General features: G+C 73.1%; 51 protein-coding genes (1 of these 51 only partly in view). 18 read left to right on the plus strand and 33 right to left on the minus strand.

Features of this window, described 5'->3' with window-relative positions; genetic code table 11:
* Positions 1-52: 52 nt before the first annotated feature.
* Together ACFW2G_RS19205 and ACFW2G_RS19210 are read right to left on the minus strand one after the other, a co-directional pair.
* The gene (locus tag ACFW2G_RS19205; protein WP_384448225.1) at positions 53-1,138 is read right to left on the minus strand and encodes an AI-2E family transporter; all 1,086 of its coding nucleotides are present in this window, start codon (positions 1,136-1,138) and stop codon (positions 53-55) included.
* Positions 1,139-1,291: 153 nt separating this feature from the next.
* A complete protein-coding gene (locus tag ACFW2G_RS19210; RefSeq protein ID WP_384583085.1) occupies positions 1,292-3,469 on the minus strand; it encodes a SpoIIE family protein phosphatase in 2,178 nt (725 codons plus the stop codon).
* Between the two features lie 156 nt (positions 3,470-3,625).
* Here ACFW2G_RS19210 and aspS point away from each other — a divergent pair, with 156 nt between their 5' ends.
* Positions 3,626-5,443, plus strand: a complete 1,818-nt coding sequence (gene aspS, locus ACFW2G_RS19215; RefSeq protein WP_037920636.1) for an aspartate--tRNA ligase — start codon at positions 3,626-3,628, stop codon at positions 5,441-5,443.
* A gap of 69 nt (positions 5,444-5,512) precedes the next feature.
* Here the strand turns inward: aspS and ACFW2G_RS19220 are convergent, their stop codons facing one another.
* On the minus strand, positions 5,513-6,883 hold the full coding sequence (locus tag ACFW2G_RS19220; protein WP_384583088.1) for a VWA domain-containing protein: 1,371 nt from the start codon (positions 6,881-6,883) through the stop codon (positions 5,513-5,515).
* A 294-nt stretch (positions 6,884-7,177) separates the two neighbouring features.
* On the opposite strand from ACFW2G_RS19220, the gene ACFW2G_RS19225 reads away from it, so the two are divergent.
* A complete protein-coding gene (locus ACFW2G_RS19225; protein WP_384448234.1) occupies positions 7,178-9,265 on the plus strand; it encodes a PhoX family protein in 2,088 nt (695 codons plus the stop codon).
* A 55-nt stretch (positions 9,266-9,320) separates the two neighbouring features.
* Here the strand turns inward: ACFW2G_RS19225 and ACFW2G_RS19230 are convergent, their stop codons facing one another.
* The 4 genes from ACFW2G_RS19230 to ACFW2G_RS19245 all read right to left on the minus strand — a co-directional run bounded on the left by ACFW2G_RS19230 (position 9,321) and on the right by ACFW2G_RS19245 (position 14,209).
* Positions 9,321-10,589 carry a HAMP domain-containing sensor histidine kinase gene (locus ACFW2G_RS19230; protein WP_037920642.1) on the minus strand — a complete coding sequence of 423 codons (1,269 nt, stop codon included), beginning with the start codon at positions 10,587-10,589 and terminating at the stop codon, positions 9,321-9,323.
* Positions 10,577-11,269, minus strand: a complete 693-nt coding sequence (locus ACFW2G_RS19235) for a hypothetical protein (RefSeq protein WP_384448237.1) — start codon at positions 11,267-11,269, stop codon at positions 10,577-10,579. The genes ACFW2G_RS19230 and ACFW2G_RS19235 overlap by 13 nt, the downstream gene beginning before the upstream one ends.
* 37 nt (positions 11,270-11,306) lie before the next feature.
* A complete protein-coding gene (locus ACFW2G_RS19240) occupies positions 11,307-13,301 on the minus strand; it encodes an FUSC family protein (protein ID WP_384448240.1) in 1,995 nt (664 codons plus the stop codon).
* Between the two features lie 80 nt (positions 13,302-13,381).
* Positions 13,382-14,209 carry a hypothetical protein gene (locus ACFW2G_RS19245; protein ID WP_037920647.1) on the minus strand — a complete coding sequence of 276 codons (828 nt, stop codon included), beginning with the start codon at positions 14,207-14,209 and terminating at the stop codon, positions 13,382-13,384.
* A gap of 125 nt (positions 14,210-14,334) precedes the next feature.
* On the opposite strand from ACFW2G_RS19245, the gene ACFW2G_RS19250 reads away from it, so the two are divergent.
* The 3 genes from ACFW2G_RS19250 to ACFW2G_RS19260 all read left to right on the plus strand — a co-directional run bounded on the left by ACFW2G_RS19250 (position 14,335) and on the right by ACFW2G_RS19260 (position 15,739).
* Positions 14,335-14,817 carry an Rrf2 family transcriptional regulator gene (locus tag ACFW2G_RS19250; RefSeq protein ID WP_172671308.1) on the plus strand — a complete coding sequence of 161 codons (483 nt, stop codon included), beginning with the start codon at positions 14,335-14,337 and terminating at the stop codon, positions 14,815-14,817.
* A 52-nt stretch (positions 14,818-14,869) separates the two neighbouring features.
* On the plus strand, positions 14,870-15,268 hold the full coding sequence (locus tag ACFW2G_RS19255; RefSeq protein ID WP_384448244.1) for a RidA family protein: 399 nt from the start codon (positions 14,870-14,872) through the stop codon (positions 15,266-15,268).
* Positions 15,269-15,334: 66 nt separating this feature from the next.
* Complete coding sequence (locus ACFW2G_RS19260; protein WP_384448247.1) at positions 15,335-15,739, plus strand: hypothetical protein; 405 nt, start codon at positions 15,335-15,337, stop codon at positions 15,737-15,739.
* 97 nt (positions 15,740-15,836) lie between these two features.
* On the opposite strand, the gene ACFW2G_RS19265 is transcribed toward ACFW2G_RS19260, so the two are convergent.
* The 6 genes from ACFW2G_RS19265 to ACFW2G_RS19290 form a co-directional block, all read right to left on the minus strand.
* Positions 15,837-16,067, minus strand: coding sequence for a hypothetical protein (locus ACFW2G_RS19265; RefSeq protein ID WP_037920656.1), 231 nt, complete (start codon positions 16,065-16,067; stop codon positions 15,837-15,839).
* A 55-nt stretch (positions 16,068-16,122) separates the two neighbouring features.
* Positions 16,123-16,500: a hypothetical protein gene (locus tag ACFW2G_RS19270; protein ID WP_384452611.1), complete on the minus strand. Its 378-nt coding sequence runs from the start codon at positions 16,498-16,500 to the stop codon at positions 16,123-16,125.
* A 103-nt stretch (positions 16,501-16,603) separates the two neighbouring features.
* Complete coding sequence (locus ACFW2G_RS19275; RefSeq protein WP_384583090.1) at positions 16,604-17,203, minus strand: hypothetical protein; 600 nt, start codon at positions 17,201-17,203, stop codon at positions 16,604-16,606.
* Positions 17,204-17,434: 231 nt separating this feature from the next.
* The gene (locus tag ACFW2G_RS19280) at positions 17,435-17,677 is read right to left on the minus strand and encodes a hypothetical protein (RefSeq protein WP_384583093.1); all 243 of its coding nucleotides are present in this window, start codon (positions 17,675-17,677) and stop codon (positions 17,435-17,437) included.
* Positions 17,678-17,697: 20 nt separating this feature from the next.
* Entirely contained in the window at positions 17,698-18,447 is a 750-nt protein-coding gene (locus tag ACFW2G_RS19285) for a CbtA family protein (RefSeq protein ID WP_037920663.1), read from the minus strand.
* A 62-nt stretch (positions 18,448-18,509) separates the two neighbouring features.
* Complete coding sequence (locus ACFW2G_RS19290; RefSeq protein WP_037920665.1) at positions 18,510-18,725, minus strand: CbtB-domain containing protein; 216 nt, start codon at positions 18,723-18,725, stop codon at positions 18,510-18,512.
* Positions 18,726-18,913: 188 nt separating this feature from the next.
* Here ACFW2G_RS19290 and ACFW2G_RS19295 point away from each other — a divergent pair, with 188 nt between their 5' ends.
* Positions 18,914-19,378, plus strand: coding sequence for a histidine phosphatase family protein (locus ACFW2G_RS19295; protein ID WP_384583096.1), 465 nt, complete (start codon positions 18,914-18,916; stop codon positions 19,376-19,378).
* Positions 19,379-19,441: 63 nt separating this feature from the next.
* Here ACFW2G_RS19295 and pucL read toward each other — a convergent pair whose 3' ends face one another.
* The 5 genes from pucL to ACFW2G_RS19320 all read right to left on the minus strand — a co-directional run bounded on the left by pucL (position 19,442) and on the right by ACFW2G_RS19320 (position 23,816).
* Positions 19,442-20,359 (minus strand): factor-independent urate hydroxylase, encoded by a 918-nt coding sequence (gene pucL, locus ACFW2G_RS19300; protein ID WP_384452597.1) that lies wholly within the window; start codon positions 20,357-20,359, stop codon positions 19,442-19,444.
* Positions 20,360-20,620: 261 nt separating this feature from the next.
* The gene (locus ACFW2G_RS19305; protein ID WP_384452594.1) at positions 20,621-21,970 is read right to left on the minus strand and encodes an aspartate aminotransferase family protein; all 1,350 of its coding nucleotides are present in this window, start codon (positions 21,968-21,970) and stop codon (positions 20,621-20,623) included.
* Between the two features lie 47 nt (positions 21,971-22,017).
* Positions 22,018-22,389 (minus strand): hypothetical protein, encoded by a 372-nt coding sequence (locus ACFW2G_RS19310; RefSeq protein WP_384583099.1) that lies wholly within the window; start codon positions 22,387-22,389, stop codon positions 22,018-22,020.
* Between the two features lie 201 nt (positions 22,390-22,590).
* Positions 22,591-22,794 (minus strand): cold-shock protein, encoded by a 204-nt coding sequence (locus ACFW2G_RS19315; RefSeq protein WP_030030412.1) that lies wholly within the window; start codon positions 22,792-22,794, stop codon positions 22,591-22,593.
* 281 nt (positions 22,795-23,075) lie between these two features.
* Positions 23,076-23,816, minus strand: a complete 741-nt coding sequence (locus tag ACFW2G_RS19320) for a PP2C family protein-serine/threonine phosphatase (RefSeq protein ID WP_384452587.1) — start codon at positions 23,814-23,816, stop codon at positions 23,076-23,078.
* Between the two features lie 154 nt (positions 23,817-23,970).
* Between ACFW2G_RS19320 and ACFW2G_RS19325 the strand changes: the two genes are divergently transcribed.
* The 3 genes from ACFW2G_RS19325 (at position 23,971) to ACFW2G_RS19335 (ending at position 26,242) form a co-directional block, all read left to right on the plus strand.
* Entirely contained in the window at positions 23,971-24,270 is a 300-nt protein-coding gene (locus tag ACFW2G_RS19325; protein WP_037921385.1) for a hypothetical protein, read from the plus strand.
* Positions 24,271-24,339: 69 nt separating this feature from the next.
* Entirely contained in the window at positions 24,340-25,716 is a 1,377-nt protein-coding gene (locus ACFW2G_RS19330; RefSeq protein WP_037921386.1) for an FAD-binding oxidoreductase, read from the plus strand.
* 97 nt (positions 25,717-25,813) lie between these two features.
* Complete coding sequence (locus ACFW2G_RS19335) at positions 25,814-26,242, plus strand: hypothetical protein (protein WP_384452583.1); 429 nt, start codon at positions 25,814-25,816, stop codon at positions 26,240-26,242.
* 111 nt (positions 26,243-26,353) lie between these two features.
* Here ACFW2G_RS19335 and ACFW2G_RS19340 read toward each other — a convergent pair whose 3' ends face one another.
* Together ACFW2G_RS19340 and ACFW2G_RS19345 are read right to left on the minus strand one after the other, a co-directional pair.
* Positions 26,354-26,917, minus strand: a complete 564-nt coding sequence (locus ACFW2G_RS19340) for a potassium channel family protein (protein WP_384452580.1) — start codon at positions 26,915-26,917, stop codon at positions 26,354-26,356.
* 66 nt (positions 26,918-26,983) lie between these two features.
* A complete protein-coding gene (locus ACFW2G_RS19345) occupies positions 26,984-27,667 on the minus strand; it encodes a GAP family protein (RefSeq protein ID WP_384583102.1) in 684 nt (227 codons plus the stop codon).
* A gap of 175 nt (positions 27,668-27,842) precedes the next feature.
* Between ACFW2G_RS19345 and ACFW2G_RS19350 the strand changes: the two genes are divergently transcribed.
* Positions 27,843-28,235, plus strand: coding sequence for an SHOCT domain-containing protein (locus ACFW2G_RS19350; RefSeq protein WP_384583105.1), 393 nt, complete (start codon positions 27,843-27,845; stop codon positions 28,233-28,235).
* Positions 28,236-28,308: 73 nt separating this feature from the next.
* Here the strand turns inward: ACFW2G_RS19350 and ACFW2G_RS19355 are convergent, their stop codons facing one another.
* The 7 genes from ACFW2G_RS19355 to ACFW2G_RS19385 form a co-directional block, all read right to left on the minus strand.
* Entirely contained in the window at positions 28,309-29,694 is a 1,386-nt protein-coding gene (locus ACFW2G_RS19355; RefSeq protein WP_384452574.1) for a hypothetical protein, read from the minus strand.
* A 125-nt stretch (positions 29,695-29,819) separates the two neighbouring features.
* Positions 29,820-32,384, minus strand: coding sequence for an ABC transporter permease (locus tag ACFW2G_RS19360; RefSeq protein ID WP_384452571.1), 2,565 nt, complete (start codon positions 32,382-32,384; stop codon positions 29,820-29,822).
* A gap of 79 nt (positions 32,385-32,463) precedes the next feature.
* Complete coding sequence (locus tag ACFW2G_RS19365) at positions 32,464-33,270, minus strand: ABC transporter ATP-binding protein (RefSeq protein WP_384583108.1); 807 nt, start codon at positions 33,268-33,270, stop codon at positions 32,464-32,466.
* Positions 33,271-33,493: 223 nt separating this feature from the next.
* Positions 33,494-34,126, minus strand: a complete 633-nt coding sequence (locus ACFW2G_RS19370) for a response regulator (RefSeq protein WP_384452614.1) — start codon at positions 34,124-34,126, stop codon at positions 33,494-33,496.
* Between the two features lie 110 nt (positions 34,127-34,236).
* Positions 34,237-35,937, minus strand: a complete 1,701-nt coding sequence (locus ACFW2G_RS19375) for a sensor histidine kinase (protein WP_384583111.1) — start codon at positions 35,935-35,937, stop codon at positions 34,237-34,239.
* Positions 35,938-36,045: 108 nt separating this feature from the next.
* The gene (locus tag ACFW2G_RS19380) at positions 36,046-36,792 is read right to left on the minus strand and encodes a VOC family protein (RefSeq protein ID WP_037920686.1); all 747 of its coding nucleotides are present in this window, start codon (positions 36,790-36,792) and stop codon (positions 36,046-36,048) included.
* Between the two features lie 272 nt (positions 36,793-37,064).
* Positions 37,065-39,134, minus strand: a complete 2,070-nt coding sequence (locus ACFW2G_RS19385; protein WP_384583114.1) for a SpoIIE family protein phosphatase — start codon at positions 39,132-39,134, stop codon at positions 37,065-37,067.
* A gap of 832 nt (positions 39,135-39,966) precedes the next feature.
* Here ACFW2G_RS19385 and ACFW2G_RS19390 point away from each other — a divergent pair.
* The 3 genes from ACFW2G_RS19390 (at position 39,967) to ACFW2G_RS19400 (ending at position 43,537) form a co-directional block, all read left to right on the plus strand.
* A complete protein-coding gene (locus ACFW2G_RS19390; RefSeq protein WP_384583117.1) occupies positions 39,967-41,601 on the plus strand; it encodes a sigma-70 family RNA polymerase sigma factor in 1,635 nt (544 codons plus the stop codon).
* Positions 41,602-41,760: 159 nt separating this feature from the next.
* Positions 41,761-42,165: a hypothetical protein gene (locus ACFW2G_RS19395; protein WP_384583120.1), complete on the plus strand. Its 405-nt coding sequence runs from the start codon at positions 41,761-41,763 to the stop codon at positions 42,163-42,165.
* Between the two features lie 157 nt (positions 42,166-42,322).
* Positions 42,323-43,537, plus strand: a complete 1,215-nt coding sequence (locus ACFW2G_RS19400; RefSeq protein ID WP_384583124.1) for a peptidoglycan-binding protein — start codon at positions 42,323-42,325, stop codon at positions 43,535-43,537.
* Positions 43,538-43,569: 32 nt separating this feature from the next.
* Here ACFW2G_RS19400 and ACFW2G_RS19405 read toward each other — a convergent pair whose 3' ends face one another.
* The 3 genes from ACFW2G_RS19405 to ACFW2G_RS19415 form a co-directional block, all read right to left on the minus strand.
* Positions 43,570-45,720, minus strand: coding sequence for a SpoIIE family protein phosphatase (locus tag ACFW2G_RS19405; protein WP_384452550.1), 2,151 nt, complete (start codon positions 45,718-45,720; stop codon positions 43,570-43,572).
* A 601-nt stretch (positions 45,721-46,321) separates the two neighbouring features.
* Positions 46,322-46,897 (minus strand): hypothetical protein, encoded by a 576-nt coding sequence (locus ACFW2G_RS19410; protein ID WP_384583127.1) that lies wholly within the window; start codon positions 46,895-46,897, stop codon positions 46,322-46,324.
* 95 nt (positions 46,898-46,992) lie between these two features.
* Positions 46,993-47,643: a TetR/AcrR family transcriptional regulator gene (locus ACFW2G_RS19415; RefSeq protein ID WP_384583129.1), complete on the minus strand. Its 651-nt coding sequence runs from the start codon at positions 47,641-47,643 to the stop codon at positions 46,993-46,995.
* 133 nt (positions 47,644-47,776) lie between these two features.
* Here ACFW2G_RS19415 and ACFW2G_RS19420 point away from each other — a divergent pair, with 133 nt between their 5' ends.
* The 5 genes from ACFW2G_RS19420 (at position 47,777) to ACFW2G_RS19440 (ending at position 52,859) form a co-directional block, all read left to right on the plus strand.
* Positions 47,777-48,580 (plus strand): alpha/beta fold hydrolase, encoded by an 804-nt coding sequence (locus tag ACFW2G_RS19420; RefSeq protein ID WP_384452542.1) that lies wholly within the window; start codon positions 47,777-47,779, stop codon positions 48,578-48,580.
* Positions 48,577-49,194, plus strand: coding sequence for a dihydrofolate reductase family protein (locus ACFW2G_RS19425; protein ID WP_384452539.1), 618 nt, complete (start codon positions 48,577-48,579; stop codon positions 49,192-49,194). Before ACFW2G_RS19420 ends, ACFW2G_RS19425 begins: the two co-directional genes overlap by 4 nt.
* Positions 49,195-49,452: 258 nt before the next feature.
* Positions 49,453-50,661 carry an NAD(P)/FAD-dependent oxidoreductase gene (locus tag ACFW2G_RS19430; protein WP_384583132.1) on the plus strand — a complete coding sequence of 403 codons (1,209 nt, stop codon included), beginning with the start codon at positions 49,453-49,455 and terminating at the stop codon, positions 50,659-50,661.
* Positions 50,662-50,838: 177 nt separating this feature from the next.
* Entirely contained in the window at positions 50,839-51,891 is a 1,053-nt protein-coding gene (locus tag ACFW2G_RS19435; protein WP_384583134.1) for an ABC transporter permease, read from the plus strand.
* Positions 51,892-51,905: 14 nt separating this feature from the next.
* Positions 51,906-52,859 carry a sigma-70 family RNA polymerase sigma factor gene (locus ACFW2G_RS19440; RefSeq protein ID WP_384452530.1) on the plus strand — a complete coding sequence of 318 codons (954 nt, stop codon included), beginning with the start codon at positions 51,906-51,908 and terminating at the stop codon, positions 52,857-52,859.
* Positions 52,860-53,159: 300 nt separating this feature from the next.
* On the opposite strand, the gene ACFW2G_RS19445 is transcribed toward ACFW2G_RS19440, so the two are convergent.
* The 3 genes from ACFW2G_RS19445 to ACFW2G_RS19455 all read right to left on the minus strand — a co-directional run.
* The gene (locus tag ACFW2G_RS19445; RefSeq protein WP_384452527.1) at positions 53,160-53,954 is read right to left on the minus strand and encodes a hypothetical protein; all 795 of its coding nucleotides are present in this window, start codon (positions 53,952-53,954) and stop codon (positions 53,160-53,162) included.
* Entirely contained in the window at positions 53,951-54,514 is a 564-nt protein-coding gene (locus ACFW2G_RS19450; protein WP_384452524.1) for a hypothetical protein, read from the minus strand. Before ACFW2G_RS19450 ends, ACFW2G_RS19445 begins: the two co-directional genes overlap by 4 nt.
* A 372-nt stretch (positions 54,515-54,886) precedes the next feature.
* Positions 54,887-55,716, minus strand: the 3' portion of a protein-coding gene (locus ACFW2G_RS19455) for a carboxylesterase/lipase family protein (protein ID WP_384452521.1). Its footprint extends 742 nt past the window's final position; the window shows 830 of its 1,572 coding nt (coding positions 743-1,572); the start codon falls outside the window, past its right edge; its stop codon occupies positions 54,887-54,889.

Below are 55,716 nucleotides of genomic sequence, written 5' to 3' on the forward strand. Positions count from 1 at the left end.
GGCCGCGCCCCGGGAAGGGGGCGCGGCCCGCAGTCGTCGTACCGGAGTCCGGTCAGGCGGGGCCCGCGGGCTGCGGCTGTGCCTCCGGCTCGGGCTCCGGCTCCGCCGCGGCATAGCGGGCGCGGAGCTCCGACGCGACGCCGAAGACCGCCGCGGTCAGCGGCACCGCGAGGAGCATGCCGAGGATCCCGGCGACGCTGGCCCCGGCGGTGATGGCCAGCATGACCACGGCCGGGTGCATCTGCACCGTGCGGCTCTGCACCACGGGCTGCAGCACGTACCCCTCGATCATCTGGACCAGCAGCACCAGGCCGAGCGCCCACAGGCCGATCACCCAGCCGCGGTCGGCGAAGGCGACCAGGACCGCGACGGCGCCCGAGAGGATCGCGCCGAGGTAGGGGATGTAGGCGGTCACGAAGACCAGGGCGGCCAGGCCCAGTGCCCCTGGCACGTCGAGGATCAGCAGACCCGCGCCGATCAGCACGCCGTCGATCAGGGCCACGAAGGTGGTGCCGCGCATGAAGCCCTCCACGGCCTCGAAGGCGCGCCGCCCCATCGCCTCCATCAGGTCGCCGGAACGGCTCGGCACGATCGAGCGCAGCGTGTCGACGGCCCGGTCGGAGTCGCGCAGGAAGAAGAAGATCAGCACCATCGCGAGCAGGACCATCGCCAGCATCGAACCCACCACGCTGAGCCCGGCGACCACGCCGGACGCGGCTGTGCCGCCGAACTTCGCCAGCAGGTCCTTGGAGTTCGCGGTGATGTCCTCCAGCGAGGTGCCCACCGCCCCGAAGTGCTCGGCGAGCATCCGGCCGGCCCGCCGCAGCGAGTCGACGATCTGGTCGCCGGTCTCGATGAGCGCGAGGACCACGATGTAGGAGGCTCCGCCGACGACGGCGACCACGGCGAGGCAGGTCAGCGCCGCGGCCAGTGAGCGGTTCGCCCCCATGCCCACCAGGCGCCGGTGCATCGGCCCGAGCAGGGCCGTGCCCAGCACGGCCAGCAGGACGGGCGTGACGACGGTCTGGAGGACGGTGCACAGCCATACGCCGACGGCGAGGACGGCAGCGGCCAGCAGGGCGACGGCGCACCAGGCGGCGAGCCGCCGCACCGGTTCGGGGAGCAGGGAGTTCGGCACGCCGTCATCCAACCACGGGGCCCTGAGGAGCCCCCCGGCCGCGTCGGCCCGGAGCCGTCCGGCACCAAGGGGTGTCCCGGCTCCGGCTCCGGCCGCGGCTCCGGCCCCGGCTCCGGCCGCGGCTCCAGGCGGTGTCCGGCTCGGGGGTCAGCTCTAGGGGGTGTCCGGCTGCTTCGACTGTTCGTACAGCTCGAACCAGATCGACTTGCCCTCGCCGCGCGGGTCCACGCCCCACGCGTCGGCCAGCATCTCCATCAGCAGCACCCCGCGCCCGCTGGAGGCCATCTCGCCGGGGTGCCGCTTGTGCGGGAGCTCGTCGCTGGAGTCGGTGACCTCCACGCGCAGCCGGCGCTCGCCCAGCTCGCCGGCGGCCTCCGCCACCAGCAGGGCGTCGCCGTCGGTGTGCACCAGGACGTTGGTCACCATCTCGGAGACCATCAGCACCACCGCGTCGAGCTGCTCCTCGTCGGCCCAGTCGTGCAGCAGCTCCCGGACCTGCCGGCGGGCGCCGGCGATGCGTTCCGGTTCCGCCTGGGCCACGGTCAGCATCGTGCGGCGGACGGGGCGGGCCGGGTGTGCCACCGGGGTGCCGCAGCCGCAGCCGCCGCCCTCGCGGCACAGCAGCACCACGGCTATGTCGTCCTCGCGGCGGTCGGCCAGCGGGCCGGTGGTGTGGTGCGAGGACGGTCCGTGCACGGCCCGGACCAGCAGGTCGGCGAGCACTTCGAGATGCCCGCCCTCATGGCCCCCGGCCTCGTGCGTGTCGGCCTCCAGGACGGCGCGCAGCCGGGCCCAGCCGGTGTCCAGGTCGTGGCCGCCGGTTTCGATGAGCCCGTCGGTGCAGAGCATCATCGTCTCGCCGGGCTCCAGGGTGAACAGGGTGGTCGGGTAGTCGGTGTCGGGAACGATCCCGAGGGGCAGCCCGCCGGCGGTGGGCCGCATCAGGACGGTGCCGTCGGTCATCCGGACCGCGGGGTCGGGATGGCCGGCGCGGGCCACCTCCAGCGTTCCGGTCCGAGGGTCGCACTCCACGTAGAGGCAGGTCGCGAACCGCGGGCTCCGGGCGTCGGCGTCGTCGTCGGCGCCGTCCCCGGTGTGGGGGTCCTGCGAGGCGCACAGCCCGGCGAGGAAGTGGGAGGCGCGCGAGAGCACCGCGTCCGGCCGGTGTCCCTCGGACGCGTACGCCCGTACGGCGATCCGCAACTGGCCCATCAGCCCGGCCGCCCGGACGTCGTGGCCCTGGACGTCGCCGATGACCAGCGCGAAGCGGCCCGACGGCAGCGGGATCATGTCGTACCAGTCGCCGCCGACCTGGAGACCGCCGCCTGTGGGGACGTAGCGGGCGGCGATCCGCATGCCGGGGATCTCCGGGCCGAGCTGGGGCATCATCGACCGTTGCAGGCCGGTGGTGAGTTCCCGCTCGGATTCGGCCACCCCGGCCCGCTGGAGGGCCTGGGCCAGCATCCGGGCGACGGTCGTCAGGACGGACCGCTCGTCGGGCGAGAAGGAGGCGGGCTGCCTGAAGGCGGCCATCCACGCGCCCATGGTCCGCCCGGCCACGATCAGCGGCAGGAAGGCCCAGGACACCCGGTCGAAGCGCTGCGCGAGCGGCCAGGTGGCCGGGAAGCGCCGTTTGTAGTCCTCCGGGGTCGGCAGGTAGATCGCCCGGCCCGTACGGACGACCTCCGCGGCCGGGTAGTCCGTCTCCAGCGCCATGTCCGTGAAGGGCCCCTCGTCCCCGGCGTCGTGCCCGTGGTGCCCGATGACCGACAGCCGGTCCCCGGCCACGCCGAAGACGGCCAGCCCGTCGGGGTTGAAGCCCGGCATGGACAGCGAGGCCGCGACCCGCAGCACCTCCGCCGTGGACCGGGCCTCCGCCAGCGCCCGGCCGGCGTCCAGCAGGAAGGCCTCGCGGGAACGCCGCCAGTCGCCGGTGATGGGCGTGTGCACGGCGGTGGTGCCCGGCTGCGGCTCGGCGACCTCCTGGATGGTGCCGATCAGCTCGTAGTCCAGGCTGCCGTCGGCCGACCACCTCTCCAGCGGTTTGGAGCGGCTGCGCACGGTCCGCATGACCCGTCCGTCCACGTCCATGATCCGCAGCCGAGCCTCGGCGAGGGTGCCTTCGGCGACGGCCAGGTTCACGATCCCGTTGACCTCGTTCCAGTCCACGGGGTGGAAGCGGGACCGTACGGCGGCCTCCGGCAGCTCCACCGGTTCGGCGGGCAGCCCGAGCAGCCGGGCGGCCTCCCCGTCCAGGGAGACCGTCCCGGAGGCGTTGTCCCATCGCCACAGACCCGTCGCGACGGCGGCCAGGACATCCTCGGTACGCACTCGGTCATCTTGACAGGTCATATCCGTTACGTGCCTCTTCGGTGCCTGTCGCGCGCATTTGCGCAGGCGAGCGATACTGCCCGCCCCGCCGTCGCCCCGGACGGTAACCTTGGGACGGTTGAATCCACCCTGGTATCGCGTAGAACTGGATGACTGATGCATCGGTACAGGTCCCACACCTGCGGCGAGCTCCGCGCCTCTGACGTCGCCGCCGACGTCCGACTGAGCGGCTGGCTGCACAACCGTCGAGACCTGGGCGGCATCCTCTTCATCGATCTGCGTGACCACTACGGCATCACGCAGCTGGTCGCCCGCCCTGGCACCGCGGCGAACGAGGCCCTCAGCAGCGTGTCCAAGGAGACCGTGGTCCGCATCGACGGCAAGGTCGTCTCCCGCGGCGCGGACAACGTGAACCCGGACCTGCCGACCGGCGAGATCGAGATCGAGGTCGCCGAGGTCGAGGTGCTCGGCGCCGCCGCCCCGCTGCCGTTCACCATCAACACCGACGACGGCGTGAACGAGGAGCGGCGTCTGGAGTACCGCTTCCTCGACCTGCGCCGCGAGCGCATGCACCGCAACATCATGCTGCGCTCGGCGGTCATCGCCTCGATCCGGTCGAAGATGGTGGCCCTCGGCTTCAACGAGATGGCGACCCCGATCCTCACCGCGACCTCCCCCGAGGGCGCCCGTGACTTCGTGGTGCCGTCCCGCCTGAACCCGGGCAAGTTCTACGCCCTGCCGCAGGCCCCGCAGCAGTTCAAGCAGCTGCTGATGATCTCCGGCTTCGACCGGTACTTCCAGATCGCACCCTGCTTCCGCGACGAGGACGCCCGCGCCGACCGCTCGCCGGGCGAGTTCTACCAGCTCGACGTCGAGATGTCGTTCGTCGAGCAGGAGGACGTCTTCCAGCCGATCGAGCGCCTGATGACCGAGCTCTTCACCGAGTTCGGCGGCGGCCGCGAGGTCACCTCGCCGTTCCCGCGGATCCCGTTCCGCGAGTCGATGCTGAAGTACGGCAACGACAAGCCCGACCTGCGCGCCAAGCTGGAGCTCGTCGACATCACCGACGTGTTCGAGGGCTCGGAGTTCAAGGCGTTCGCCGGCAAGCACGTGCGTGCCCTGGCCGTCCCGGACACCGCCGCCCAGCCGCGCAAGTTCTTCGACGGCCTCGGCGACTACGCGGTCTCGCTGGGCGCGAAGGGCCTGGCCTGGGTGCGCGTGGGCGAGGACGGTTCGCTGTCCGGCCCGATCGCCAAGTTCCTCACCGAGGAGAACGTCAAGGTCCTCACCGAGCGCCTGGGCCTGGTCCCCGGCCACGCCGTGTTCTTCGGCGCCGGCGAGTTCGACGAGGTCTCCAAGATCATGGGGCCGGTCCGGGTCGAGGCGGCCAAGCGCGCCGGCCACTTCGAGGACAACGTCTTCCGCTTCTGCTGGATCGTCGACTTCCCGATGTACGAGAAGGACGAGGAGACCGGCAAGATCGACTTCTCCCACAACCCGTTCTCCATGCCGCAGGGTGGCATGAAGGACCTGGAGGAGAAGGACCCGCTCGACATCCTGGCCTGGCAGTACGACATCGTCTGCAACGGCATCGAGCTGTCCTCCGGCGCCATCCGCAACCACGAGCCCGAGGTCATGCTGAAGGCCTTCGAGATCGCGGGCTACGAGGCCGAGACCGTCGAGCGCGAGTTCGCGGGCATGCTGCGCGCCTTCCGCCTCGGCGCCCCGCCGCACGGCGGCATCGCCCCGGGCGTGGACCGCATCGTGATGCTGCTGGCCGACGAGCCGAACATCCGCGAGACCATCGCCTTCCCGCTCAACGGCAACGCGCAGGACCTGATGATGGGCGCGCCGACGGTCCTGGAGGAGGCCCGTCTGCGCGAGCTGAACATCGCGCTGCGCAAGCCGGTCGAGACGAAGGCGTCCGACGCCAAGCCGATCGCGGAGTCGGTGCACCCCGACGCCGCGCGCTGAGCGGTGGCCGGGTAGCGGTGTAGCTGTGCGGAAGGGCCCGGGGTCAGCCCCCGGGCCCTTCCGTTGTGCTCAGAACTTTTCCAGGACGCCCTTGAGGAGGGCGGAGGAGGTCAGTTCGGCGGGGGCGGGACCGGCGTGGAAGAAGCCGGCGTTCTCGGCGTCCAGCTTGCGCAGGAAGTCGAAGGCCTTGGAGTCGTGGTCGCCGAAGGCCACGAACTGCCAGTGGATGCCGGGAGCCCGGGTGGCGGCCTCGGCCAGCGCCTGCCGGGCGGGCTGGCGGTTGTCGGGGGCGCCGTCCGTCTGGAAGACGACCAGGGCCGGGCCCTCGCCGCCGCCCTTGAGGTAGTGCTCCACGACGGCCTCCACGGCCACGTGGTAGCTGGTGCGGCCCATCCGGCCGAGCTCGGCGTGGCGGCCCTCGACCCAGGAGCCGTAGTGGCTGTCGAGGGTCAGGTCGGCGGTGCCGTCCACCTCCGTGGAGAAGAACACGGTGTGCACGGTCGCCTCGTCGTCGAGGTGCGCGGCGAGGGCGAGGGCGTGGTCGGCGAGGTGCTGGGCGCTGCCGTCCTTGTAGAAGCCGCGCATCGAACCGGAGCGGTCGAGGACGAGGTAGACCGTGGCGCGGGCGCCGGCCTTCCCCTTGCCGCGGAGCACCGTTCCGGCGGCCTTGTACGCGGCGGACACCCCGGGCGCCCGCTTCCGCACGACGGCCGCCGCATACGCGGGCCCCGCCTGCGGTTCGGCCTGCGGCGCGGGCACCTCTGTTGCGGCCTGTGCCTCGGCGGGTTCCGCCTGCGGCTCGGGCGCCTCGGGCTGCTCGTCCTGGGGTTCTGCCGTGGCGGGGGCCTGCGCCTGCGTGGCGGCGGCATCGCCATCGGCTTCGGCGGTCGCCGGCTCCGCGGGGGCGGTGGTGTCGGGTTGTTCGGTGAGGGGGGCCGGGGCTTCGGCTGCGGGCTGCTCGTTGTGAGCTTCGGCTTCGGCTTCGGCCTGCGGCGCGGGCGCCTCTGTTGCGGCCTGCGCCTCGGCGGGTTCCGCCTGCGGCTCGGGCGCCTCGGGCTGCTCGTCCTGGGGTTCTGCCGTGGCGGGGGCCTGTGCCTGCGTGGCGGCGGCATCGCCATCGGCTTCGGCGGTCGCCGGCTCCGCCGGGGCGGGGGGTTCCTGGTCGGGCTTCGAGGAGGAAGACGGGCGGCGGGCCTCCGGGACCGTGGGGTCCGCTGCCGTGGCGGGGACCGTCAGGACCGTACCGGGCTCCGGGTCCCGCGGCGAGGACTGCGGGGGAACCGTCGGATTGTCGAAGGACGCCGCCACGAGGTCGGCGGCCGCATCCAGAGGGGTGCGTTCCGCCTGGTTCGGGACAGCGGCCGAGGTGGCGTCGGTGGTTTCCGGAACCGGTTCCGCAGACCGTCCGAACACCTTGCGCAACAAGCTCCGAATACCCATGGGCCAGGCCTTTCGCATGAGTGCGTGCGTCATTTGTCCGTGCTGCGCGGTTGATCCCTGCCCAGAGTGGACACGTAAGGTTATCGGCCGCCCGGCTGGATCTTCGGCAGGGGCGCCCTTCGTGGCGCCCGGCTCCCTGAGGTGATCATGCCGCTCCTGAACTGCCGCTCCGACGTGCCGGGTTCACCCATCGTTCATCCCCACGCCGCCGCTTCGGCGCAACCCGGGCCTACCGTCGCGGCTGGATTGTTCCGACACGTTGTCGGCGCCCACGCAGCCACTCGGAGGACACTCGTGCGCAAGCTCCTGCCGTTCATCGGCAACCCGCATGGGAGCGGCCGTTCCGCTCTCACCTGTCGTTACCGCTGTGGTGACGCCTGCTTCCACGAGGTGCCGAACACGAGCGACAACGAGTACGCGGGCGATGTGATAGCCCGCGCCTACTCCCGCCGCGCGATGCTCCGCTCCGCCGCCGTCGTGACGGTCGCCACCGCGGCCGGTTCCGCCGTCGCGCTCAGTGCGTCGGGCCAGACCGCCAGCGCCGCTCCCGTCGCCGACGCCGCGGCCGCCCGTGCGGGCCGGCGCGGCGAGGCCGCCCGCGGCCTGCGCTTCACGTCCGTCGCGCCGAACACCGACGACAAGGTCACCGTCCCCGAGGGCCATGAGCAGAACGTGGTCATCCGCTGGGGCGACCCGATCATCAAGGGCGCTCCGGGCTTCAACGCCGACAAGCAGACCGCCGCCGCACAGGCCGGCCAGTTCGGTTACAACAATGACTTCCTGAGCCTTCTGCCGCTCGGCGGGGGCTACGAGCGCCAGCAGCTGCTCGTGGCCAACCACGAGTACACGGACGAAGTCCTGATGTTCAAGGCGTACGACCCGGCCAACCCGACCCGCGAGCAGGTCGAGATCGCCTGGGCCGCGCACGGCCTGTCGGTGGTCGTCGTCCAGGAGGACCACCGCAGCGGCAAGCTGACCGCCGTCTCCCGCCACCAGCTGAACCGCCGCCTGACGGCCACCAGCGAGTTCCGGATGACCGGTCCGGCCGCGGGCAGCGCCCTGCTCAAGACCTCCGTCGACCCGACCGGCACCAAGGTGCTCGGCACCCTCAACAACTGCGCCGGCGGCACCACCCCGTGGGGCACCACGCTCCACGGTGAGGAGAACTTCAACCAGTACTTCGGCAACGCCGGCCAGGTCACCGACCCTGCTGCCGCCGCCCGCCTGAAGCGCTACGGCGTGACCTCCGGCGCCACCGAGCGCAAGTGGGAGCGCTTCGACAAGCGCTTCGACGTGGCCCAGGAGCCCCACGAGTCGCACCGCTTCGGCTGGGTCGTCGAGCTGGACCCGTACGACCCGAACTCCGTCCCGCGCAAGCGCACCGCGCTGGGCCGCTTCAAGCACGAGGCCGCGCAGCCGCGTTTGACCGAGGACGGCCGCCCGGTCGTCTACATGGGCGACGACGAGCGCTTCGACTACTTCTACAAGTTCGTTTCGTCGAAGCAGATGAAGAAGGGCAATTCGCGCGCGGCGAAGGAGCACAACCTCACGCTGCTCGACGAGGGCACGCTCTACGTCGCCAAGCTCACCGGTGACAGCCCGGCCGCTGAGATCGACGGCACCGGCACGATCCCCTCCGACGGCGAGTTCGACGGCTCCGGCGTCTGGATCAAGCTGGCCACCGGCAACGTCTCGCACGTCGAGGGCATGACCGCCGAGGAGGTGTACGTCTTCACGCGCCAGGCCGCCGACAAGGTGGGCGCCACCAAGATGGACCGCCCCGAGGACGTCGAGCCCTCGCCGCGCACCGGCCGCGTCTACATCGCGCTCACCAACAACACCGACCGCGGCAAGCCCGGCAAGGAAGGCGCCACCGAGGCCAACCCGCGCAACCTGAACAAGCACGGCCAGATCCTGGAGCTCGCCGAGAACTTCGACGACCCGGCCGGCGACGGCTTCGCCTGGCGGCTCTTCCTGGTCGCCGGCGACCCGAACGATCCGGCGACCTACTTCGCCGGCTTCCCGAAGGACAAGGTCAGCCCGATTTCCTGCCCCGACAACGTGGCCTTCGACCCGCACGGCAACCTGTGGATCTCCACCGACGGCAACCAGCTCGGCTCCCACGACGGCCTGTTCGGCGTCGCCACCAGCGGTGAACGCCGCGGCGAGCTGAAGCAGTTCCTGACCGTGCCGCGCGGTGCCGAGACCTGCGGCCCGCTGATCCAGGACAAGCGCGTCCTGGTGGCCGTCCAGCACCCGGGCGAGATCGACGGCGCGTCCGTCGAGAAGCCGCAGTCGGTGTGGCCCGACGGTCCCGGCAAGATCGTCCGCCCGGCCGTCGTCTCGGTCTGGCGCAAGGACGGCAAGAACATCGGCGTCTGATCGGCATCGCCCGTGTGGGGCCCGGTGTTTCACGTGAAACACCGGGCCCGCGCGATCAATCCCCGCCCGGCAGGCGTCCGACGGGGAACCTGAGCGTCGTCAACGCGCCCCCGTCCGGGGCGTTGGCGAAGCTCAGCGTGATCTCCAGGACCGCCGCCTGCCCCGCCACGATCGTCAGCCCCAGACCGTGGCCGCGCCCGCGCCCCGGGTCTCCCGTGCGGAAGCGCTGGGGGCCCTGCTCGATCAGCTCCGGCGGGTAGCCGGGCCCGTGGTCGCGGACCGTGACCACCGGGCCGTCCACGGTCACCTCGATCGGCGGCCTGCCGTGCTTGTGGGCGTTGGCCAGCAGGTTGGCCAGGATCCGATCGAGGCGCCGCCGGTCGGTGAGCACCGCCGCGTCGCGGATCACCCGTACCGAGACGGCGGGTCCGGCTCCCGCCACGGCCCGTCCCACCGCCCTGCCGAGTTCCACCCGCGCGAGGTCGGCCCGTTCCACGCCCGATTCGAGCCGGGAGATCTCCAGCAGGTCCTCGGTCAGCAGGTGCAGCGCTTTCAGTCGGTCGTTGATCATCTCCTTGGGGCGGCCCTCCGGCAGCAGGGCCGCCGCGGCCAGCGAGCCGGTGAGCGGGGTCCTCAGCTCGTGCGCCACGTCCGCCGTGAAGCGCTTCTCGGCCTCCAGCCGTTCTTGGAGCGACCCGGCCATCAGGTCCAGTGCCTGCGCCACGTCCCGTACCTCGTCCCGGTCCCGGGAGCGGCGGCCCGGCCGCCGGTCGTCCGCGCGGGTGGGGAACCCCACCCGGGCGTCCAGGTCCCCGGCGCTGATCCGGCGGGCCACGGCGGCGGTCTTCGAGAGCCGCCGGCTGATCCGGTCGGCGAGGAAGAGGCCGGCCAGTGCCACCACTCCGGCGGCTAGTGCGGCCGAGGCGAGGATCGCGGCGTCGATGTCCCGCAACCGTTCGCGGGTGTCCCCGAAGGGGATCCACACGGCGAGGGCCTGCTGGTCGGCGGGCGCGGCGGCCCACATGACGGGCTTGCCCCCGTACGCGCCGACCATGCTGCCGGTGTCGCCGCCGGCGACCAGCTCGCGCAGCGGGCGGGGGAGCTGGGGCGGGTCGAGGACGATGTTCACGTCGCCGTGCGTGGTGCCGTACTCGTAGTGGCTGAGGGCGTGCTCCAGGGCCGTGTCCGCGTCCTTGCGGACCTCGCCGACGATCTGCGCCGCGACCACGTTGTGCACCAGCACCCCGAGCACGGCGGCGACCGCGCAGCACACCGCCGTGGTGGTCAGGGCGATCTTCCAGCGGAGGCTGCTCAGCGCGTGCATCGCTGCTCGTCCGTGCCGAGCGGCACGCCGGTGGGGGCGGGGCAGTCGTCGAGGGTGAGCTGGCTGAGGTTCATGAGCCCGCCCTTCGGGTCCCAGACGTAGTCGGCGACGGCGACGTAGGCGGGGTTCGAGGTCGGCTCGCGGACGGCCAGGTGTCCGGCGGCCACCTCCACCCCCTCCAGCACCGCTCGCCGGGACAGGATCCGGGCGATCCTCCCGTCGTCCCGGACGGTGTAGACGCGCAGCTCGCTGAGCCGGCCGTCGATGTCCAGGGCGGTGATCAGCTCCTCCCGGCCGTTGCCCGTCAGATCGTGGAAGACCGCGGGGCGCACCGGGCAGTCGGGGCCGCCGTCCACAGCCTGTGTGCAGAGCGCGAGCCGCTGGGCGGCCCGCTGGTCGACCAGCCGGCCCGTGCCGCCGTCCTCCTCGGTGGCGGAGGTGACGTCGGCGCGTACGACGCCCACCGGGTTCACCGCGCGCATGCTGAGGCCCGGCACCACGGGCAGGCCCGGGACCACGGAGGACGTGCCCGGCTTCGGGGGCGGGTCGGGGCGGATGTCCTTCCACAGGCTCTGCGGGGCGTGCACCGTGCCCAGGTCGCCCTCGCTGTGCAGCCCCTCCACGTCGGCGCACCCCGCCAGGGCCAGAGCGAGGGCCAGGACGGCCGGGGCGCGGTACATGGTCCGATGCTCCCCCGTCCGCCTTCCCCCGGCCCGGTCAGCGCTCCGGCCGGGTGATGGCGCGGGCGGCCGCGAGCTCTTGGTGGACGGGGGCCAGGACGCCCGACTGGTCGCCCTCCGGTTCGCCCTCGACCCGGACCGGGACGGTGCTGCTGCGCACCCGGCCGGCCAGTTCCCGCAGCTGTCGCGCGACGGCCGCCACCTCCTCGGCCGCGGGCGGCGGGGCGCCGTGGTTGACGCGGACCCGGGCGGCGGTGGACGCGTCCACGATCCGCTCGACGGCGACCACCAGCGGCCACCAGGCGGCGGCCCGGGTGCCGGTCGGCGGGGGCTCGGTCAGCGCCCGCTGGAACTCGCTGCGTACGCCTGACAGGTCGCGGTACAGCCGCCGCCGGGCCTGGAGGCGGGTGGTCCTGGCCGCCGCGAGGGCCGCGTCGTCCGCGGCCGGTGCGAAGGCCCGTTCCACGTAACGGGCGGCGTCGTCCACGGTGTCGGCGAGCCGGTCCCCGATGCGGGTGTGCCAGCTCTCCGGCCACAGCAGGTATCCGGCGGTCAGGGTGATGGCGCAGCCGATCAGGCTGTCCAGCAGCCGGGGGCGGATCAGGTCGAAGCCCTGGTGGTTGAGCAGGTCCGAGAGCAGCAGGATCACCGGGGTGATCGCGGCGGTCTGGAAGGCGTAGCCCTTGGCGGAGAAGACCGGGATCAGCGCGCCGAGCACCATCATGACCGGTACGTCCCACCAGCCGCGCGGTACTTCGGCGAGCACGGCGGCGGCGACGACCAGCCCGATCGCGGTGCCGAGGGCGCGCAGCAGGGCCCGGGAGAACACCGAGCCGAAGTCCGGTTTGAGGACGAAGGTGACGGTCAGCGCGATCCAGTAGGACCGTTCGAGCTCGACCACCGACACGAGGGACTGCGCGAGGCCGATGCACAGTGCGAGCCGCAGCCCGTAGCGCCAGGAGGCCTCGGACAGCATCATGTCGCGCACCGCCCGCCGGGTGCGCACGGTCAGCGCGGCGGGGCGGCCGAGGCGGTCGTCCACGTTGTGCGGGTCCGGTTCGGCGAGGTGGACGACCGACGCGGCGTGCCGCAGTGCGGCGTCCACGGCCCGTTCGGCGGGAGTACGGGCTTCGGGCAGGTCGAGCGCGGGTGCTGTGGTGCGGCCCTCCTCGACGGCCGCCGCGAGCTCCCGTACGGCCGCGGGGATCTCGGCAGGCAGCGGCCGCCCGCGCAGGTGGGCGGCGGGCGCGGCCTCCACCAGCGGGATCACCACGTTGAGCTGCGCGAGCATGCGGACGAGCGACGGGCTGCGCCCGTGCACGCGGGCCCGGCGGCCCAGGATCAGGTCATAGGCCTGGTTGAGTTCCCGGGTGACCCGGCGGCGCCGCTCGTCGTAGATGTCGCCGGGGCCGCCGGCGGCTTCCAGGGTGTCCGCCAGGGCCCGGTAGGTGGCGGCGACCGCGGTCCGTTCCGGTCGGCGGCCGTGCAGCGGCCAGCCCAGCAGGGTCAGGACGAGGACGAAGAGCCCGCCCGCGCTCAGCAGCAGCGGGGCGATCCACCAAGGCCGTGGCATCGGGAGACCGGCCCCGACCACAGCGTTGAGCAGGAGCAGCAGACCGGACACGGAGGCGACCGTGCCGATGGAGGAGATCATCCCGGAGAGCAGGGCGATGAGGGTGAGTGCGCCGACGGCCACCCAGCCGTGGCCGTAGACGAGGGTGCCCAGGGCCACGCCGACGGCGCCGAAGACCTGTGGGACGGCGATGTTCAGGACGCGCATCCGGTAGGCGTCGGCGGTGTCGCCGATCACTCCGGAGAGGGCGCCCATGGAGGCGAGCGCGCCGTATTCGGGCTCGTTCAGCGCGAAGCCGACGGCGAGCGGGACGGACAGGGCCACCGCCGCTCGTACGGTGGCGGGCCAGGGGACGGGTGCGGTGGTCGGCTTCAGCCCCTGGAGCAGCCAGTCGGGTGGCGCCAGCGGATGGTGCCGGGCCCGCCGCGGCGCTATGTGTTCGGTGGGTTCGGTGCTCATTCCCGTTTCCGTGCCGCCGCTCGCGAATCGGTTCTTCTGTGTTCTTCTGAGGTGTTCTGCGCGTGTTGTACCTTCCGAGCTTATGGGGTGCGGCGCAGTCGGCCCGTCACCCAGGCGGACAGCGCCGCCGCCAGTCCGATCAGCAGCACGACCCAGGCGGTGGTCCGCAGGAACGCGGTGAGGGCGTCGTACACCGCGCCGGCCGCGGCGCGGTCGATGTCGGCGGGCAGATCGTCGAGGGTGAGGCGGCGGCACACGTCCACCGTGAGCCACAGCAGGCCGGCCCCGACGGCCAGGCCCAGTCCGGTGGCGATGACGGCGCGCCGCCGCCGGACGGCGACCGCCACGGCCGACACGGCCAGGACCAGGGTCAGTGCCGGGAGCCAGACGCCGGCGATCTGGAGCATGCGGAACCCCTTCCGGAGTGCGCCGAGGTTGTCGTACTCCATGACTTCCACGGACAGCCGCGTCACCGGGATGCGGTCCGCGAAGGGCACCTGGTCGGCCACGAGCTCGCTCTTGATCCGCTCGACGACCGGCGCGAGGTCGATGGTGACGGCGTTGCCGCGGCCCGTGGTGAGGGCGTGGAGGAAGGCGGCGTGTGCGGCGCGGTTGGCCGCGTCCCAGGCCGTCCGGTAGGCGGGGGTGTCGGCGAAGGAGTGCAGGGCTTCGTCGAGCAGGGCATCGACGCCGGCCTGGAAGGGGCCGGCGTCGATCTGCCCGGTGAGGGCACGGGCGGTGTGCGTGACGACGACCTCCTGTACGGCCGGATTCTCCGCGAGGGGGGACATGGCCGCGGTGTAGCGGTCCGCGTCGCCCAGCTCACGGTCGGCCCAGTACGCCACGGCGCTCGCGGGCACGAGGAGTGCCACGAGCACGATGAGGACCGCCGACAGGATGGTGCGCACGTCACCAGGGAAAACGGGGACGGGCGGCGGCGCGAGTGGTGTTGCTGCGGGCGGGTGGTGGGCCACCGGACGGCGCGGGACCCTTGCCTTCACTATTCTGGATATCTAGTATCCAGAATATGAGGATGAGCGAGGGCGTCGAGTGGGCGCTGCACAGCTGCGTCAACCTGGCCTGGAGCGGACCGGACCGCGCGGTCTCGGCGGCGCGCCTCGCCGCCTGGCACGACCTGCCCACGGCCTACCTCAACAAGCAGCTGCAGGCGCTGGTCCGGGCGGGCATCCTCACCTCCAGCCCCGGTCCGCGCGGCGGCTTCCAATTGGCCCGCCCGCTGGCCGCCGTCTCGCTCATGGACGTGGTCGCCGCAGTCGAGGGGCCCGAGGAGGCCTTCCGGTGCGCGGAGATCCGTAGGCAGGGACCCGGCGCGGGCGAACCGGCGCCGGAGGGCGCGGCCGCCGCCGACTGCGCCATCGCGCACGCCATGACCCGGGCCGAACTGGCCTGGCGCAAGGCCCTCGCGGCCCAGAACCTCGACGAGATCCGGCAGCAGGCCGAGCGGCAGGCCCCCGAGGCCCCTCAGCGGCTCCGCGCCTGGCTCGCCGCGCAGTGACAGCAGTGACAGCAGGCGCAGCACGTACGGACACGGAAGCAGGGAGCTCGGCATGACGCGCAGCATCATCAACCCGGCGGGACTTCACACCCCGACCGGCTTCGGCTACAGCCACATCGTCTCCGCCCCCGGCGAGCAGGTCTTCATAGCCGGCCAGTACGGCTCCGACGAGAGCGGCCACGTCGTCTCCGACGACTTCGCCGAGCAGGTGGAGCGGGCCTTCGCCCATCTCCGCACCGCCCTCGCCGCGGTCGGCCTCGGTCCTGCCGACGTGGTCCGCATCGGCACCTACGTCGTCGACCACGACCAGCGGAAGCTGGAAGTGCTCCTGAAGCACCTGCACGCGACCTGGGGCACCGAGCTTCCCGCGCAGACCCTCATCGGGGTCGCCGCCCTGGCCCTGCCCGGCATGCTCTTCGAGATCGACGCCGTGGCGGTGCGCACGCCCTGACCACTGATCCACTTGCCGGTCGGAGACGGCGGGTGTGCCCTGGATGATGGGAGAGAGGAGCCCGTCATGGCACATGCGGCACCCGCTGCCCCCCGGCAGCACCGGCAGATGGCGGACATGACCCACCTGAGCAAGGGCGCCTACGTGAGGCCGCTGCTCCTCGGAACGGTCTACGGGGTCTGGTGCGCGTTCATCGACCGTCACCAGGGCCCGGTCACCGCGGCCAACGTCCTCTACGGCATCCTCTGCGGCCTGATCTTCGCGGGCATCATGTTCGTCCTGGCCAGGGTCGGCCCGCGGATGATGCGCGAGCTCCACGCCGCCGCCTACGGAGCCTTCGGCGGCATCGCGGTGGGCTACCTGCACAGCCTCACCAACGAGTCCATCCTCAGCTCCGTGGTGATAGGCCTGGCGGTCGCCGTGGGCGTCGGCGCCACCGCCTTCTACCGCTACTACACGCACGAGGACTGAGCGCGCCCGCACCGCCGGCCCTGCACAGGGGCGCCGGCTCCCCCGCCCCCGACTGCGGGCGGGGGAGCCGGCGCCCCTGCACGTCCGGGCGCGGCCGCTACGCGGCCGAGTCGCCGGCCGCCGTCCTGATGCCCGCCGACCGCGGGGTGACGGTCCGCGGGGTGACGGCCGCCTGCGCGGCGGTGCCCCGCTGCGGATCGCCCTCGTCCTCGACGGACGGGGCCGGGGTCTTCGGCGGAGCGGTCGTCTCGGGCTGGCGGACGGGCGCGAAGCGCGAGACCTCGGCGCGGAGCATGGCGTTCAGTGCGGCGTACGGGTCGATGGGCATGGCGGAACCTCGCGGTGCTCGGAGGGTGGGGGGACGCGCTGGGGGCTCGGCCCGCTCAGCAGCGCAGCACCACACTCCGCACGGTCCGCAGGGACAGGTCCGGTTCGGCCACCCCCGTGCGGGGGCCGCGCCCCGGGAGGCCGCCCTGTTTCACGTGAAACACCGCGAGCGGGATCCGCTGGGCGCAGGCGGCCCCGCGCGCTGCCGACCGTACGGCGGCGCGTACCTCCGGATCCGCTGCGGGATCGGACGGACCCTCCACGGGTTCGCCGGGCTCGCCGGGAGCCGCTGGTTCCACGGGGGCCGATGACGCGGAGCGGTGTTCCGCCGGGTCCGCGCCGGCCGGACCCGCACCGAACACGCACAGCAGCACGACGCAGGCCGCGGTGAGCGCCCTCGTCAGCCCCGTGTGTGCGTGTCGCCTCCAGGTCATGCGAGGGGTGTGCCCCGCCGCGCCGGAAGACTCCCGGACGGACCCCGATAAGCGCCCGACCGGAGGACGAAGACACCTCCCTCGGCTGACAGTCCGCCAGACCTCAGCTGCTGCTGCGGTGACCGGTCAGCCGGGCCAGTACGGCGGTCTCCCCGCCGATCAGCCGCAGTTGGGCACGGTCGGGAGTCTCCGGCGGCCCGGACGCCCTGCCGGGTGAGATCCGTACGACGGTGAACACGGCCGTACGGCGGTCCGCGCGCGGGATCTCGATCGTCCGGCCCCGGCGCAACTCCCCCAGCCGCAGACCGGCTCCGGTGACCACGGCGGTCCCGGCGGCACCCGGCGCCGGACCGGAGGAGTCCCAGGACGCCTCCTCGCCGTCGTCGCCCAACGGCACGTCGACGCCCAGACTCGGGATGCGCAGCCGCAGGGGGCGGGCCGCGCGCAGCGGGCCGGAGACCGTCCTCAGCGGCCCAGCCGCGGCCCCTTGCGGTCGGGGCGCCCTCGCGCGGTCGCTCTCGCCGGACTGTTCCAGCTCCCGCACCAGGCGGCGGTGGCCGGACAGTCCCAGCGCCCGCGAGGGCAGTGCGTCGTCGGTGACCGCGGCCGCGGGCGCGGCGCCCTCGGTCCGCTGCAACACCACCACGGTGGTACACAGCAGAGCCACCGTCAGAGACGCGACGACCCACTTGGCGCGGGGCATGGCATTCCCTCCTGTCCGGCTCGTGCGGCCGGGTCATGTGAGCAGTGGACACTTCCTCTGCCCATCGGCACACCGTGAAACACGAGGGACTGACGCGGAGTCACGGGCGTGTCGTCGCGCGAACGGGGAGTTTGCGCAGCTCGCGCCGGTTCGGTCCACCGTCGGCCGGGGGTGGCGCGGATTCGTCCCAACGGGTGAGGGGCGAGGTGGCCGGAGGTGACGCCCGGGGTGTCACATGACGACGGCCGCCGTGCCCGCCCCCATGAACGCGGCGGCCAGGTGCACGGCCGGATGGCCGTAGTCGCCGTACCAGAGGTGGCGAGCCAGGCCGCCGAGCGCGGCCAGGGCGGCGATGACGCTGATCTGGCCGAACAGGGTGACGGCGCAGCAGGGGGCCAGGAGCAGCAGGAAGGAGTTCAGCCAGAAGGGTGCGGCACCCGTCCAGCCCCGCCACTCCCTGATCGCCGTCGCCATGGACTATCGGCCTTTCATCGTCAATTCGTCGGCTGCACAGCCTCCTTGGGTGCGGAAGCGGGCACAAGGGCCCGGTCGGCTAGAAAACCGAAGGCCAGGCCGAAAGTCGTCCACAACGTGCTCTGGACGGCCAGGGACGCGAGGCGGAACTCCCAGAGCAGTGCGGCGGGGAACCCGGCCGGGACCTCGCTCACGCCGGGCAGGACGGCGTACGAGATGCCGATGAGCAGGGCGAAGGCCGCACCGGCGGCGACCGACGCGTTCCCGTTCCCGAGCCCGGGCGCGAGCCGGCGCCCGAGGATGACCGCTGCCGCCGCCAGCAACGCGCTCAGGACGATCATCAGGAGGTAGAGGGCGGTCCGCCGGGCAGCGGTGGCGGGGTCTCCGACGGCCGGGGGGTTGGCGGGGTACTTGAAGAAGGGGACCAGGGTCACGACGACGAACAGGCCCGCGGTGACCAGGGCCGCCGTGGCCCGCGGGCCGAAGCGGCCGATGCGGCCGAGCGCGAAGCAGTACACGAGCGCGGCGAGACCGCCGAGCGCGACGCCGTAGAGCACGACGCCGGTACCGAGACCGGCCGTGGCCTGGAGGGCCCGGCTGACGGGAGCCTCCCCGCCGTGGTCGTGTCCGGCCGCGGCCTCTTCGACGGCGATGGCCGCGTCCACCGCGGACTCACCCAGGAGGTACGCGACGAGGAAGGCGGCCGTGCCGGCCAGCAGGCCGGCGAGCATGCCGCGGACGAGCAGGGTGCGGGGTGATGCGGAGTTCATGTTCGATTCCCTTGCTGAGACGGATCCCTTGCCGAGGGGTGGTCGGTGGCAGGGGAAACGGGTCAGTGGCAGGGGAATCCCAGCAGGTGGCGGCCGTCGTGCAGCCACTCGTGGATGGTTTCGCCCTCGAAGAGGGCGGTGGCACCCTGCTCGGCGCCGACGAAGTAGAGCAGGACCAGCATCAGGACGCCGACGAACACCGCCCAGGGGGCGAGCGCGGAGAGCGAGATGGGGGCGATGGCGGGGGCGTTCGTCGTGGGCACGGCGGAGTTGGCCATTGCAGAACCTCCAGAGGGAACACGCGTCCCGGTCAGTGGTGCGCTCGACGACGGTGGCGGGTCTGACTTGCCTCCCCGCGGGGAGGTTTCACAGTGGCGCGACCGTGCCGGATTCTCACCGGTGCTTCCGTCGTACCGTCGTCATGGACTTGTCTCGTTCGTGACGGTACCGCGCTTACGCTCCCCTTATGAAGAGTCAGTTGGTGCGTGTTCACCTCGCGCGCCCCCCTTTGGACACTGCGGCCCGTCAGGGCCGTTTCGGTCACGCGCGGCCATGTCCCGGCTACGAGGGACTGCGCGGGCCGGACGTCGGGCAGTGGGCCGGACGCACCCTGGAGGAGGTCGCGGCCGAGACTCCGGAGGACCTGCACGCCTGGCTGACGGACCCCGGGTACGCACCCCCGGGCGGCGAGTCCGTGGACGCGCTGATCGCCCGTGTCGGCGCCGAGCTGGCCGGCCTGGCCCCGGGCACACACCGGGCCGAGGTCGAGCAGGCGGTCGTACGGGCGGCCGTGGTGTACGCCCTGAAGCTCCCGCCGGCGGCCTTCTGGCGGCTCGACGTAAGGCCGCAGTGGGTGACCACCCTGACCGGGCGCGCCGGTCGCTGGAACCTCCTCGTCGGCCGGCCCGAGGACGAACTGCCGCACACGTAGCGGAAGACCGGGCCCGGACCCCGCGACGCGGTCCGGGCCCGGCTCACGGGCCGTGCGGGCCGGCTACGCCACGATCCAGTCGGACGTCGCGATCACCGGCTGCACCCCGTCACGGTGGACGGTGCCCTCGATCAGGCCGTACATGCGGTCCGCCGCGAAGTAGACCTCGTTGTCGTTCTTGAGGCCGAAGGGCTCCAGGTCGACCAGGAAGTGGTGCTTGTTGGGGAGGTTGAGCCGCACCTCGTTGACTCTGGGGCAGTTGTCGAGCACCCGCTCGGCCATCTGGTTCAGGGTCTGCTGCAGGGAGTACGAGTAGGTCTCCGCGAAGGCCTCCAGCATGTTCTTGCGGACCTTCTTGTACGCCTGGTCCCAGTCGTGGCCGGGGTCGTCGGCGGCCAGCGCCGAGTGCGCCCAGCGCGCGGTGACCTTGGTCGCCAGGATCCGGTCGTACGCCTCCTTGAGCGTCGTGTACTTGTCCTTGATGTACCCGTGGAACTCGGAGTTCGTCGAATTCATCACCGTGAGGTCCTTCAGGCCCGAGATGACCTGGAGACCCGTGGTCTCGCTGTAGGTGATCTGCGCGGTGCGCACCTCCTGACCCTTGAGCGCGAAGGAGTGCTGCTCCTTCCGCGTCGGGACCGGGATGCGCTCCCAGGCGAATTCCTCGATGCGGATCTGGGCCTCGCGGATCGGCGCCTGCGAGGACACGAAGTGCTTGGCGAGCAGGATGCCGAAGGCCTCCGGGGACTCGATGCCGTGCTCCTTGCCGAAGGCGTACACCGTGTTCTTGGTGGTGTCGGTCGGCAGGCAGTTGGCGTTGTCGCCGGTGAGGTGGACGTCGCGGAACTCACCGCGGAGCGCGACCGAGACGTTGAGGTCGCGGATCTCGTGCCAGGAACCGTCATTGCCCTTGCGGGTGACCTTCACGATGCGGTTCTCGGCCTTGCCGTACTGGTTCTGCGCCAGGACGTGCTTGCTCATGCTGTCTTCCTTCGGGTACTCGGGAACACGGAGTCCGTACTACTGGGACCCGTACGCCCGGCGTCCAGCGGTCTTCCCGCTCCCCGCCGTTCGGCCCCGAGGGGCCGCCCCGGGACTGACGTGCATCCCGGTCCGTAGGTGCTTGGCCTGTTTTGCGTTCGCGGCCTGCACGGATTGCAGCACGTGTGCGGCGGGTTGACCACCGTACGGATCCTCCGAACACCGGCACCGCAGGATTGGGCGACCCCACAGACGCACAGGTCAGACGGTGTGTGCGTCAGCCACCGTCAGCGCCTCGTCGAGAATGCGCAGCCCCTTCTCCACGTCCTGGGGCGCAATGTTGCAGGCCGGTGCGATGTGGATCCGGTTGCCCGCGACGAGCGGCCAGAGCCCGCCTTTCTTGCACGCGGCCGCGAGCTCCGCCATCGGCGCGTTGTCCGCCCCGGCGGCGTTGTACGGGACCAGCGGCTCGCGCGTCCGCTTGCTGCGGACGAGTTCGAGGGCCCAGAACGTGCCGAGGCCCCGAACCTCCCCGACCGAGGGGTGGCGCTCGGCGAGCGCGCGCAGGCCGGGTCCGAGGAGCTCGGCGCCGGTGCGCGCGGACTGCTCGACGATGCCCTCCTCCTCCATCACGCCGATCGTGGCCACGGCGGCCGCGCAGGCCAGCACGTGCCCGGAGTAGGTCAGCCCGCCCGGGTAGGGCCGGCGGGCGAAGGTCTCGGCGATCGCCGCCGAGATGGCGACCCCGCCGAGCGGCACGTAGCCGCTGGTCACGCCCTTGGCGAAGCAGAGCAGGTCGGGGGTGACGTCCCCGTGCTCGGAGGCGAACCACTTCCCCGTGCGCCCGAAGCCGACCATGATCTCGTCGAGGATGAAGACGATGCCGTAGCGGTCGCAGAGCGCCCGCACTCCGGGAAGGTAGCCGTCGGGGTGCACGAGCACGCCGGGGGCGCCGCCGACGGTCTCCAGGATGATCGCGGCGATGGACTGGGGACCCTCGAAGACGATGGTGTCCTCAAGGTGGCGCAGGGCCCGCTCGCACTCCTCGGCCTCCGTCGTCGCGTAGAAGGGCGAGCGGTAGGCGAAGGGGCCCCAGAAGTGCACGACGCCGGCGGTCGCGGAGTCGTTGCCGAAGCGGCGGGCGTCACCGGTCAGGTTGATCGCGGTGGAGGTGGCGCCGTGGTACGACCGGTAGGCCGACAGCACCTTCGGGCGCCCGGTGTGCAGCCGGGCCATGCGGACGGCATTCTCCACTGCCTCGGCCCCGGCGTTGGTGAAGAAGACCTTGTCGAGGTCGCCCGGGGTGCGCTCGGCGATCAGCCGGGCCGCCTCGGAGCGCACGTCGACGGCGAAGCCGGGTGCGACGGTGCACAGCCTGGCCGCCTGCTCCTGGATGGCCGCGGTGACCTTGGGGTGCTGGTAGCCGATGTTCGTGTAGACCAGGGCGCTGGAGAAGTCGAGGTAGCGGTTGCCCTGGTAGTCCCAGAAGTACGAGCCCTCCGCGCCGGCGACGGCGAGCGGGTCGATGAGCTCCTGCGCCGACCAGGAGTGGAAGACGTGCTTCCGGTCAGCGTCTTTCACGGTCGTGAGGGCGTCGGCTTCTGCGTTCATAAAACGAGAGTAGTCGTCCAGGATGTGGACACGGGGTGGGTCGCCGGTCACTTGTCGGAGTAGCTGAAATCTCCGACGGTCCAGGCACTGACGTCGGCCACGGCGATCCGGTACATGCCGCCCGTCTCGGGGATGCCCACCGGGCCCTGGAGGATGCGGGCCACGTGGAAGTGCAGGTGGGAGGGCGGTCCGGCGGGACGTCTGGCCGGGGTTCCGGGCGAGCTGAAGACCTCGGCGAACGGGCCCAGCTGGTCGGAGTCCCGCAGGACCTCGGCCACGCGCTGGCGCCAGACGTGCTCGGGGGCGAGGCGGCCGGTGATGACGGCGCCGTTCACGACGACCGTCAGGGACATCTGATTGGTCTGCTCCGACTCGACCATGGCGGCGATGTCGCGGAGCAGGTCGTCAGGGATCGACATGGGCAGGGACTCTAGCAAGCGGCGCCGGCCGCGGCCGGCGCTTCCGCCGCGACGGCGGCCGATTCCCGGCGGGCGCGGGGCGGGCGGGCGCGGGGCGGGCATGGCCGCGGCCCGCACGCAGAGGTGCGGGCCGCGGGCCCGTCCGCCCGGACGTCGGCTTCGGTCTCGCCGTCGGCCTCGGCTTCGGTCTCCGCTTCGGCGTCAGGCGGGAACGATGTTCTCGGCCTGCGGTCCCTTCTGGCCCTGCGTGACGTCGAAGGTGACCTTCTGGCCCTCCTGGAGCTCACGGAAGCCGGAAGTGGCGATGTTCGAGTAGTGGGCGAAGACGTCCGCCCCGCCGCCCTCCTGCTCGATGAAACCGAAACCCTTTTCCGCGTTGAACCACTTCACGGTGCCGGATGCCATGCGAATTCTCCTTTGGGGCCTTGCCCGGGCCGCACTGTGCGGACCCGGCGTCGCCGAGATGATTGCCCCGACCGGACATGTGAACCGGAAATGAAAAGTGCGCCCACCGGAAGATAGGGTGAGAGCACTTGTAAGTTTTTTTGGGGACCACAACCGCAACTGGCGTCACCGTAGCACAGTGATTACCGGAGAGCCGGGAAAGCCTTTCCGTTTGGATATTCGGCGCCGCGCCTCCCGATATACGGTCCTGAAATCCAATGAAAGGTCGTACGGTCATATGGTCAGGCCCCGATGCGCAGCAGTGCGAGGGTGATGTTGTCCGGGCCTCCCGCGTCGATCGCGGCCTTCCACAGTTCGAAGGCCGCTCTGCCATCGTCGTGCACCCGCAGCAGTTCCTCGATCGTGTCGTCCGGCACCGGGTCGGTCAGCCCGTCGCTGCACACCAGGTAGCGGTCGCCCTCCGCCAGCGCGAAGGTCTCGATGTGCGGGGTGATCGCACGGCGGCCGCGGCTTCCCCCGAGCACCTGCGTGACGGCCGAGGTGGTGCGGTGGCCGGGCGCCGGGGGCGGGCTGTCGTCCACGCTCACCTGGTGCAGTCCGTCGCGGGCCGCGTGGAACACCTTGCTGTCGCCGACGTTGAAGGACAGCAGCGACTCGGTCAGCACGAGCGCACCCGCGACGGTGGTCCCCATCGCGGTCAGGTCGGGCCGGCCGTCGGCGGCCGAGTACACGGCGTCGTTGCACAGGTCCAGCGCGTCACCGACGGCCTCGGCGCAGTTCAGTGCGGGGCCGAGCGAGGAGAGCTGGCGGACCACGAGCTCGCTGGCCACCTCCCCCGCCGGCTGCCCGCCGAGCCCGTCGGCGACCGCGACGACCAGCGGTCTGCCGAACGGGAACACCAGCGTCTGGGGGTTCTGGGTCACGGTCCCGCACAGGGTCCACGGCCCGATCACGAGGCTGTCCTCGTTGTGCTCGCGGACCAGCCCGACATGGCTCAGGGCGGTCACAGCTATGTACGCCACTCGACGTCCCGCCTCTCCGCAACGGCACCGGAAGACGCGTCCTTCGCCACCATTGTCGCGCCGCTCCGGCATGCGGGGCGCGGTCTGCCGGAGGACGCTGGTCCTGGAGCTGCCTGTCTCCCGACGGCGGCCGGGCCAGGAAGGACTGCCGCAGATGTTCGCGAGGCTGAGCACCTACCAGGGTTCCCCCGTCCCCGCGGAGGGAGACCTGGAAGCGCATTCGGAGGAGATCGTCCGGCAGGTGCGGGACGCGCCCGGCTTCCGGGGCGTCTACTACCTGGTCGACCGGGCCACCGGTCAGGCCAGGTCGCTGACCCTGTGGGAGGACGAGCGGAGCATGCGGGACAGCGAGGAACTCGCCGACCGGATCCGCGAGGAGACCGCCCGACGGGAGGGGCAGCAGGTCGTCAGGGTCGAGCACTTCGAGGTGGGCTTCAGCCATCTGGGGCCGTAGCGGCAGCACCCGGCGCACGCGTCTCGGCGCGGCGTGAGAGCGACGTACGAAGGACGAGGAGCGATGGTCATGGGCAAGCTCTCGATCGACCAGCTGCGGGAACGCGTACGCGGAGCGGTCGTCACACCCGGCGACGACGCCTACGAGGAGGCGCGGGCCGTCCACAACGCCATGATCGACCGGAGGCCGGCCGCCGTCGTGCGGTGCGCCAACACCGGGGACGTCATGGCGGTGGTGGACTTCGCGCGGGAGAACGGGCTGGACCTCGCGGTGCGCGGCGGCGGCCACAGCGTGCCCGGCTTCGGCACCTGTGACGACGGCGTGGTCGCCGACCTGTCCGGCATGCGCGGGGTGCGCGTCGACGCCGCGCGCCGCACGGCCCGTGCGGAGGGCGGCGCGACCTGGGGCGACTTCAACGCGGCGACCTACGCCTACGGGCTGGCCACCACCGGAGGGATCATCTCGACCACCGGCATCGGCGGACTCACCCTCGGCGGCGGCATCGGCTACCTGTCCCGCGGACTGGGCCTGAGCTGCGACAACCTGATCTCGGCCGATGTGGTGACGGCGGACGGCCGCGTCGTGGTCGCGAGCGAGGAGGAGAATCCGGACCTCTTCTGGGCGCTGCGCGGCGGCAGCGGGAACTTCGGCGCGGTGACCTCGTTCGAGTACCGGCTGAGCCCGGTCAAGGACATCTACGGCGGACCGATGCTCTTCGAGTTGGACGACGCCGCCACGGTGCTGCGCTCCTTCGCCGACTACATCGCCGACGCCCCGGAGCAGCTCGGCGGCTTCCCGGCCTTCCAACTGGCCCCTCCGCTGCCGTTCATCCCGGAAGACCGGCACGGCGACCCCTTCGCCCTGATCGTGGCGTGCTGGACCGGGCCGCTGGACGAGGGTGAGCGGGCCCTGCGGCCCTTCCGCGACATCGCGCCGGTGGTCGCGGAGCACGTCGGCCCCATGCCGTACCCGGCCCTCAACAGCGCGTTCGACGCGCTCGTTCCGCCCGGTCTCCAGCACTACTGGAAGGCCAACTTCGTGACGGAGCTGACCGACTCCGCGATCGAGGCGCACCTGGTGCACGGCCCGAAGGTGCCCGTCGTGAACTCGACGGTGCACATCTACCCGATCAACGGCGCCTGCCACCGCGTCGGACCGGACGAGACGGCCTTCGCCTACCGCGACGCCAACTTCGCCACCGTCATCGCCGGGATGTGGCCGGACCCCGCGGACAACGAGGCGAACACCGCCTGGGTCCGCGACTACTACGAGGCCACCGCACCGCACTCGGAGGAGGGCGGCTACATCAACTTCATGGCCGAGGACGACCAGAGCCGCATCAGGGCCAACTACAAGGGGAACTACGACCGTCTGGCCGAGGTCAAGCGGACCTACGACCCGGGCAACCTCTTCCACCTGAACCAGAACATCCAGCCCGCCGCCTGAGGGCGTGCGGATGCGGAGCGTGTCCGGTTGTGCATAGTTTGTCGTAGTACCGGAAGATCCCGTACGCCTGGTTTGCCTGATCGAGGAAGGCCCCTCCATGAAGCGTTTCCCGGTGGTCGGTGTGCTCTGCCTGAGCGCGGTGTTCGGCCTCAGCGCGTGTTCCGACGACAGTCCCTCCCCCGCCGAGGAGGCCACCGAGGCCGCGGCCGCCCTGTGCACGGACCTGAACGCCCTCAAGGCCGACAACGCCAAGCTGAAGGCCCTGGATCCGGCCGTCGCCACCAAGGACCAGGTCAAGGACGCCTACGACGCCGTCCAGCAGGACTGGGAGAACGTCAAGGAGAACGCGAACAAGCTGAAGGACGCGGAGCGCGAGGCGGTGCAGTCCGCCGCCGAGAACCTCAAGAAGGGCTATCAGGACCTGCCGGGCGACACGACCGGCCAGGCCGCGCTCACCCAACTGCAGCCGCAGATCCAGTCGCTGGAGCAGGCCACGACGGCCGCCGCCTCCGGTCTGAAGTGCTGACGGCCGGGTGACCGCCCGGATCCCCCTCCCTCTGTGCGGAAAGGACCCCGTCCGGTTCCCGGGCGGGGTCCTTTCTGCGTACGGCGCGGGCGCGCGGACCCGGGGGGTGGCTCAGAGCTCCTCGTCGTCCGTGCCCGGCGGTTCCCCGTGATCCCCGCCGGCCCGCCTGCGCATTCCGATCTTCATCGCACCGAAGAGGGCCTTGGCGATCACGCCCACCACGATCAGGTCGGCGATCATCTGCACGGTGACCAGCACCCGCCCGGTCCCGGTCGTGGCGACGATGTCGCCGAAGCCCACGGTCGCGAACACCGTGACCGTGAAGTAGAGGGCGTCCGTCCGGTCCAGGGGCTCGGTGAAGCTCGCCGGGACGTTCTCGGACAGCATGAAATACGTCGCTGAGAAGATCATCAGGAAGAGCGGTACGGCGGTCGCCATGGCCTCAAGAGCGCTCAGCCTCGGATACTCCGACCGGGTGATGGCATTGACCTGCCAGACCGTCAGCAGGGTGAAGGCGAGCAGGCCCAGCACGAGGGTGAGGACGGTCAGGGCGCCGAACCCGCCCTCCATCGGCGCCAGGTAGTACAGCCCGGTGAGCACGACCACCGAGCCGGTCCCGCGCAGGCAGTGGCCCAGCAGGGCGCGCCGCCGGCGGCGGGCTGCATTGCGTTCCATGCCTTCAGGAGAACGGCCCGGACCGCATCCGGCGACCGGAGCACCACGCCCGTCCGCGGGCCGCCGTCAGCGCGTGAGCTCGTACAGGCTCCTGCCCACCAGCCACAGGCCCAGGACGAGGCAGGCGAGGACGATCGCAGGGTCCTTGTGGTCCGACAGCCACGCCCGCATCCCGGTGAGCGCCAGCGCGGCCCGCTCGGGCGCGAACACCATGAACAGCTCCATCGCCAGGAGGGTGGAGGAGGCCAGGACGCAGAAGCCGAACAGGGCCAGGTACGTGGCGCCGTCGGACAGGTTCGCCTCGACGACCGTCGCGGCGGCCGCCCCCACCATCCCCCACGGCTGGAGGAGTACCGCGATTCCGGCCGCCGACCACGCGGACGCCCGGTCCATGCGGGAGAGCGCGCGCGGCTCCTCGGCCGGTCCGGATTCCGCCCCTTCCGCTTCCGGGGCGACGCCCCCCACCGGGCGCCGCCGGCGCCGGTGTTCGGCGTACCCGACCAGCGCGATGCCGATGGCCAGCCGGACCGCGAGGCCCGCGGTGGACGGTGGGGAGCGCGGCGGCGGGGGCTGGCCCCCGGTGAGGAGGAGGACGACGGCGATCACGGCGACGAGGCAGCCCAGCCAGGCGAGGATGAAGGCGAGCCCCTTCCACAGACCGCCGGGCGCGGACACCACCAGGACGAAGGCCATGATGGGCAGCGGATAGAGCGTGATGATCAGCCCGATGACGATCAGGTCAAGCACCATCGGCTTTTCCCCATCGGTGGGTCGGCCCCTCCCCGGGAAGGGGGAAGACAGTGCTCATGCGTCCATGGTCGCGTCGTCCCGCGCACGGGTGCAAAAGATGCCCCACCGGCTCCGCATGCGCCGCGGCGGAGCCGCCTGTATCACTGGAGTACCACGCGCACGATCGGAGTCGGATATGGACGACTATCCACTTCTCAACCTCTTCTGGACGATGCTGTGGTTCTTCCTGTGGGTCATGTGGTTCTTCCTGCTCTTCAAAGTCATCACGGACATCTTCCGTGACCACAGCCTGCACGGCTGGGGGAAGGCGGGATGGCTCATCCTGGTGCTGCTCGTCCCCTTCATCGGCGTGTTCGTCTACGTCATCGCCCGCGGCCGCAGCATGCACGAGCGCGACGCCAGGCAGGTCAAGGAGAACGAGGCGGCCTTCCGCTCGTACGTCCGGCAGGCGGCCGGCAGCGGCAGCGGCGGCAACGCGGACGAGCTGAGCAAACTCTCCGCGCTCAAGGACAAGGGCGACATCAGCCAGGAGGAGTTCGACCGGGCCAAGGCCAGGATCCTCGCCTGAGCCGCACGACCCGGGGCGGGTCCCGCCCCGCCCCGGGTCGGGGCCTGCCCGGCCTCATCCGCGCGCCGACCGGTCACCGGCTCCCGGCTCCCCGGTCACCCGGTCCCGGTGCCGCCCCCGCAGCGGGCGCCGCTCCGCCTTCCGTGCCGTCGGCGACCCGGCCGCCGGCCGCCAGCAGGGCCAGTACGGCAAGCACCACCAGCAGGATCAGCACCAGCAGCAGCACGGTCAGTACGGTCGGGTGGTTCCACAGGGCGAACACGAGCGCCACGGCGAGGAGCACGCCCACCGTGAGCGCGTGGCGGTGGGCCTCCACCCACCGGCCCGCCGTGCCGGTGTGCACCCCGTGCCCGGCGCCCCAGCGCGCCGCGGAGTCGGCCGTACGGTCGGCCCGCCCGCGCACGCCGCGCGGCAGACGGCCGGCGCCGGACAGATAGGCGCCGAGCGCCACGACGATCCCGAGGACCATCGCGGTCCGCAGACTGACCCGCAGGAAGCGCACCAGCGTGTCGAAGACGGCCGCTGCCGCAGCCGGGGACTGGACCTCCGCGGGCAGGTGGTCGAGGTAGTAGTGGCGGCCCACCACCAGGGCGACGGCGACGAGCAGGCAGGCGAACGCGGCGCACAGCGCGGTGGTCACCAGGGCCCGGCGCCGTCGCCGGGCGAGCAGCACGCCGGCCGCGCCGAGGACGACCGTAATGACGGGAAGCCAGTTCCCGAGGACGTCGAGCAGGTGCACCGCGCCCCGGATGCGGCCCAGCTCGTCGCTCTGGAAGAGCACCATCTGCTTGTCGACCTCGGGGATCTTGGCCGCCGGGGAGACCCCGGCGGCCACGAGCTCTTCCTTGACCTTGTCGACGGCCTCCCCGACATCGAGCGTCACGGTGCCGCCGTCGACCCCGACCGCGCCGCGGCCCTTGCCGGTGAGCGCGTGCACCACGGCGCCGTGGGCGGTGCGGTTGGCCACCGTCCACACGTCCTCGAACAGGTCGCTCTCCACGATCCGGGTCGCCACCCCGGAGACGACCTGGTCGGCGGCCGCGTCCAGCTGGGGGCCCAGCAACTTGACCGCCGAGCCCACGCTGGGCGGCAGCCCCTGGGACTCCAGCCACTTCGCCAGGTCGGCCGTGATTCGGGAGCCGTCCACCTTCGCATCGGCGGCCTCCGTGATGCGGTGGACGGCGGCCTGCTGGATCGCCGGGTTGGAGGCGAGCGGCCGCACCGTGGCGACGTACCGGTTGGTGTCCAGCACGATGTCGTGCACCCACACGGTGAGCAGGGAGACCGGCACGAGGATGCACGTCAGCGTGATCAGCACGGCCGAGAGGGCGCTCTTCGCGATCCGCCCCCCGCGGGATCCGCCGCCGGGGGCGGCCGGCGGGGCGGCCGGCGGGGTGGTCGGCGGGGTGGTCGGCGCCGCCCCGGGCGGGTCGCCGGGTGACGGGGACGGCTCGCTCATGGCACTCCCGGGGACGGCTGGGCAGCGACGGGGCGCGGCGGAAGGCCGCGCCCTGCCATTGGACCCGGACCGCCACGGGACGCGCCTGTTCAGCTGGGCCCTCCAGGTGACGGCCCTTCGGCCTGCTACGCGTCGGAGACCGCGCGCAGCGGGCTCAGCGCCGCCGCTCGTCGGGCGGGGACGACGGCGGCCGCCGCGCCGATCGCCAGGGACAGCAGACACACCAGCAGCAGGGTTCCCCACGGGACCACCAGCGCGTAGTGGGCCATGGCGCCGTTGGCCAGCGAGCCGACGGCCCAGGCGCTGAACACGCCGGCCAGCAGTCCCAGCAGGGTCCCGAAGGCGGCGACGATCACGGCCTCCAGCCGGATCATCCGCCGGACACCGGCCCGGTCCATGCCGATGGCGCGCAGCACGCCGATCTCCCGGGTCCGCTCGGCGACCGACATGGCCAGGGTGTTCACGATGCCGAGCGCACTGATCACGACGCCGATGGCGAGCAGCCCGTACATCAGGGTCAGCAGGTCGCCGACGCTGCCCGCGGCCTCGCGGACGAGTGCCTGCCGGTCCTGGACCTTCAGCAGCGGGTTGCCGCCCACCGCGGTGCGCAGCCGCTTCTCCACGGCGTCGGAGGCGGCGCCGTCGTCCGTGCGCACCAGGACCCGCTGGGCGGATCCGGGCAGGACGCCGTGCTGCCGCACCTCGCCGAGGTCGCCGAGCGCGTCGCCGGCCACGGGGTTGTCCTGGTAGACGCCGACGACCGTGTACGGGGTCAGGTCCCGGCCGCGTCCGATGCGGGCGGCGACCCGGTCGCCGGCGGCGAGGCCCTGCTCCCGGGCGAGGGAGGCGGAGACGGCGATCCGGCCCGGCCCGAGCCCCTTCGCGGAGCCGTCGACGAAGTCCAGCTCGATGACCGCGTCCACGACGGCCGGGTCCACCCCGGCGATCCGACGAACCCCGCCGCCGACGAACAGCGACACGTCCGCGACGGCCGCCGCGGTCCGCACCCCGGGGGCGGCGGCCACCCGCCGGACGGCGTCCGGGTCGATGCCCGCGGTGGGCGTGCGGGTGCCGATCACGTAGTCGGCGCCGAGTCCCGCCGCGGCCTGCCGGTCCAGGGCCTGCGCAGTGGAGTGGCCGACGACCGCGAGCCCGGCCACCAGCGCCGTACTGACCATCAGGGCGGACGCGGTGGCCGCGGTGCGCCGCGGGTCGCGCAGCGCGTTCTCCCGGGCGAGCCGGCCGACGGCCCCGAACCGGTCGACCGCCCGGCCCGCCAGCCGGATCACCGGCGCGGCGAGCAGCGGCGCGAGCACGATCAGGGCGACGACGAGGAGGCCGCAGGCGAGCATCGCGTCCTGGAGGTTGCGGACCGAGGCGTCCTTCACCCCGCTCAGCGACACCAGCAGCCCCGCGCCGAGGACGAGCGGGACCAGCCCGGCGGCGGCGCGCAGCCGCGAGCGCGTCGCGGACGGCGGCCGGTGCGCCGAGCGCATCGCCTCGACCGGCGCGACCTTCGCGGCCCTGCGGGACGGCAGCCATGCGGCGAGCACCGTGACGCCGACGCCGACGCCGAGCGCGGCCGCCACCGGACGCGGGCCGATCACCAGCGGCCCGTCGGGCAGCGCGTCCTGCGCGGTGCTGAGCAGGCCGGGCAGTACGGCCGCGACCCCGAGGCCGAGCAGGAATCCGGCGGCGGAGGAGACCAGGCCGACGAGCGCGGCCTCGGCGAGCACGGAGCCGGTCACCTGACGCCGCGAGGCCCCGATCGCCCGCAGCAGCGCGATCTCCCGGGTGCGCCGGGTCACCAGCATCGTGAAGGTGTTGACGATGAGGAAGGAGCCGATGAACAGCGAGATCCCGGCGAAGACCAGCGGCAGCTTGGCGTGCCCCCGGGTCAGGGTGCCGACGTAGAGGGCCTGCCCGGCGGCCTGGGCGGCGCCGGTGGTGGCCTCGGCCCGCCCGGCGGGCAGTACGGAGGCCACCCGGCCGGAGAGTTCGGCCTGGCTCGTGCCGGGCGCGGCGGCCAGGTCGATCCCGGTGTACCGGCCGGGTGAGGCGAACAGCTGCTGGGCGGTGGCCCGGTCGAACAGGGCGAGGGTGCCGCCCGCGGTGACCCGGGTGTCCTGCGTGGTCACGATGCCCACGAGCCGCTTGGCCATCACGGGGCCGTCGGTGGCCAGGGTGATCGTGTCGCCGAGGCGGAAGCGGCCGGCGGCGGCCGTGCCGCGGTCCACGGCGATCTCCCCGCCGGTGCGTGGTGCGCGGCCCTCGACCAGCGGGTAGCGGCTGTCCTGGCCGTCCGCGCCGGGTAGGTGGGCGGCGCCGAGGTTGGCCCAGGCACGGCCGGCCCGAAGCGGGGTGCCGTCCGAGGCGGACAGGGTGGCCGAGCCGTCGGCGGCGGGCCGTACGGCGGCGACACCCGGTACGCCGGCCAGCTTCCGTACCAGGGCGTCGTCCAGGACGCTCGTGCGGTCTTCGCCGGGTGGTGCGTCCGGGGCGTCCTTCGGGGTCACGGTCACCGCGATGCCGGCGAAGTTCTTCGAGGCGGCGGCGCGGTAGGCGGCGGCGGAGGAGTCGGCGAGGACGAGGGTGCCGGAGACGAGGGCGACACCGAGACAGACCGCGAGGACGGTCATGGCCAGACGGGCCGTGTGCGCGCGCAGGTTGCGCAGGACTGTTCGCAGCATGAGGAGCTTTCGGGGTGCGGGGTGCGGGGTGCGGGGTGCCGGTACCGGGAGACGGGGAGACGGGGGGGCGGTGCGCCGGTCAGCGGGTGCGGTGGCCCGCGCCCTCTCGGCGCATCCCGTGCCCGTCCCCGTTCCCGGGCCCGTCCTCGACCCCGAGCATCAGGTCGAGGACGGCGGCGCAGGACGGCTCGTGCAGTTCGTCGACGACGTGGCCGTCGGCGAGGAACAGGGCCCGGTCCGTGGAGGCGGCGGCCGCCGGGTCATGGGTGACCATCACCACCGTCTGCCCCAACTCCCGTACGCAGTCGCGCAGGAAGCCGAGGATCTCGGCGCCGGAGCGCGAGTCGAGGTTCCCGGTCGGCTCGTCGGCGAAGACGATCTCGGGGCGGGAGATGAGCGCCCGCGCCACCGCGACCCGCTGTTGCTGGCCGCCGGAGAGCTCGGCCGGGCGGTGGCCCAGCCGGCCCGCCAGTCCGACGGTGGCGACGACGGCCTCCAGCCAGGCGGCGTCGGGCCGGCGCCCGGCGAGCCGTAGCGGCAGCGTGATGTTCTCCAGTGCGGTCAGGGTGGGCAGCAGGTTGAACCCCTGGAAGACGAAGCCCACCTTGTGCCGCCGCAGTGCGGTCAACTGCCGGTCGTTTAGCGAGGACAGCTCGGTGGCGCCGATGCGAGCCGAGCCGGAGGTCACCGTTTCCAGTCCGGCCAGGCAGTGCATCAGTGTGGACTTGCCGGATCCGGAGGGGCCCATGACGGCGGTGAACCTGCCCCGGGCGAAGTCGACCGTCACCGCGTCCAGGGCGGTGACCCGGGTGTCCCCCTTCCCGTACACCTTGGTCAGACCGGTGGCGCGGGCGGCCGGTTCGGGGGAAGGAGAGAACTGAGACATGGGGACTCCGCCTCGGGTGCGAGGAGCGACGGTCCGCACCCGACAAGGGCGGCCGGACCGGGGGACGCATCCATGCTCACCGTCCTGACCTGCGCGGACATCGTGCTGGAGGCGGGAGTTGAGCTATGTCCCGAGGAAGGCGGGGGCCCGCCGCCTCTGCCTTCGGGCACAGCCGGGGCGGGGCCGCCTCCGCCTTCGGGCAGAGGCCGGCGCAGGGCCGCCGTCAGGAGGCCAGGCCCGTCCGGTGGGCGAGGAGGGCCGCCTGCACCCGGCTCGCCGAGCCGGTCTTCTCCAGGATCGCGCCCACGTGCGTCTTCACCGTGCCGATCCCGATGCCGAGCCGTCCGGCGATGTCCTGGTTCGACAGACCCTCGCCCAGCATCGAGAGGACCTCTCGTTCCCGTGCGGTGAGCCGCGCGATCCGCTCGTCCGCGGGCGCCGGTGCGGACCCGGAGCCGTCGCGGCCGCCGCCGCGCAGCATCCGGGCGATCACCGACCCCGTCACGCCCGGGGAGAGCACGGAGTCGCCCGCGGCGGCCGCGCGTACCGCGGCGATGAGCTCCTGCGGGCCCTCGTCCTTCAGGAGGAAGCCCGCGGCGCCCTCGCGCAGCGCCGTCAGGACGTTGTCCTCGTCGCCGAAGGTCGTCAGCATCACCACGCGCGGCGCGGGATCGAGGGCGAGCAGCGGTGCGATCGCGGCCAGACCGTCGCACACCGGCATCCGGATGTCGACCAGCGCCACGTCGGGCAGGTGGGCGGCGGCCAGTGCGACGGCCTGCCGTCCGTCGGCGGCCTCGGCGACGACGTCGATGTCACCCGCGTGCCGCAGGATCAGGCGGACGCCGTGCCGGATCATCGTCTCGTCGTCGGCGAGCAGGACACGGACGGGCCGGAGGGGCCGGGCGGGCTGGGCGGGCCCGGTGGGTCCGGTGGGTCCGGTGGGTCCGGTGGGCGGGACGGGCTCGGTCACGGGATCTCCCAGGGAGTGGAGTCCCGGACGGCCGGGACGACGAACCGGTCGACGGCGATCAGCCGCTGCGCCGCGTCGAAGCAGTAGCGGGCGATGAGCAGGCCGCCGGGGTGCCGCTCCGTGGCGCCGTTGAAGGGGTAGAGGCAGCCCGCCGCACCGGCCGGACGCGGCGGCTCGTGGCCGGTGGCAGCGGCCCGTACGGCGCCGTTGTCATGAACGCCGAGCGCCGACACCTCCCCGTATGTCATGCCGACGCGCGGCAGCGGGGCGGGCCCGGTGCGGCCGGACGGCTGGGCGGCGTACACGAAGGCGATCCCGACGACCATGAGCGCGGACAGCGCGGCCAGCCCCAGGCCGAGCGTCAGGAACGCAGCGGTCCCGCGCCCGTCGGGCCCGGCCGCGGGCGGTCCCGCCGCGGGCGGTCCGGTGACGGGCGCTTCGAGGGTGGACGGTGGCCGGGAGGCGTCTGGCGCGGATGCGGTGCGCCCGGAGGCGGGGCCGCCCGCGGGCTCGGCCGGCAGGGCCGCCGCCACCCGGAAACCGCCGGACGGCAGCGCGGCGGCTTCGAACGTCCCGCCGAGCAGTTCGACCCGCTCGCGCAGTCCGGTCAGGCCGCGCCCGGTGCCTGCTTCCGCCACGGGCGCCGGCGGCCCGGGGCGCGCCCCGTTGCGCACACCGACCCGCACCTGCCCGCCGCCGTGCCGGACCGCCACGGTGACGTGCGCGTCCGGCGCGTAGCGGTGCACGTTCGTCAGGCCCTCCCGTACGACGCGGTGCACCGCCCGCCGGACCGGTGCGGGGCGGGCGTCGAGGTCCGGTCCCGTCCAGTCGAGCCGTACCGCGATCCCCCCGTTGCGCGACTGTGCGACCAGCGCCTCGATGTCGGTGCGCGTGCCGGTGGCGTCGGTGAGCGGATCGGGCCCGGTGTCGCGGCCGAGCGGCCCGAGCACGCCGAGGGCCTGGCGCAGCTCGCGCATGGCGTCGCGGGTGGTGCGCCGCACCAGGACGGCTTCCTCGCGCAGCTCCGGCGCGGCCCGTTCCAGAGCCAGTTCCAGCCCTCCGGCGTGCAGCGACACCAGGCTGAGCCGGTGGCCCACCAGGTCGTGCATCTCGGCGGCGATACGGGACCGCTCGTGGATGCGGGCCTCGCTGTCGGCCAGCCGGCGGGCCCGTTCGGCCGCGTCACCGCGCTCGCGCAGCGCCCGTACCAGGCGGCCCTGCTGCCCCTGCGCCGTGCCCACCAGGCCCGGGACGACCACGGCGGTCGGCGCGAGGGCCAGGCCGAGCGCCAGCCCGTACGCCGCCGACCCGGGGCCGAGCCACGGCCCGGCCGCCGTCGCGCAGACCACCAGGAGGAGCCCGGCGCAGGCCAGCAGCCGGGCCCGCGGCCGCGGCCGGGCCGTCCGGCGGGCCACGCAGTAGGCGGCCGCGGCCGTCACCGGCCCGACGGCCGGCACCGCTCCGGCCAGCGCGGCGAGCGCCGTGAGCAGCACGGCCCCGGGCAGTCGCCGGCGTAGCGCGAAGAGCCCGGTGCCCACGGCGAGGACCGCGAGCTGGAGGGACGGGTGGGGCAGGAACCCGAGGCGGCCGACGACCGCGTACACGCCCAGGCCGAGCAGGCCGGCGAGGCCCGCACCGGCCGTCCGCGCGACCGGGCGGCCGCGGGCAGGGTGCGGCGAAAGGCTGATGGGTCCCACGCCGACCAGTATCGATGCCGGATTCCGCGCCGGCATGGGCCGCGCGGACGATCCGCCCCTCTGCCGAAGGGCAGAGGGGCGGGGGGATCGGACGGGGACGGCGCCCGATCAGAAGGGGACGGCGACGTCCGGCCCGACGATCCCGAACAGCGCGCCCTCCGGGTCCCTCAGGGTGATCTCGTGCGGGCCGGGACCGGCGTCCGCCACCGAGACGGTGCTGCCGCCCAGGGAGGTCGCCGCCTTCACCGCGGTCTCCGGGTCGGGCACCCGGAAGTGGACGTGCCAGTGCGGCCGCAGGTGCGGGTCGGGTGCCTGGGCGAGCGTTCCGCCGTGCAGGCGGGCCACCGTGCGGCCCGCGTGGCGGAGCAGGATGCGGTTGTCCTCCTCCACGTAGGCGACCTCGCAGCACCCGGTGTGGGCACCGGCCCATTCCAGGACCTCGCCGTAGAAGATCGCGGCGTCGAAGGCGTTCCTGGTGCGCAGTTCGAGCCAGGCGGGCGCGGCCTCCCCGCCCATGCCCCAGTCGGGGATGGCGTCGCCCTGCCAGATCCCGAAGACCGCGCCGTCGAGGTCGGCGGCGAGCGCCGCGCGTCCCGTACCGAAGGCGAGGGGGCCGACGGCGACGGTCCCGCTGCGTTCGAGGATGCGCGAGGCGGTGACGTCGGCGTCGTCGACGGCGAAGTACGGGGTCCAGGTGACGGGGACCGTGACACCGGCGGGCACCGAACCGAGTCCGGCCACCGGGATCCCGTCACTGAACCCGACGGCGAAGCCCTCGCCGAGCCGGTCGCCGCCGAACCGCCAGCCGAGGACGGCGCTGTAGAAGGCCTGTGCGGCACCGACGTCGCGGGCCATGAGGCTGACCCAGCAGGGTGCGCCGAATGTTTCGTGACTCGATGTCGACACGCCTGTCATCCCCATCCGCCGGTGCGGCCCCCGGATGCCCCTCCCACGGTACTCGCGGGAGCTCCCGGGAAACGTCGGCCAACATCCTCGTGGTGCCACTGCCGCCGCCCACGCCGACACGGCGACCGGCACCCCACCCGGCGGAACGCCTCCCGTACGCCGCCGGTCGGCCGGTCGCTCGTGCTGCCCGCCTGCCCGCCCGCCTGCCCGCCTGCCCCGCGTCACGGGTCGGGGCGGATGAGCAGCAGGGCGATGTCGTCGTGGTTGCGGGCGGGGTGCCCGGCGTGGCGCAGGAGGCTCTGGGCGAGGTCGTCGAGGTGGTGGACCGGGGTCCGGGCGAGGTGTCGGGCGAGGGCTTCGGTGGTGTCGTCGAGGTCGGTGCCGGGGACCTCCACGAGCCCGTCGGTGTACAGCAGGAGCACGGCGCCGGGCGGGAGCGGGATGTCGGTGGTGGGGTAGTCGGCGTCGGGGTCGATGCCCAGCAGGAGTCCGGGGTCCAGGTTCAGGACTTCGGTGTGTCCGTCGGGGTGGCGCAGCAGCGGTGAGGGGTGTCCGGCGGTGGCGAGCCGGGCGCGCTGGTGGGCGAGGTCGAGCCGGACGACCAGGCAGCTGGTGAACAGTCCCGCGTCGAGGTCGGTCAGGAGGCGGTTGGTGCGGGCGAGGAGTTCTCCGGGTGAGGCGCCGGCGGCGGCGTGGGCGTGGACGGCGGTGCGGACCTGCCCCATCAGCGCGGCGGCGGCGGTGTTGTGGCCCTGGACGTCGCCGATCGCCGCCGTGGTGGCGGTGGGCGTGTGGATCAGGTCGTAGAAGTCGCCGCCGATGTCCATGCCGTGGCGGGCGGACTGGTAGCGGGCGGCGACGCCGAGGCCGGGGACCCGGGGCAGCGCGGGGGGAAGCAGGCCGGTCTGCAGGGTGTGGGCGAGGGTGTGCTGGGCGTCGTACAGGCGGGCGCGGTCCAGGGCCTGGGCGATCAGTCCGGCGAGGGAGGCGAGGAGGGCGCGTTCGGCCGGCGGGAAGGGGCGGGGCTGGTCATAGGAGAGCACGAGGCATCCGGTGTTGCGGCCGGAGGCGGTCAGCGGCAGGAAGGCCCATGCGTTCCTGGCGTCGTGGCGGGGTGCGCCGGGGTAGGCGCGCCGGAAGTCGGCGAAGTCCGGGAAGAAGAGCGGCTCGCCCGTGGCCCGCGCGTACGCCGTCGGGGTACGGGAGTCCAGGGGCGTGCCGTCGAGGCGGTCGACGAACGCCGTGCTGTAGCCGCGCCGGCCGATGACGTGCAGGCGGCCGTCCTCGACGACCATGAGGACCAGGCCCTGCGGGCCGAAGGCGGGCACGATCTGGTCGGCGGCCGCGTCGGTCACGTCACTGACGCTGGCGGCCTCGGCGAGGGCGGCCGCCAGGTGGGTGAGGTGGTACAGCCCGAGGGCGCCGAGCGACTCGTCGGACGGCGGGGCCGGTGAGGCGGCCGTCCGCCGCGGGGCGGGTGTGATGTGGACGCTGATGCCGCTGTCGTCGGGGTAGAGCTGGAAGAGCAGGGGCCGGTCCGGGGGGCGCACCGCGGTGAACGAGGTGGGCCGGCGGGTGACCACCGCCGCGCGGTAGCTCTCCTCGCTGACCGGTACGTGCAGCCACGGCACTGCTTCCCACGGCCGGAGCCCCCTGAGGGAGGCGGCATCGGCGCCCACCAGATCGGCGCCCGCGGAGTTGAGGAAGGTGAGCCGGCCCTCCAGGTCCAGTGCGCAGCAGCCGAGGGGCAGGCGTTCGGTGAACCCGAGTGCGGCCGCGGCCCGGTCGGGGTCGGCCGCCTCGGGCGGTGCCGGAAGGTAGCGGGGTTCCTCGGGAGGCAGCAGCGGGTCCCCCTGGGCGGCGGCCCGCTCCAGGACGAGTGCCGTGCGCCGGCAGCACGCGGTGACGGTCGCGCGCAGGCGGCTGCTCAGGTGCGGAGGCTGTTCGACGGGCCACACCAGCGCGAGGCCGCCCCACGCCCGAGTGCCGCTGAGGAAGGGAACCGCGGCGAGCGCGAAGTCGTAGGGGAGGACGATGCCCAGTTGCGGGTAACGGCGCGCCACCTGCTCGCCGCTCTCCAGCCAGATCGGCCGGCGTTGGCGCATGGCGTCCGTGACCGGGGTGGCCGCGTCGACCGAGGAGCGGGACCAGGGCGCGGCGATCTGCCGGGACACACCGGACAGCAGGGTGAGCCACAGCAGCCGGCCGCCGGGCGGCAGGAGGTACAGCAGGCCGGCCGATGCGCCGGTCTCGCGCACCACGTCGGCCATGAGGGCTTCCACCTGCTCCATACCGGCGCCGGGTCCTGGGGCACGGAACGACGATCGCATCATCACCACCCGGTTCTCACGGTGACCGGTCCGCGCACGCGAGGCGGGGAGCCTCCTCCGCCTCCTCCGTGCCGACGTCCGGCCCCGCTGCGCACGGGCCCCGGCCGACGCCTGTGGCCCGCTTCGTCGGTTTCGTCCCGCTCACCGACCGCCCCGCGGCCTTCCGAGCCCGGACCGACCGCCACCGCGGCGGCGCCCTAGGTGATGAATCCGCCTGATTCCGCCCATATGAACACAGTACGCACGCGTACGCGGGGTGGCAGCTTGCGGACGCGCGGCGTCCCCCATCGGTGCGGGCGGCCCCGTCCCGCCTCCGGAGGGTCGCCCCGCTCGCATGTGGATAACGGTTCGGTAACGCCGCGGGAGGGGGTGGAGCGGAGCGCATCGGTCCAGTTGAACGCCTCGCGAGAAGAAGGTTGAGGAAGCACATGGACGACGGCGGATGGGACCGTGCTGGTCCGGCGCCGGAGGGCGGGCCCCCGGACCGGGTGATCGCCCCCGATCGCCCGCGCGCCGGATCCTCGGCCCCGGTGCGGGGCCGACGGCGTTCGGCCGAACGGCGGCGGAACCGCACCGCACCCGCCGTCACACCCCCTTCGGCGCCCTCGGAACATCGCGGACGCCCCACCCATGGAACGTACGTCTATTCTCGTCGGACGACGCCTGCCGGAACTCTGGATTCCGGTAGGGCGCAACGGAATCGAGCTGCCGCCGAGCCTCCTGCGCGGGGCTGCCGCCCGGTCCTCCCGGAGCACCACGCACTGCGCCGTCCGGCCCGATTTCAGGAGCACCAATGACTGAGCACGCGGGGCTGTCCGTCGCCGAGCGGTCGGACGAGGAACTGGCGGAGTCGATACGCGGCGGTGCGGAGGAACGGGCGATGGCGGAGCTGTACGCCCGCCATCGGTCCGCCGTGCTGGCGTACGCGCGCACCTGCTGCCGCGACGCGCACACCGCCGAGGACCTTGCGGCCGAGGCGTTCGCGAAGACGCTGGAGGCGGTGCGGTCGGGCGGGGGGCCGACGGGGCCCTGGCGGCCGTATCTGCTGACCGTCGTCCGGCGTACGGCCATGGCCTGGGCCGACACGGCCCGTCGGGCCGAGCTGACCGAGGACGTCGAACGCTGGGAGCAGGCCGTACCGCACACCGGGGGCGGTGAGGAGTTCGCCCTGCGCGGTGAGGAGGACGACCTGGTCCTGCGCGGCTTCCGCGCGCTGCCCGAACGCTGGCAGGCCGTGCTGTGGCACACGCTGGTGGAGGAGGAGAGCGCCCAGCGGGTCGGCGCCATGATGGGCCTGAGCGCCAGTGGCGTGTGGTCCCTTGCGGAGCGGGCCCGGGAGGGGCTGCGCGAGGCCTACCTCTCGGAGCACGCCCACGGCCCCCGGGCATCGCACGAATGCCGCCGTCACAGCCCCTTGATGGCCGCGGCGGTGCGCCGGGGCCGACGCACCGCCGGGCGACGACTGGACCGCCACCTGGGCGACTGCGGTTCCTGCCGCAAGGCGTTCCACGACCTGACGGAGATCAACTCCCGGCTGCGCGTGGTGCTGCCCGGCGCCGTGCTGCTGTGGGGCGCCGAGAAGTACCTCTCCTCGTACGCCGTCACGGCCGCCGCCGTGGGAGGTGCGGGCGCGGCCGCCGGTGGCTCGGGCGCGGCTGCCGGTGGCTCGGGCGCGGCTGCCGGTGGCTCGGGCGCGGCCGCCGGACTCCCCGCCGCGAAGCTCGTCGCCGTTTCACTGGCGGCCGCGACGGCGATCGGCGCCCTGGCCTACGTCGTCGTCCCGGAAGGGGCCGACACCAGGAGGGCCGCTCCGCCGGTCGTCCGCGAGACGTCCGGGCCGTCGCTGCCAACGAGGACGGCGGGACCCGCCGCCACTCCCGAGGCCACCCGCAGCCCCGCCCCCGGCTCCTCCCCCTCGGCCGTGCCGAGCATCCCCCTCGCGCGGACCGCACAGGCCGCCGCCGCCGTCGTCGCGCCCGCCGGCCCCGGCGAACGCACCCGGCTGCGGATCGACGCGACGGGGATGTGCATGGAGATCCCGGGGGGCAGCGGGCAGGCGGGAGTACAGCCGCGGGAGGCGGCGTGCACGGGCGCCGCGTACCAGGAGTGGGACGTGATCGCGCAGGAGAAGCGCCGTCGGGTGATGCTGCGCAACGGGGGCACCGGCATGTGCCTGACCCACACCGGCAGCACCGCGAGCGGCGCGCCGGTGCGGCAGGCCCTCTGCGACGCCACCAACCCGCTGCAGGTCTGGAGCATCAACCGGCACGACGACAAGGGCACCGCGGGCATCTTCACCAGCGACAACATGTACCTCGGCCTCAAGCAGTGGGCTCCCGCCGCCCGGGGGGAGGCGCACGACCCGCTGATCGCGACGAGTCCCCACTACTACCTCTCGCCGTCCCTGCACTTCCGTACCGACTGGTGAACCCGCCGGACGGCGGCTCCGCCGGTCCTCCCGCGCCCCGGCAGGCGCACCGCGCGCCGGACTCCCACGGGTAAAGAATCCGCAAAGCGCCGGGAGGTCCGGCGGCACGCGCCGCTCTCTGCTCGTGAGGAGCAACGGTCCAACGGAGTGCGGAGCATCATGGGACTCAGCCTGAATCGGCTTGCCGGAGCGGTGGCCGTGTCGGCGACGCTGTTCGCGGGCACGAGTGCGGTGGCCCTGCCGACCTCCGCGGACGGCGTGCGGGAGAACGGCGTCCTGCGCGGGTCGGCCGGACCCGCGTCCGCCGCCACCGGATCCCTCACCCGGGCCGGCGCGGGACACGGCGGGCCCGGCTCTCCGCAGGACGGGACATCGCGCGCCGCGGACGCCCGCACCGCAGACGCCCGCACCGCAGACGCCCGCGGCGCGGACGGCGCGCGCCCGGCCGCCGACGACGCCGGCGCCACCGCCACCGTGCTGAGCACGGCAGTCGCCGCCTCCTCCCTGCTCCTCCTCTGCTTCTTCCTGCTGCGGGGCGGCCGCCACCGGCGCACCGGCCGCTGACCCCTAGATCCGGCCGTGCCGGGCCGCCCCGCGCGGAGCCGGATCCGGCCCCAGGCCGGCTTCCGGGCCGGTGGCACGCCGTGCGGCCCGCCCAGAACGACGGCCGCACGTTCGGCGAGGCCCGTCCGAAGGGCCTCCGAGAAGAGGATGTACGCACGTGTCCCCGTCGACCTGCCCACGCTGCGGCGCCACCCGAGCGACCCGGGGCACGGACTGTCCCTGCCCCGGAAGCGGGGCGACCGCGCCCGGCGACCGCGAACCGTTCGCCCGCACCTGGGTGCGCCCCTACGTCGGCGCGGCGCAACACGGGCCCCCGGCCGCTGCCGAGGACCGGCACGGGACCGAACCGGATCCGGCCGGGGCGCACGGTGACGCCCCGGGACGCGTGCTGGGGATCATGCAGCCGTACGTGTCCTTGCGGCCGGAGCACGGTCCGCCGCGGGAACACCGCGCCGCCGGCACGCTCCCGCCGCACCCCGGCGCGGCGGTGTCCGCGCTCCACCCGCCGGCCGGTTCCGCGTCCTCAGCGGGGCAGGGGACTCCCCCCGCCCCCGGTGGTCCGTACCCGCTCGGGGACGACACCCTCATCCTGACCCCGGTCGGTCCCCACCCGCTCGGGGACGACACCCTCATCCTGACCCCGGTCGGCCCGCGCCCCCTCACCGGCGCGGCCGCCGCACCCGGGGACGTGCCGGGGCCGCGCCGGACCCGTGGCAGGCGGCCGGCGTCGCACCGGCGTGCCGGCAGGCGCCGGTCGGCCGGGGCGGTGGGTCTGATGGCCGTGATGGCCGTGATGGCGGCGGTGGTCGGCGCGGCGGTGCTCGGCGGCCCACAGGTGGATCCGCGCGCCACCGCGCAACGGGTGGAGTCGGAGCCGACGTCCGTCCCGCTGCCCGCCGTCGATCCCACGACCGCGCCGTCCCCCGGCGGTCCAGCGACCCCGGCCGCCGAGGGCACGGAGGGCGCCGCCGGTCCCCCCGATGCCGCGAAGCAGCCGTCCGGGCGCCCCGGCGTCACCCCGCCCAGACCCGCGGCCACCCCGCAGCAGGGCCCCGCCCCCCGGTGCGTCACACCGCACCTTCCCGGAGCGCCGTGCCCGTCCGCCGGCCGGCCCGAGACTCCGTCGCCCAGCCGACGGCCCCCCGACCTGTGCTGCGGTGCGAGCGGTCCCGAGGTCGCCGAGCTGCAATACCGGCTACGGGTGCTCGGCCTGTACGAAGGCCGTCTGAACGGCGCCTACAACCAGCGGCTGACCGACGCGGTCGCCGCCTACCAGAGCAGCCGCCGCCTCACCGGAGATCCGCGCGGCTCGTACGGGCCGGAGACCCGGGCCGCCCTCCAGCGGGAGGTGCCCGGCGTCGATGCCCGGTGACCACCCGCGGGGCCGCGGCGCAGCGGAGCAGCTCAGATCGGCAGTTCCAGCCACACGGTCTTTCCGCGGCCACTGGGCGAGGTACCCCACGCGCTCGCCAGACTCTCCACGATGAGCAGGCCGCGTCCGTGCTCGGCCCGGGCGTTCCCCTCGCCGGACACGGAGACCGGCGACGGGACGGGCGGAGTGACGTCGGAGTCGCGCACCTCCAGCCGGATGTGGTCCGGGCCCTCGCGCAGGCGCAGGTCGACATGGCTGTCGGCATGGATCAGCGCATTGGTCACCACCTCCGAGGCCATGAGCTCCAGCGCGTCCGCGACGTCCCCGTGGCCCCAGTCGTGCAGGCTCTCGCGGACGAACCTCCGTGCGGCCCGGACACCTGGAAGGTCGTGCCGGCGGACCTCCATGCGGGCGAACCGGTACCGGTGGCGCGACAGTGCGCCCTCGTAGCGTGCCAGGAGCAGGGCGATGTCGTCGCGGCGCTCCGGCGGCGCGGGCAGGGCGGCGACCAGCCGGTCCGCGAGGCCTTCCAGGTTGTGTTCGGTGGCGGGAGGCCCGGCCGCCAGCAGTTCCCGGACCCGGGGCATCAGGTCGGCGTCCCGGGCACTGGTGAGGCCGTCGGTGTAGAGCAGGAGCAGAGTGCCCGGTTCGAGAAGGAATTCGACGCTCCGGTACGCCACGCCGGAGTGGACCCCCAAGGGCACGTCGACGGGTACGTCCGGGGTGTCGAGGCTGCCGTCGGGACGCCGCAGGAGCGGTGGGGGATGGCCGGCCGAGGCGACCTCGGCCGTTCCCTGCGCGGCGTCCACCCGGACGAGGCAGCATGTCGCCAGCAGGTCGGTCTCCAGCGCGGCGAGCAGGTCCCCGGTCCGGCTGAGCACCGCTGCCGGGCCGTGCTCCTCGCGGGCGTAGGCGAGCATCGCGCTGCGCAGCTGTCCCATCAGCATCGCGCTCTCCACCTTGTGGCCCTCGACGTCGCCGACGATCAGGCAGATCCGGCTGTCCGGCAGGGCGATGACGTCGTACCAGTCGCCGCCGATCCCGGAGGCCGAGGCGGCCGGCAGGTATCGCGCGGTCGTGACGATGTCCGGCAGGTCGCCCAGGATGCGCGGGAGCAGCCATTTCTGGACGCTCTCGGCGATGGCGTGCTTCTTCTCCCCGAGCCGGACGCGCTCCAGGGCTTGGGCGAGCAGGCTCGCCATCATCATCGCCGTCGCCTGTTCCTCCGGCGTGAAGTGGCGCTCGGCCGGGAAGCCGAGGGCGCACACCCCCACCGGGGTGTCGCCTGCGCGCAGGGGAAGGAAGGCCCAGGCGCGGCAGCCGTCGTCGGGCGCGTCGGGATAGGCGGCGAGGAGTTCGGCGCGGTCGGAGAAGAGCCGAAGGTCCCTGCCGCGCAGCGTGTCCGCGTAGGGGGACGGCGCCTCGGCGGAGGCTCCGTGGACCGAGCGGAGGGAGCCGGCGGCGGTGCCGTGGTGAGCCGTGACCCAGAGCCGTCCGCCTCCGAACCCGGTGATGACGAGGGACCCGGCCCGATAGGGCGCCATGATGCCGGTCCGGGCCACGTCGGCCACGGCATCCATGTCCGCGGCCTTGTTGAGCGCTTCGGACAGCTTGTGCAGCTGGTACATGAGGGTGGTCTCGTACGAACCGGGGATCCCGGGCAGTCCCCAGCCGCCCGACGGCTCGCCGTCGCTCGGCGGCGGAACGGAATCGACGGAGAAGACCACCGGGCGATCCGGGGGGTCCGGCGGACCGCCGCCTGCCGTGCCCGCCGTCAGACGGGCGGCCAGCCGGTCGCCGATGGCGCGGAGCTTGCGGCGCTGCGGAATGCTCAGGGTGCCGTCACGAGTGGGGAGCCGCACGACGGTCAGGGCGCCGAACCGGTGGCCGCCGCCCGACAGCGGGGTGGACATCACCGAATAGGGGAAGGGGACCAGCCGCGCGAGCCCCGGGTCGTCGGGCCTTGTCTCGGGCTCTCCGATGACCACGACCGTGCCGGTCCGCCACGCCCTCGCCGAGGCGTAGGGAGCGTCGACCGGGATCTGCTCGGGCATGGTGAAGATCACCGGAGGGGAGCCGCCGATCAGGGTGGCCCGCAGTCGGCGACGGCCCCGGTCCAGCAGGTAGACGATGCCGGTGACGGCGTCCAGCTCGACGAGCGCGTCGCGGATCGCCTGGCTCATCGGCCTCCCGTACGACGCCGCGCCGCCTGGGGCGGCAGACGGCCGAACGCCCTCGGGAACGGCCTCCCGGTCGGCAGCTGACATGGTGCTGATCTCCGCTCACCGGCACACCGGTACGGGCGCGGAACCGACGGGAACGTGGCTGTTCCGCGCGTCGACGATGATGCGCCCGTGCGGCGCACCGCCTCCCCGTCCATGATGCGCCGGACCGGCTCGGCAGGCGGCCCGCCGGCGCCCTGCCCGCCCGGAGGCGAGGGCCGGGCCCGCGCGCACCCTGCCGCAGGGCGATCATGCTCCTCCGGGTCCTGGCAGGCCCGAACGGGCCGCGGAAGCCCTCCCGGCCTGCGCAGGGACGGGGGCGATGACCGCCCTCCTCGTCGTCGGTCATACGGGTGACCACGACGAAGCGCGGAAGGCCCCGCCATGACCGACCTGCTCACCGCGCACCGCCGCGTCCCGCCGCGTCCCGTCCGCCGCTCCCGCATCGCGCCCCGCCGCACGATGGTCCGTGGCCGGGGGAGTGCCGGCGGGACCCCGCCCTGGCCGGCCCCGGGCGCCGGGGCGGGGTCCCGCGAGGGCGGCGCGGGCTTCTCCGTGCGGGTCAGCCGAGGCGGACCGTGATCTCGGGGAGGGGGATGTCGGACAGGTTGAGCCGGAACCCGACCACGGTCAGGTACGTCTGCGAGTCGGTCAGGGCGGAGGTGGTGGACGGCGCCAGGGTCTTCCCGCGCGTGCTCACCAGCAGGGACCAGCTCCCGCGCCGGTAGCTGCGGGACAGGTCGGGGCGGTCGCCGTTCGGGTTCGGCGTCCAGCCCTGCCGTTCCAGGTCGGCGCAGATCGCGTTCATCTCCGACACCGCGGAGGTCCGTTCGCGGACGGCCGTCCAGCCGGTCCTGTCCGAGTCGGCGCCGGTCGGGCCGAGCGGCCGGCCCTGCGCGGGGTCGAGGCCCGCCGCGCCGATCGCGGTCTGAATCGCCTCGTCCACGGCGTCCCGTGGCAGGGGCGGCGACGTGGACTCCGGCGTGGGCGCCGACGCGGACGGCGACGGCGCGGGCGCCCCCAGGCGGATGCGCCCGGTGTCGTCCCTCCGGATGAGGTCCGGAAAGGCCGCGGCGGCCAGACTCCCGATCAGGGCCACAGCCAGCCCGATCCACACCCTCTTCAACAGCGCGTTCAACGCCATCCCCCCCCCGAGTGATCGTTGAGAGGAGTCTCACACATGCCGCCCGGCCCGGCGCCCGGAGGCCACGAGGGGCCGAAGTGCCCCGGCCGTCAGGCCGGTCCGCCGTCGCCCACGGGCTGCGCCGGGCCCGGCGCCCGGTACGCGGCGAGGAAGGTGCGGACGCCGGCCGTCGCGTAGAGGTCGAGGTCGGCCTCCGTGTGCCGGGCGCCACCGTGGAACATGGCCTGGTTCACGGGGATCCACAGCAGCAGTCCGGCGAAGTGGTGGGCGGCCAGCACGGGGTCGTCGGTCCTGAGCGCCCCCTGGCCGGTCAGGCGCTCGAAGGCGGCCGCCAGGGTGGCCAGGACCCGCTCGAACCCGTGCTCGTACCAGGCGGCTCCCAGCGCGGGGAAGGTGTCGGCGTTGGCGATGATCAGCCGACGCAGCTGGATGACCCCGGGCTGGGTGAGGGTCGTCAGGAATCGGCGGGCGAGGCGGGTCAGGTTCTCGTCCAGGGTTTCGGCGTCGGCGGGTACGTCGGCCACGAGGTCGATCATGCCGTCGATGCGGTCGGTGGTGGCCATGACGATCTCGGCGAAGAGCTTTTCCTTGTCCGCGAAGTGCTTGTAGACGGTCTGCTTGGAGACCGCCGCCAGTTTCGCGATGTCGTCCATGCTCGTCCCCGAGTACCCCTTGTCCAGGAACACGGTGGTTGCGGCATCCAGGATCGCCTGGTGCTTGCGTGCCGAACGGCCGTCCATCTTCGACTCCCTCTCCACTCCGTATCCCCGCCCCCGAAGAGTACTGGACTGACCAGTACTCGTTTCGGTACTGTACCGTCTAGTTCCAAACGGCGCGGCCCTCCGGCCGTGCCGCCTACGCATGGGGGTTCACATGGGCAAGGTCACCTCGGCCGATGGCACGGCCATCGCGTTCGAGCAGCAGGGTTCGGGTCCTGCAGTGGTGCTCGTCGGGGGCGCGTTCATGACGCGGCACGAGTCGGCGGAGCTCGCCGGTCTCCTCGCCGAGCACTTCACGGTGATCACGTACGACCGCCGCGGGCGCGGCGACAGCGGCGACGGCCCGGCGTACGACGTGCAGCGGGAGGTAGAGGATCTGGACGCGCTGATCGGGCACGCCGGCGGCGAGGCCATGCTCTTCGGCATGTCCTCCGGCGCCGTACTGGCGCTGGAGGCCGCCGCCCGGGGCAGCGCCGTGACCCGGCTGGCCCTGTACGAGCCGCCCTTCATCACCGACGACAGTCGTCCGCCGCTGCCCGCCGACTACATCGCCCGGCTGGAGGAGCTGCTGGAACAGGGGGCGTACGGCGATGCGGCGGCGTACTTCCTGACCGCGGCCGCGGGTGTGCCCGCCGAGGCCGTCGCCGGCATGCGGCAGGCCCCGTTCTGGCCCGGCATGGAGGCCAACGCCCGGACCCTGCCGCACGACGGCCGGATCATGGGCGAGACCATGTCCGGCCGTCCCCTGCCCGCCGACCGCTGGCAGTCCGTGACGGTTCCCGTTCTCGTCGGCAGCGGCGACGCCGGCCCGCCGCACATGCTCACCGGCGCGCGGGAACTCGCCGCGCTCAAGGACAACTTCACCCTCCGGGTCTTCCCCGGCGAGGAGCATGCCATCGACCCCAAGCACCTCGCCCCGGTCCTGACCGGCTTCTTCAGCTTCGGGGAGCAGGCGTGAGCAAGGTCTTCGCCAGCCTGGGCATGTCCCTGGACGGCTTCATCGCCGGTCCCGGCTCCGGCCCCGACAACCCGCTCGGGGACGGCGGAATGCGCATCCACGAATGGGTCTTCGGCGTGGAGAGCTGGCGGGCCCGGCAGAACGCCGAGGGCGGGCAGACCGATCAGGACGACGCCATCGTCCGGGCGAACTTCGACCGGGCCGGCGCCTACATCATGGGCCGGCGGATGTTCGCCGAAGGGGAGGTCGGCTGGTCCGACCCGCCGCCCTTCCGCGCCCCCGTCTTCGTCCTCACCCACACCCCGCGGGAACCGTGGGTGCGGCAGGGCGGCACCACCTTCACCTTCGTGACGGAAGGGATCGGCAGCGCGCTGGAGCGGGCTCGCAGGGCCGCGGGGGGCAAGGACGTCCAGATCTCCGGCGGTGCCGACACCGTACGGCAGTTCATCGACGCCGGACTCCTGGACGAACTCCAGATCCATCTCGCACCCCTCGTCCTCGGCGCGGGCGTCCGGCTCTTCGACGGGATGTCGGCGGCCCTCGGCCTCGAACCCGCCGGGGTGGTCGACTCACCGCGGGTCACCCACCTCACGTACCGGTTCGCAGCGTCCTGACGATCCGGGTCCGTGAGGTCCGGGCAGCAGTCCCGGCGTCACGGCCGACCGTCCGCGGGGTGCTTCTCCCCCTCGGACGGCCGTCGCCGCGGGGCGGGTTCGCGACCGCCTGGCAGCCTCCGTCCGGCCGCGGTCGAGGCGCAGGGCGGCACCTCCGTCGATCTGTGACTCACGTCACATGCGATTCCTGTCAGCAATCCGGGTGCTGTTCCGCTCAAGCCGGCGACAGCACGCGAAACCGACCGACAGGAGCAGCACATGAAGCACCGCATCGCCGTCCTCGGAGCCGGCTACGCAGGGGCCTACGTCGCCGGGACCCTGGCCCGTCGGCTGTCCCCGGCGGACACCGAGATCACCGTGGTCAACGCCGAGCCGGACTTCGTCCAGCGGCTGCGGCTGCACCAGCTCGCGGCCGGCCAGCAGATCGAGGCCCCGCAGCTCGCCGACGTGTTCGCGGGTACGGGGATACGCCTGCGCCCGGCCCGGATCACCGGCATCGACCCGGAGCGCCGGGTCGTCGCCGTGGCCGACGCCGACGGGGGCGGTGAGGTCGGCTACGACACGCTCGTCTACGCGCTGGGCAGCCACGTCGCCGACCACGGCGTCCCCGGTGTGGCCGAGCACGCCTTCCACGTCACCAGCCGTCCGGCGGCGTTGCGCCTGCGCGAACGCCTGGACAGCCTGGACAGCCCGGGCAGGCGGGACGAAGGCGGGAGGGTGGTGGTCATCGGCGACGGGCTGACCGGCATCGAGACCGCCACCGAGATCGCCGAATCCAGGCCCGGGCTGTCGGTGGCGCTGGTTGCCCGTGGAGAGCTGGGAGCCGCGCTCTCCGCCGGGGCCCGCGGCCACCTGCGGCAGGCCTGCGACCGACTGGGCATCACCGTCCTGGAGCACACCGACGTCCGCGCCGTCGAGGCGAAGTGGGTGCTGTGCGCCGACGGCAGCACGCTGGCGTCCGACGCGACCGTGTGGACGGCCGGGTTCGCGGTCGGCCTCATCGCCGCCGAGGCCGGCCTCGACGTCACCGAGGACGGCCGGGTCGTCGTCGACCGCACCATGCGCTCGGTGTCGCACCCGCACGTGTACGCCGTCGGCGACAGCGCCTACGCCCTCGGCGACAACGGTCGGCCGCTGCCGATGTCCTGCGCCTCGGCCGGCTACACCGGCATGCAGGCCACGGTCGCGATCGTGGGGCGGCTGACCGGCCGCAAGATTCCGAACGTCAAGCTGGAGTACCACGGCAACCACATCAGCCTCGGGCGGCGGGACGGGATCCTGCAGATGGTCGACGGCGAAGCGCAGGCGAAGCCGAAGTACCTGGGCGGCCGGAAGGCCGCGCGGATCAAGGCGGGCATCCTCAGGATGTCGCTGTGGACCACCTCGCACCCGACCTTCGGCCTGCCCAAGCACAAGCGTCACCTGGCAGCCGTACCGGACAAGTCCACCGAGAAGGCAGCCGCGTAGCCGCCCTCGACAGCCCCGCCGTTCGCTTCGACACCGGCGGGTTCGAGGCCGACGGCGGATCACTCCGTCCGTGTGGCTTCCGGGCGTGGTGGCGTTCGGCCTCGGCATCCCGGCACCGGGCCGGGCGGCCGCGGCCCCGTCACCACGCGAAGAAGACTGTCTGTACGAGGAGGAAGCATGGGTAGTCCCGTCCCCCGCGCGGCCGACACACGGCCGTCGTCCTGGCCGACCGTGGCCAGAACAGTCGTCCTGCTCACGGCGATCGTCAGTGTGCTGCTCACCACCTTCGCCTGGCCGTCGGTACGGTCGCACGCGCACGACGTGCCGATAGCCGTCGCCGGACCGGCCGCGGCGGTCGAGCAGCTCAGCACCTCCCTGGACCGACGCCTGCCGGACGGCTTCGCGATCCGAGAGGTCGCCGACACCGCGGCCGCCGAACGGTTGATCCGCGACCGGGAGGTGTACGGCGCGATCGATGCCACCTCCGGCACCCCGCACGTCATCACGGCCTCTGCCGCCAGCACGGCGCTCGCCCAGACCCTGCAGGGCGTCGCGGCGGGGCTCGGCCAGGCGCAGGCTCAGGGCGCCCCCAAGACGCCCCCCGTCCGCGACCTCGTCCCCATGCCGTCCGGCGACCCGCGCGGTGCCGGCCTGGCCGCCGGAGCCCTGCCCCTGGTCATGGGCAGTCTCCTCGCCGCACTGCTGCTGACCAGGCTCGTCCGCGGCACTGCCCGCCAGGCCGTCGGGGCGGTCTCCTTCGCGATCACCGGCGGCCTGGCCGTGGCAGCGATCCTGCAGTTCTGGCTCGGCTCGCTGGGCGGCTCCTACGCCGCCAACACCGCGGCGATCGCCCTGACCATGGCGGCCACATCGCTGAGCATCATCGGGCTGGGGGCCCTGCTCGGGTTCGCGGGCTTCGGCCTCGGAGCCGCCACCATGATGCTCATCGGCAATCCCCTGTCGGGTACCCCGACCGCTCCCGAGATGCTGCCCGGCCGGTCCGGCGCGCTCGGCCAACTGCTCCCGCCCGGGGCGGGTGGCCAACTGCTGCGCTCCACGGCCTTCTTCGACGGTCGCGGCTCCGCCCACTGCGTCCTCGTGCTCACGGCCTGGCTCGGATTCGGTGTCGCGCTGTGTCTGACCGGCGGGCTGCGCCCGCGCCGGCGTCGTCTGGCCGCCGGGCCGGATGCCCCGGCCGAGAACGCGGTCGCGCAGCCGGGTGGTCGGTAACTAGGCTGATTCGCGTGGACAGCGCCGCCATCGACCGCTTCGACACCAGTCGGTTCGAGGCCAGCCGCAATCGGCTGGCCTCGCTGGCGTACCGGCTGCTGGGCTCGGCCGCCGACGCCGAGGACGCCGTGCAGGATACGTTCCTGCACTGGCAGGCCGCCGACCGGCAGCTCATCAGGGTGCCGGAAGCATGGCTGACCAAGGTCGCCACCAACCTGTGCCTCGACCGGCTCCGCTCGGCACAGGCCCGCCGCGAACGCACCGTCGGCGCCTGGCTGCCCGAACCCCTCCTGGACGGCGACCCGATGCTCGGCCCGGCCGACACCTTCGAGCAGCGCGAGTCGGTCTCCCTGGCCATGCTGACCCTCATGGAGCGCCTCTCACCGCACGAGCGGGCCGTCTACCTCCTGCGGGAGGCGTTCTCCTACCGCCACGCCGAGATCGCCGAGATCCTCGACATCACCGAGTCCGCAAGCCAGCAGCACCTCCACCGCGCCCGGCACCGCATCACCACCGCGCGCCGCGGCGGAGGCGAACTCGACCCGGCATCCGCCCGCAGGATCGTCGAGGAGTTCCTCGCCGCCGCTTCCTCGGGCCGTACCGAACAGCTGGTGGCGCTGCTCACCGATGACGCGACCGCGATCTCCGACGGCGCGGGCCTGACCGAGAAGCTGATGCGGTACGACACTCCGCAGCGCATCGCCGCCATCGCGCGGGCCGGCTTCACCTCGACACCCGCGAAACAGCGGCTTGCCGGAGGGGTCTCCGCCGTCCACTACGCGCTCGTCAACGGGGCCCCCGCCATCCTCTTCGTGCCCGGAGACAAGGTCGTCGGTGCCGTCACGTTCGACATCACGGGCGGCAGGATCGCAACGGTGCGCGGCATCGCCGCGCCCTCCCGGCTCGTCCGCCTCACCGCAGCCTGGCGGCAGCACGAACCGGACGCGCCGCTCATCACCGAGTGGTGACGCGAGCGGATGCGGGCTGCCGCGTGCCCGCCTTCGTGCTGCCGGCGTCCTCGGTGCCGACGCCGGACCTCCCGGCGGCCTGCTGGTGGGGCTGATCGCGACCGCCCTCGGGGGTCGCGCTCTGGCGAGCTCGCGGTCGACCGGCTGAGTGCACCGGACCAGGCGCCCCCTGCTCCGCGGTCGCGTGGCGCCGGCGAAGTGGGTGGTGGCCGGGTCGCTGGCGAGAACGGGGCCGCCGTATCGTGAGGAAGGGTCTCGTCCCGGTAGCGTCGGGACGAGACCCTTCCGGGTCGGACGATCTCAGGCGTCGCGCCGTTGGAATGCCGTCACCGCTGCCGCTGTCTTCGCCGCGATCAAGGCGAGGAACACCATTCCGCCCACGAACGGGCCCAGTTGGGCGCTGCTGTCCAGCAGGGTGGTGCTGGTGTCCGCGGCGCTGGTCATGGCGCCGCCCGCGGTGAAGGGCAGGAATGCGCCGGCACGTTCCAGCACCGGTTGGCCGGAGTTCGTCAGAACCGCGCGGAGCATCGGCTCCACCACGAAGGGGACGGCCAACAGGGTGAGCAGGGCCGCCGTCTGGGAACGGATGAGCGCGCCCAGCGCGACGCCCGCCAGGCCCCAGCCCACGATCAGCAGCACCTGGCCGACATGGACGCGCACCAGGAGCGCTGCGGAGACCCCGTCCATGGAGTCGCCCGCCAGCAGTGGCACGGCTACGGCCCACGCCGCGGCAAGGTTGGCCAGAGCCAGCAGCCCGCTGAAGGCGGCGATCGACGCGGCTTTGGCGCCGAAGGCCACCGTGCGGCGCGGAGTCAGGGCGAGCGTTGTGCGGATCGTGCCGTACCGGTACTCGTGGCCCATGGCGAAGACCCCGAGCGTTCCGGCGATCACCGGTGTCAGCGGAGACTTCGTCAGCATGATCACGAGGAGCTCGGAGACCGGTACCGGATGCCCTTGATCCGCTGACATGTCCTTGATCAGGCTGCCGAAGGCCAGGGCCAGCAGGGCGGTGACGACCAGCGTGGCGGCGGCCGTCCACCAGGTGCTGCGCAGGGTCCTCAGCCGCCACCACTCGTAAGCGAGAGCTGTCGTCATGCCGTCACCATGTCCCCGACGACCTGCCCGGCGTCGTAGTCGGTCTGTTCTGCCGAGGCGCGCAGATACGCGGCCTCCAGCGTGGAGGTACGGGCGATCAGCTCGTACACGAGGATGCGGTGATCCAGAGCGATCTCGGCGATGCGGCGCTGGGACAGCCCGCGTACGACGACGAGTTCGGCCTCCCGCTCCAGCACCGTGCCGCCCGCCTCCGCCATGGCCCGGGCCAGCCCGTCCGCGTCGGCGGTGCGCGTGAGGACGGCATCGAGCTCGAAGGAGTGGATGAACTCGGTCAGCGGCAGGTCGGCGATGAGCCGCCCCCGGCCGATGAGGGGCGCGTAGAGGACGATGGAGCCCAGCGCTTCCTGGAATCCCACGGCATGGGCCGCCGATCCGAAGGTGGCACCGATGTACGCCGCCATCAGACCGAGGGCCACGACGGTGGACCCCGCTGTCAGCACTCCGGAGAACATCAGCATCGCGGCTCCCACATTGCGGAGCACGATGGGCCCGAACGAGTCGGCGAAGGCGGTGTCGGCCGCCTGGCCGTCGGTGCTCACCCAGGCGTCGCCTCCGCCCGCCGGGTCCATGCTGGTGTAGCCCAGAACGATTCCGGTGCATATTCCCAGATGGGAAGAGTTCAGGCCGGTTGCGTTGGGGATTACGACCGGTAATGCGTGCCGGACGTGAGCACGGTTCGCGCGGAGGGGAGGGCGGCTGTGCGGGCCGCCGGAGTGCGCGCCGTACGCCGTCGTCGGCCGTGACCGGAATGCGGTTGCATCCCTCGATCACGCGCCAAGGCTGCCCGGGCCCGGGCCCGGAGCGGTCAGGCGCGCAAGGCCACGGGGCGAGCCGGGGCCATGGGACGGTGGCCGCCGGACCGCCTGCCGGCACCCGTCCCGACCGGCACGTTGTGGCACGAGCCATCGACGTCAGTCGAGGTTCTTCCAGAACGTGTAGTCGTGGTCCTTCGTGAACTCCGCGCGCTTCCAGGGCCCCGAGGCCAGCGCCTGGACGTAGCCGCAGGAGCGGAAGCCCGGCCAGTCCGTCTTCCCGGAAGCGGCGAACGTCACCCAGGTGTTTGTCATTCGCCTGCCGAGGGCCTGCTGCTTCTTCGTCAGCTCCTCGAACAGGGGGATGGTGAAGTCGAAGAGGTAGGGCAGTTCGGCCATGTGCTGGGCGCGCGGCTCGAAGCTGAGGGGCTCGATGCCCGCCCACCGCGGGGTGTCGCGCTCGCTGAACTCGAACATGTGGGTCGGCGTCCACCGGGACAGCAGCTTGGCGGTGTCCAGCGTCGGTACGGACCAGCCGTGGTCGGTCCGTACGGTCGCCAGGGCCTCGCCGGCCGAGCCGAAACGGCTCAGCGGGTACCGGGCCAGGACCGCGTCCGCCCGAGCGCCGAACTCCGCACGGATCGCGGGTTCGTAGCCGTCGGCCGGCAGGGGCCCGTCCCGCAGCTCCTGGCCGAGGATCCTGCCGCGCTCCTCGTCGTGGTTGACCCCGAGGAGCACGGGGACGCGGTTGAACCTCCCGGTGCGCAGCGCCTCGGCGGGGGCGAGCGGCATCAACTCCGTTCCCGCTATGGGACGCGGCTCGTTCCAGGTCCCGTACGCCTTCATGAGCGTGGCCGCATCCGTGCGGCGCAGGCACGCCTCCGCGTCCTCCTCCTTCCCGCACGCCCCCGACGTCCGGAGGTTCGCGAGGGTGGCCTTCGCCTCGTCCTCGGCCTCCTGCCGGGTGCGGGAGCCGCCCGTGGCGCAGG

Origin of the sequence: Streptomyces sp. NPDC058880, from assembly GCF_042742535.1 — a bacterium.
Lineage (GTDB): Bacteria > Actinomycetota > Actinomycetes > Streptomycetales > Streptomycetaceae > Streptomyces.

Excerpts from the sequence above, each read along its gene's own strand:
- ACFW2G_RS19295 (WP_384583096.1), top strand. The coding sequence starts at position 18,914 with ATGAAGAGTCAGTTGGTGCGTGTTCACCTCGCGCGCCCCCCTTTGGAC.
- ACFW2G_RS19350 (WP_384583105.1), top strand. The coding sequence starts at position 27,843 with ATGGACGACTATCCACTTCTCAACCTCTTCTGGACGATGCTGTGGTTC.
- ACFW2G_RS19290 (WP_037920665.1), bottom strand. The coding sequence starts at position 18,725 with ATGGCCAACTCCGCCGTGCCCACGACGAACGCCCCCGCCATCGCCCCC.
- ACFW2G_RS19230 (WP_037920642.1), bottom strand. The coding sequence starts at position 10,589 with ATGCACGCGCTGAGCAGCCTCCGCTGGAAGATCGCCCTGACCACCACG.
- ACFW2G_RS19435 (WP_384583134.1), top strand. The coding sequence starts at position 50,839 with ATGGGTAGTCCCGTCCCCCGCGCGGCCGACACACGGCCGTCGTCCTGG.
- ACFW2G_RS19240 (WP_384448240.1), bottom strand. The coding sequence starts at position 13,301 with ATGAGCACCGAACCCACCGAACACATAGCGCCGCGGCGGGCCCGGCAC.
- ACFW2G_RS19445 (WP_384452527.1), bottom strand. The coding sequence starts at position 53,954 with ATGACGACAGCTCTCGCTTACGAGTGGTGGCGGCTGAGGACCCTGCGC.
- ACFW2G_RS19235 (WP_384448237.1), bottom strand. The coding sequence starts at position 11,269 with ATGTACCGCGCCCCGGCCGTCCTGGCCCTCGCTCTGGCCCTGGCGGGG.
- ACFW2G_RS19430 (WP_384583132.1), top strand. The coding sequence starts at position 49,453 with ATGAAGCACCGCATCGCCGTCCTCGGAGCCGGCTACGCAGGGGCCTAC.
- ACFW2G_RS19330 (WP_037921386.1), top strand. The coding sequence starts at position 24,340 with ATGGGCAAGCTCTCGATCGACCAGCTGCGGGAACGCGTACGCGGAGCG.
- ACFW2G_RS19385 (WP_384583114.1), bottom strand. The coding sequence starts at position 39,134 with ATGGAGCAGGTGGAAGCCCTCATGGCCGACGTGGTGCGCGAGACCGGC.
- ACFW2G_RS19315 (WP_030030412.1), bottom strand. The coding sequence starts at position 22,794 with ATGGCATCCGGCACCGTGAAGTGGTTCAACGCGGAAAAGGGTTTCGGT.
- ACFW2G_RS19280 (WP_384583093.1), bottom strand. The coding sequence starts at position 17,677 with ATGGCGACGGCGATCAGGGAGTGGCGGGGCTGGACGGGTGCCGCACCC.
- ACFW2G_RS19355 (WP_384452574.1), bottom strand. The coding sequence starts at position 29,694 with ATGAGCGAGCCGTCCCCGTCACCCGGCGACCCGCCCGGGGCGGCGCCG.
- pucL (WP_384452597.1), bottom strand. The coding sequence starts at position 20,359 with ATGAGCAAGCACGTCCTGGCGCAGAACCAGTACGGCAAGGCCGAGAAC.
- aspS (WP_037920636.1), top strand. The coding sequence starts at position 3,626 with ATGCATCGGTACAGGTCCCACACCTGCGGCGAGCTCCGCGCCTCTGAC.
- ACFW2G_RS19310 (WP_384583099.1), bottom strand. The coding sequence starts at position 22,389 with ATGTCGATCCCTGACGACCTGCTCCGCGACATCGCCGCCATGGTCGAG.
- ACFW2G_RS19395 (WP_384583120.1), top strand. The coding sequence starts at position 41,761 with ATGGGACTCAGCCTGAATCGGCTTGCCGGAGCGGTGGCCGTGTCGGCG.
- ACFW2G_RS19325 (WP_037921385.1), top strand. The coding sequence starts at position 23,971 with ATGTTCGCGAGGCTGAGCACCTACCAGGGTTCCCCCGTCCCCGCGGAG.
- ACFW2G_RS19275 (WP_384583090.1), bottom strand. The coding sequence starts at position 17,203 with ATGCCCCGCGCCAAGTGGGTCGTCGCGTCTCTGACGGTGGCTCTGCTG.
- ACFW2G_RS19220 (WP_384583088.1), bottom strand. The coding sequence starts at position 6,883 with ATGGGTATTCGGAGCTTGTTGCGCAAGGTGTTCGGACGGTCTGCGGAA.
- ACFW2G_RS19420 (WP_384452542.1), top strand. The coding sequence starts at position 47,777 with ATGGGCAAGGTCACCTCGGCCGATGGCACGGCCATCGCGTTCGAGCAG.
- ACFW2G_RS19270 (WP_384452611.1), bottom strand. The coding sequence starts at position 16,500 with ATGACCTGGAGGCGACACGCACACACGGGGCTGACGAGGGCGCTCACC.
- ACFW2G_RS19285 (WP_037920663.1), bottom strand. The coding sequence starts at position 18,447 with ATGAACTCCGCATCACCCCGCACCCTGCTCGTCCGCGGCATGCTCGCC.
- ACFW2G_RS19360 (WP_384452571.1), bottom strand. The coding sequence starts at position 32,384 with ATGCTGCGAACAGTCCTGCGCAACCTGCGCGCGCACACGGCCCGTCTG.
- ACFW2G_RS19335 (WP_384452583.1), top strand. The coding sequence starts at position 25,814 with ATGAAGCGTTTCCCGGTGGTCGGTGTGCTCTGCCTGAGCGCGGTGTTC.
- ACFW2G_RS19250 (WP_172671308.1), top strand. The coding sequence starts at position 14,335 with ATGAGCGAGGGCGTCGAGTGGGCGCTGCACAGCTGCGTCAACCTGGCC.
- ACFW2G_RS19340 (WP_384452580.1), bottom strand. The coding sequence starts at position 26,917 with ATGGAACGCAATGCAGCCCGCCGCCGGCGGCGCGCCCTGCTGGGCCAC.
- ACFW2G_RS19390 (WP_384583117.1), top strand. The coding sequence starts at position 39,967 with ATGACTGAGCACGCGGGGCTGTCCGTCGCCGAGCGGTCGGACGAGGAA.
- ACFW2G_RS19370 (WP_384452614.1), bottom strand. The coding sequence starts at position 34,126 with ATGATCCGGCACGGCGTCCGCCTGATCCTGCGGCACGCGGGTGACATC.
- ACFW2G_RS19405 (WP_384452550.1), bottom strand. The coding sequence starts at position 45,720 with ATGAGCCAGGCGATCCGCGACGCGCTCGTCGAGCTGGACGCCGTCACC.
- ACFW2G_RS19365 (WP_384583108.1), bottom strand. The coding sequence starts at position 33,270 with ATGTCTCAGTTCTCTCCTTCCCCCGAACCGGCCGCCCGCGCCACCGGT.
- ACFW2G_RS19260 (WP_384448247.1), top strand. The coding sequence starts at position 15,335 with ATGGCACATGCGGCACCCGCTGCCCCCCGGCAGCACCGGCAGATGGCG.
- ACFW2G_RS19305 (WP_384452594.1), bottom strand. The coding sequence starts at position 21,970 with ATGAACGCAGAAGCCGACGCCCTCACGACCGTGAAAGACGCTGACCGG.
- ACFW2G_RS19415 (WP_384583129.1), bottom strand. The coding sequence starts at position 47,643 with ATGGACGGCCGTTCGGCACGCAAGCACCAGGCGATCCTGGATGCCGCA.
- ACFW2G_RS19255 (WP_384448244.1), top strand. The coding sequence starts at position 14,870 with ATGACGCGCAGCATCATCAACCCGGCGGGACTTCACACCCCGACCGGC.
- ACFW2G_RS19380 (WP_037920686.1), bottom strand. The coding sequence starts at position 36,792 with ATGGCCCGCGACGTCGGTGCCGCACAGGCCTTCTACAGCGCCGTCCTC.
- ACFW2G_RS19345 (WP_384583102.1), bottom strand. The coding sequence starts at position 27,667 with ATGGTGCTTGACCTGATCGTCATCGGGCTGATCATCACGCTCTATCCG.
- ACFW2G_RS19265 (WP_037920656.1), bottom strand. The coding sequence starts at position 16,067 with ATGCCCATCGACCCGTACGCCGCACTGAACGCCATGCTCCGCGCCGAG.